The sequence below is a fragment of the Pseudomonas sp. TE21394 genome (assembly GCF_054057835.1).
This window is the reverse complement of sequence record NZ_JBSRZR010000001.1, coordinates 3761908-3819578: the sequence shown is the minus strand read 5'-3', so window position 1 is coordinate 3819578 and position 57671 is coordinate 3761908. Positions and strand designations below refer to the sequence as shown.

At 63.8% G+C, this 57671-nt stretch carries 46 protein-coding genes and 2 pseudogenes (1 of these 48 running past the window's edge); 28 read left to right on the top strand and 20 right to left on the bottom strand.

The features are described 5' to 3' along the window. The first annotated feature begins 357 nt into the window (after positions 1 to 357). From ACVWZT_RS17470 to nuoN, 13 genes are all read left to right on the top strand, one after another. Entirely contained in the window at positions 358 to 771 is a 414-nt protein-coding gene (locus tag ACVWZT_RS17470) for an NADH-quinone oxidoreductase subunit A (RefSeq protein ID WP_003251427.1), read from the top strand. A 9-nt stretch (positions 772 to 780) separates the two neighbouring features. Next, entirely contained in the window at positions 781 to 1458 is a 678-nt protein-coding gene (locus ACVWZT_RS17465) for a NuoB/complex I 20 kDa subunit family protein (RefSeq protein ID WP_003251429.1), read from the top strand. 78 nt (positions 1459 to 1536) lie between these two features. After that, complete coding sequence (nuoC, locus tag ACVWZT_RS17460) at positions 1537 to 3318, top strand: NADH-quinone oxidoreductase subunit C/D (protein ID WP_296235240.1); 1782 nt, start codon at positions 1537 to 1539, stop codon at positions 3316 to 3318. A 2-nt stretch (positions 3319 to 3320) separates the two neighbouring features. Then, positions 3321 to 3818: an NADH-quinone oxidoreductase subunit NuoE gene (nuoE, locus tag ACVWZT_RS17455; protein ID WP_003251433.1), complete on the top strand. Its 498-nt coding sequence runs from the start codon at positions 3321 to 3323 to the stop codon at positions 3816 to 3818. Next, the gene (gene nuoF, locus ACVWZT_RS17450; protein WP_296235241.1) at positions 3815 to 5194 is read left to right on the top strand and encodes an NADH-quinone oxidoreductase subunit NuoF; all 1380 of its coding nucleotides are present in this window, start codon (positions 3815 to 3817) and stop codon (positions 5192 to 5194) included. Before nuoE ends, nuoF begins: the two co-directional genes overlap by 4 nt. A gap of 133 nt (positions 5195 to 5327) precedes the next feature. Continuing rightward, a complete protein-coding gene (gene nuoG, locus ACVWZT_RS17445) occupies positions 5328 to 8042 on the top strand; it encodes an NADH-quinone oxidoreductase subunit NuoG (protein WP_457470441.1) in 2715 nt (904 codons plus the stop codon). Further along, the gene (gene nuoH / locus ACVWZT_RS17440; protein WP_296233356.1) at positions 8039 to 9046 is read left to right on the top strand and encodes an NADH-quinone oxidoreductase subunit NuoH; all 1008 of its coding nucleotides are present in this window, start codon (positions 8039 to 8041) and stop codon (positions 9044 to 9046) included. The genes nuoG and nuoH overlap by 4 nt, the downstream gene beginning before the upstream one ends. A gap of 11 nt (positions 9047 to 9057) precedes the next feature. After that, complete coding sequence (gene nuoI / locus ACVWZT_RS17435) at positions 9058 to 9606, top strand: NADH-quinone oxidoreductase subunit NuoI (protein WP_016488223.1); 549 nt, start codon at positions 9058 to 9060, stop codon at positions 9604 to 9606. Between the two features lie 10 nt (positions 9607 to 9616). Continuing rightward, positions 9617 to 10117, top strand: a complete 501-nt coding sequence (gene nuoJ / locus ACVWZT_RS17430) for an NADH-quinone oxidoreductase subunit J (protein ID WP_170030742.1) — start codon at positions 9617 to 9619, stop codon at positions 10115 to 10117. 3 nt (positions 10118 to 10120) lie between these two features. Then, positions 10121 to 10429 (top strand): NADH-quinone oxidoreductase subunit NuoK, encoded by a 309-nt coding sequence (gene nuoK, locus ACVWZT_RS17425; RefSeq protein ID WP_008096201.1) that lies wholly within the window; start codon positions 10121 to 10123, stop codon positions 10427 to 10429. After that, positions 10426 to 12279 carry an NADH-quinone oxidoreductase subunit L gene (gene nuoL / locus ACVWZT_RS17420; RefSeq protein ID WP_296233348.1) on the top strand — a complete coding sequence of 618 codons (1854 nt, stop codon included), beginning with the start codon at positions 10426 to 10428 and terminating at the stop codon, positions 12277 to 12279. Before nuoK ends, nuoL begins: the two co-directional genes overlap by 4 nt. Before the next feature lie 40 nt (positions 12280 to 12319). Further along, positions 12320 to 13852 (top strand): NADH-quinone oxidoreductase subunit M, encoded by a 1533-nt coding sequence (gene nuoM, locus ACVWZT_RS17415; RefSeq protein WP_170030746.1) that lies wholly within the window; start codon positions 12320 to 12322, stop codon positions 13850 to 13852. Positions 13853 to 13859: 7 nt separating this feature from the next. Then, positions 13860 to 15329: an NADH-quinone oxidoreductase subunit NuoN gene (gene nuoN, locus ACVWZT_RS17410; RefSeq protein WP_296233346.1), complete on the top strand. Its 1470-nt coding sequence runs from the start codon at positions 13860 to 13862 to the stop codon at positions 15327 to 15329. 94 nt (positions 15330 to 15423) lie between these two features. On the opposite strand, the gene ACVWZT_RS17405 is transcribed toward nuoN, so the two are convergent. Then, the gene (locus ACVWZT_RS17405) at positions 15424 to 15687 is read right to left on the bottom strand and encodes an ogr/Delta-like zinc finger family protein (protein WP_296233360.1); all 264 of its coding nucleotides are present in this window, start codon (positions 15685 to 15687) and stop codon (positions 15424 to 15426) included. 200 nt (positions 15688 to 15887) lie between these two features. Here ACVWZT_RS17405 and ACVWZT_RS17400 point away from each other — a divergent pair, with 200 nt between their 5' ends. Continuing rightward, positions 15888 to 16268, top strand: coding sequence for a helix-turn-helix domain-containing protein (locus ACVWZT_RS17400; RefSeq protein ID WP_296233345.1), 381 nt, complete (start codon positions 15888 to 15890; stop codon positions 16266 to 16268). Here the strand turns inward: ACVWZT_RS17400 and ACVWZT_RS17395 are convergent. From ACVWZT_RS17395 to ACVWZT_RS17385, 3 genes are read right to left on the bottom strand one after another with little or no spacing between them, the layout of a single operon-like run. After that, positions 16265 to 16627, bottom strand: coding sequence for a hypothetical protein (locus ACVWZT_RS17395; RefSeq protein ID WP_296233344.1), 363 nt, complete (start codon positions 16625 to 16627; stop codon positions 16265 to 16267). The genes ACVWZT_RS17400 and ACVWZT_RS17395 overlap by 4 nt on opposite strands. Further along, positions 16620 to 16967, bottom strand: a complete 348-nt coding sequence (locus ACVWZT_RS17390) for a head completion/stabilization protein (protein WP_457470438.1) — start codon at positions 16965 to 16967, stop codon at positions 16620 to 16622. Before ACVWZT_RS17390 ends, ACVWZT_RS17395 begins: the two co-directional genes overlap by 8 nt. A gap of 9 nt (positions 16968 to 16976) precedes the next feature. Next, on the bottom strand, positions 16977 to 17225 hold the full coding sequence (locus ACVWZT_RS17385; RefSeq protein WP_296233341.1) for a helix-turn-helix domain-containing protein: 249 nt from the start codon (positions 17223 to 17225) through the stop codon (positions 16977 to 16979). Between the two features lie 219 nt (positions 17226 to 17444). Between ACVWZT_RS17385 and ACVWZT_RS17380 the strand changes: the two genes are divergently transcribed. Beyond that, positions 17445 to 19505 (top strand): TonB-dependent receptor family protein, encoded by a 2061-nt coding sequence (locus ACVWZT_RS17380; protein WP_457470437.1) that lies wholly within the window; start codon positions 17445 to 17447, stop codon positions 19503 to 19505. 76 nt (positions 19506 to 19581) lie between these two features. Here the strand turns inward: ACVWZT_RS17380 and ACVWZT_RS17375 are convergent, their stop codons facing one another. Beyond that, on the bottom strand, positions 19582 to 20142 hold the full coding sequence (locus tag ACVWZT_RS17375) for an NADPH-dependent FMN reductase (RefSeq protein ID WP_225778500.1): 561 nt from the start codon (positions 20140 to 20142) through the stop codon (positions 19582 to 19584). A 155-nt stretch (positions 20143 to 20297) separates the two neighbouring features. On the opposite strand from ACVWZT_RS17375, the gene ACVWZT_RS17370 reads away from it, so the two are divergent. Beyond that, positions 20298 to 20516, top strand: a complete 219-nt coding sequence (locus ACVWZT_RS17370; RefSeq protein ID WP_225778501.1) for a hypothetical protein — start codon at positions 20298 to 20300, stop codon at positions 20514 to 20516. Here the strand turns inward: ACVWZT_RS17370 and ACVWZT_RS17365 are convergent. From ACVWZT_RS17365 to ACVWZT_RS17350, 4 genes are all read right to left on the bottom strand, one after another. Continuing rightward, on the bottom strand, positions 20500 to 22749 hold the full coding sequence (locus tag ACVWZT_RS17365; protein WP_457472094.1) for an Orn/Lys/Arg family decarboxylase: 2250 nt from the start codon (positions 22747 to 22749) through the stop codon (positions 20500 to 20502). The genes ACVWZT_RS17370 and ACVWZT_RS17365 overlap by 17 nt on opposite strands. Before the next feature lie 139 nt (positions 22750 to 22888). After that, positions 22889 to 23647, bottom strand: a complete 759-nt coding sequence (dnaQ, locus tag ACVWZT_RS17360; RefSeq protein WP_296233337.1) for a DNA polymerase III subunit epsilon — start codon at positions 23645 to 23647, stop codon at positions 22889 to 22891. A 51-nt stretch (positions 23648 to 23698) separates the two neighbouring features. After that, positions 23699 to 24145 (bottom strand): ribonuclease HI, encoded by a 447-nt coding sequence (gene rnhA, locus ACVWZT_RS17355; RefSeq protein WP_186674758.1) that lies wholly within the window; start codon positions 24143 to 24145, stop codon positions 23699 to 23701. A 13-nt stretch (positions 24146 to 24158) separates the two neighbouring features. Further along, positions 24159 to 24932 carry a class I SAM-dependent methyltransferase gene (locus ACVWZT_RS17350; protein ID WP_296233336.1) on the bottom strand — a complete coding sequence of 258 codons (774 nt, stop codon included), beginning with the start codon at positions 24930 to 24932 and terminating at the stop codon, positions 24159 to 24161. An 85-nt stretch (positions 24933 to 25017) separates the two neighbouring features. Between ACVWZT_RS17350 and gloB the strand changes: the two genes are divergently transcribed. The 7 genes from gloB (at position 25018) to ACVWZT_RS17315 (ending at position 34872) form a co-directional block, all read left to right on the top strand. Continuing rightward, complete coding sequence (gloB, locus tag ACVWZT_RS17345) at positions 25018 to 25797, top strand: hydroxyacylglutathione hydrolase (protein ID WP_457470435.1); 780 nt, start codon at positions 25018 to 25020, stop codon at positions 25795 to 25797. 100 nt (positions 25798 to 25897) lie between these two features. Then, positions 25898 to 27328, top strand: a complete 1431-nt coding sequence (locus ACVWZT_RS17340) for a transglycosylase SLT domain-containing protein (RefSeq protein ID WP_457470434.1) — start codon at positions 25898 to 25900, stop codon at positions 27326 to 27328. 180 nt (positions 27329 to 27508) lie between these two features. Next, positions 27509 to 29335: an extracellular solute-binding protein gene (locus tag ACVWZT_RS17335; protein ID WP_457472093.1), complete on the top strand. Its 1827-nt coding sequence runs from the start codon at positions 27509 to 27511 to the stop codon at positions 29333 to 29335. Next, positions 29332 to 31167 (top strand): extracellular solute-binding protein, encoded by a 1836-nt coding sequence (locus ACVWZT_RS17330; RefSeq protein WP_457470433.1) that lies wholly within the window; start codon positions 29332 to 29334, stop codon positions 31165 to 31167. Before ACVWZT_RS17335 ends, ACVWZT_RS17330 begins: the two co-directional genes overlap by 4 nt. A gap of 1 nt (position 31168) precedes the next feature. Next, the gene (locus ACVWZT_RS17325; protein WP_296233329.1) at positions 31169 to 32242 is read left to right on the top strand and encodes a microcin C ABC transporter permease YejB; all 1074 of its coding nucleotides are present in this window, start codon (positions 31169 to 31171) and stop codon (positions 32240 to 32242) included. A gap of 1 nt (position 32243) precedes the next feature. Further along, a complete protein-coding gene (locus ACVWZT_RS17320) occupies positions 32244 to 33263 on the top strand; it encodes an ABC transporter permease (RefSeq protein WP_170030782.1) in 1020 nt (339 codons plus the stop codon). Between the two features lies 1 nt (position 33264). Beyond that, entirely contained in the window at positions 33265 to 34872 is a 1608-nt protein-coding gene (locus tag ACVWZT_RS17315; protein WP_296233328.1) for an ABC transporter ATP-binding protein, read from the top strand. Positions 34873 to 34946: 74 nt separating this feature from the next. Here the strand turns inward: ACVWZT_RS17315 and ACVWZT_RS17310 are convergent, their stop codons facing one another. From ACVWZT_RS17310 to ACVWZT_RS17295, 4 genes and pseudogenes are all read right to left on the bottom strand, one after another. Further along, a complete protein-coding gene (locus ACVWZT_RS17310) occupies positions 34947 to 37136 on the bottom strand; it encodes a TonB-dependent receptor (protein ID WP_457470431.1) in 2190 nt (729 codons plus the stop codon). 87 nt (positions 37137 to 37223) lie between these two features. Next, positions 37224 to 37661 (bottom strand): annotated as a pseudogene (locus ACVWZT_RS17305) (methyl-accepting chemotaxis protein); the annotation flags it as partial. Positions 37662 to 37760: 99 nt separating this feature from the next. After that, positions 37761 to 38240: pseudogene (locus tag ACVWZT_RS17300) on the bottom strand (PAS domain-containing protein); the annotation flags it as partial. 123 nt (positions 38241 to 38363) lie between these two features. After that, positions 38364 to 40145, bottom strand: coding sequence for an EAL domain-containing protein (locus tag ACVWZT_RS17295; protein WP_457470429.1), 1782 nt, complete (start codon positions 40143 to 40145; stop codon positions 38364 to 38366). Between the two features lie 225 nt (positions 40146 to 40370). On the opposite strand from ACVWZT_RS17295, the gene ACVWZT_RS17290 reads away from it, so the two are divergent. From ACVWZT_RS17290 to ACVWZT_RS17270, 5 genes are all read left to right on the top strand, one after another. Beyond that, on the top strand, positions 40371 to 43301 hold the full coding sequence (locus ACVWZT_RS17290) for an aminotransferase (protein ID WP_457470427.1): 2931 nt from the start codon (positions 40371 to 40373) through the stop codon (positions 43299 to 43301). Positions 43302 to 43363: 62 nt separating this feature from the next. Beyond that, a complete protein-coding gene (locus tag ACVWZT_RS17285; RefSeq protein ID WP_296233323.1) occupies positions 43364 to 44269 on the top strand; it encodes a LysR family transcriptional regulator in 906 nt (301 codons plus the stop codon). Between the two features lie 164 nt (positions 44270 to 44433). Next, on the top strand, positions 44434 to 45399 hold the full coding sequence (locus ACVWZT_RS17280) for a hypothetical protein (protein ID WP_457470425.1): 966 nt from the start codon (positions 44434 to 44436) through the stop codon (positions 45397 to 45399). Further along, complete coding sequence (locus tag ACVWZT_RS17275) at positions 45396 to 48578, top strand: T6SS effector BTH_I2691 family protein (protein WP_457470423.1); 3183 nt, start codon at positions 45396 to 45398, stop codon at positions 48576 to 48578. The genes ACVWZT_RS17280 and ACVWZT_RS17275 overlap by 4 nt, the downstream gene beginning before the upstream one ends. Further along, positions 48578 to 49348: a DUF6708 domain-containing protein gene (locus tag ACVWZT_RS17270; protein WP_457470421.1), complete on the top strand. Its 771-nt coding sequence runs from the start codon at positions 48578 to 48580 to the stop codon at positions 49346 to 49348. Before ACVWZT_RS17275 ends, ACVWZT_RS17270 begins: the two co-directional genes overlap by 1 nt. Positions 49349 to 49380: 32 nt before the next feature. On the opposite strand, the gene ACVWZT_RS17265 is transcribed toward ACVWZT_RS17270, so the two are convergent. From ACVWZT_RS17265 to ACVWZT_RS17235, 7 genes are all read right to left on the bottom strand, one after another. After that, positions 49381 to 50076, bottom strand: a complete 696-nt coding sequence (locus tag ACVWZT_RS17265; RefSeq protein WP_457470419.1) for a response regulator — start codon at positions 50074 to 50076, stop codon at positions 49381 to 49383. After that, a complete protein-coding gene (locus tag ACVWZT_RS17260) occupies positions 50073 to 52727 on the bottom strand; it encodes a DUF4118 domain-containing protein (protein ID WP_457470418.1) in 2655 nt (884 codons plus the stop codon). The genes ACVWZT_RS17265 and ACVWZT_RS17260 overlap by 4 nt, the downstream gene beginning before the upstream one ends. 155 nt (positions 52728 to 52882) lie before the next feature. Beyond that, on the bottom strand, positions 52883 to 53434 hold the full coding sequence (gene kdpC / locus ACVWZT_RS17255; protein ID WP_457470417.1) for a potassium-transporting ATPase subunit KdpC: 552 nt from the start codon (positions 53432 to 53434) through the stop codon (positions 52883 to 52885). Positions 53435 to 53444: 10 nt separating this feature from the next. Beyond that, entirely contained in the window at positions 53445 to 55499 is a 2055-nt protein-coding gene (gene kdpB, locus ACVWZT_RS17250; protein ID WP_457470415.1) for a potassium-transporting ATPase subunit KdpB, read from the bottom strand. Positions 55500 to 55508: 9 nt separating this feature from the next. Beyond that, positions 55509 to 57203, bottom strand: a complete 1695-nt coding sequence (gene kdpA / locus ACVWZT_RS17245; RefSeq protein ID WP_457470413.1) for a potassium-transporting ATPase subunit KdpA — start codon at positions 57201 to 57203, stop codon at positions 55509 to 55511. 9 nt (positions 57204 to 57212) lie between these two features. Then, on the bottom strand, positions 57213 to 57302 hold the full coding sequence (gene kdpF / locus ACVWZT_RS17240; protein ID WP_296232311.1) for a K(+)-transporting ATPase subunit F: 90 nt from the start codon (positions 57300 to 57302) through the stop codon (positions 57213 to 57215). Positions 57303 to 57540: 238 nt separating this feature from the next. Then, positions 57541 to 57671, bottom strand: the final stretch of a protein-coding gene (locus ACVWZT_RS17235) for an AI-2E family transporter (RefSeq protein WP_296232310.1). Its footprint extends 919 nt past the window's final position; only the last 131 of its 1050 coding nucleotides appear in the window; its start codon lies beyond the right edge, outside the window; its stop codon occupies positions 57541 to 57543.

Here is a 57671-nt window from a genome sequence, read left to right as displayed (position 1 = left end):
AGGGGGAATCGCCAGATGAACTTTACAAGACGCAGAACAGGGAAAACATCAGGCATCAGATCAAATGATATTAATTATCATTTCGAAACTTGCAATTCGTTACCCGGCGCAAGAAACATAATTAACAAAACCACACGCAATGCCCTAACCTCAAGGCTTTCAGCCGGTTACAAGCGGAATTTGTACTTAATCCTACGAATAAATTTGCGACAGAAATTTTACTTGCACCGGGTTTACCCATAAAATCAGCCCGATTGATTCAGCTGCGACATTTGGTCACTGCATGTGCGACACCAGGTCGCCGCTCTACACTTATTTCAGACTGCAGAGCTGGGTCTCTGTATAAGGATTGCTAGCATGTCCGATTCGGCAGGACTCATCGCCCACAACTGGGGCTTTGCCATCTTCCTCCTGGGTGTCGTCGGCCTGTGCGCCTTCATGCTTGGCCTGTCCAGCCTGCTCGGCAGCAAGGCCTGGGGCCGCGCCAAGAACGAACCCTTCGAATCCGGCATGCTGCCCGTCGGCAGCGCCCGCCTGCGCCTGTCCGCCAAATTCTATCTGGTCGCGATGCTGTTCGTGATCTTCGATATCGAAGCCCTCTTTCTCTTTGCATGGTCTGTGTCCGTCCGCGAAAGCGGCTGGACCGGATTCGTCGAAGCACTCGTTTTCATAGCAATTCTGTTGGCAGGTCTTGTCTACCTTTGGCGCGTCGGGGCACTTGACTGGGCTCCCGAAGGTCGCCGCAAGCGGCAAGCGAAGCTGAAACAATGAGGCTTTGGCATGCAATACAATCTCACCAGAATCGATCCGGATGCGCCCAACGAGCAGTACCCGGTCGGTGAACGGGAAACCGTCACCGATCAACTGCTGGAGGACCAGGTCCACAAGAACATCTTCATGGGCAAGCTCGAAGATGTGCTTCGTGGCGCGGTCAACTGGGGCCGCAAGAACTCCCTCTGGCCGTACAACTTCGGCCTGTCCTGCTGTTACGTGGAAATGACCACGGCCTTCACGGCACCCCACGACATCGCCCGCTTCGGCGCCGAAGTCATCCGGGCCTCGCCGCGTCAGGCCGACTTCATGGTCATCGCCGGTACCTGCTTCGTCAAAATGGCGCCGATCATCCAGCGCCTGTACGAGCAGATGCTCGAGCCGAAATGGGTCATTTCCATGGGTTCGTGTGCCAACTCCGGTGGCATGTACGACATCTACTCGGTTGTTCAGGGGGTCGACAAGTTCCTCCCCGTGGACGTCTATGTGCCCGGCTGCCCGCCGCGCCCTGAGGCTTTCCTGCAAGGCTTGATGCTGCTGCAGGAGTCGATCGGCCAAGAACGACGCCCGCTTTCCTGGGTTGTTGGTGATCAAGGCATCTACCGTGCCGAGATGCCAGCCCAGAAGGACCTGCGTCGTGAGCAGCGCATTGCCGTAACCAACCTGCGCAGCCCCGACGAAGTCTGATCCAGCGACCTGCCGCCCGCTCCACCGGAGCCGGCGGCCTGGCTTCATTCTTAACGTTGACCCAAAGCGACCGAGACCATGACAGCGGACAACGCTATTTTCATTCCGCCCTACAAGGCAGACGACCAGAATGTGGTCGTCGAATTGCACAACCGTTTTGGCGCCGAAGCATTCGTCGCTCAGGAAACCCGCACCGGCATGCCCGTGCTGTGGGTCAAGCGCGAACAGCTCAAGGAGGTGCTCAGCTTCCTGCGCGGCGTGGCCAAGCCGTACAGCATGCTGTACGACCTGCACGGCGTCGACGAACGCCTGCGCACCCAGCGCCGCGGCCTGCCAGCCGCCGACTTCAGCGTGTTCTACCACCTGCTGTCGATCGAGCGTAACAGCGATGTGATGATCAAGGTGTCGCTCAGCGAAGGCGACCTGAACCTGCCGACCGTGACCGGTATCTGGCCGAACGCCAACTGGTACGAGCGCGAAGTCTGGGACATGTTCGGCATCGACTTCGCCGGCCACCCGCACCTGAGCCGCATCATGATGCCGCCCACCTGGGAAGGCCATCCGCTGCGCAAGGACTATCCGGCCCGCGCCACCGAATTCGATCCCTACAGCCTGACCCTGGCCAAGCAGCAGCTTGAAGAGGAGTCGGCACGCTTCAACCCGGAAGCCTGGGGCATGAAACGCCAGGGCGCCAACGAGGACTACATGTTCCTCAACCTCGGCCCCAACCACCCTTCGGCGCACGGTGCCTTCCGTATCGTCCTGCAGCTGGACGGCGAAGAGATCATCGACTGCGTGCCGGACATCGGCTACCACCACCGTGGTGCCGAGAAGATGGCCGAGCGCCAGTCCTGGCACAGCTTCATCCCCTACACCGACCGTATCGACTACCTCGGCGGGGTGATGAACAACCTGCCGTACGTGCTCGCGGTCGAGAAGCTGGCCGGCATCAAGGTGCCACAGAAGGTCGACACCATCCGCGTGATGCTGGCCGAGTTCTTCCGTATCACCAGCCACCTGCTGTTCCTGGGTACCTATATCCAGGACGTCGGCGCCATGACCCCGGTGTTCTTCACCTTCACCGACCGCCAGCGCGCCTATACCGTGATCGAAGCGATCACCGGTTTCCGCCTGCACCCGGCCTGGTACCGCATCGGTGGCGTCGCCCACGACCTGCCGCGCGGCTGGGACAAGCTGGTCAAGGACTTCGTCGAATGGCTGCCGAAACGCCTCGACGAGTACGAGAAGGCTGCTCTGCAGAACAGCATCCTCAAGGGCCGTACCATCGGCGTTGCCGCGTACAACACCAAGGAAGCCCTGGCCTGGGGCACTACCGGCGCCGGCCTGCGTGCCACCGGTTGCGACTTCGACCTGCGCAAAGCCCGCCCCTACTCCGGCTACGAGAACTTCGAGTTCGAAGTACCGCTGGCCCACAACGGCGATGCCTACGATCGCTGCATGGTCCGTGTCGAGGAGATGCGCCAGAGTATCCGCATCATCGACCAGTGCCTGCGCAACATGCCGGAAGGCCCGTACAAGGCGGACCACCCGCTGACCACGCCGCCACCGAAAGAGCGCACCCTGCAGCACATCGAGACCCTGATCACGCACTTCCTGCAGGTTTCGTGGGGCCCGGTCATGCCGGCCAACGAGTCGCTGCAGATGATCGAGGCGACCAAGGGCATCAACAGTTACTACCTGACGAGCGATGGCGGCACCATGAGCTACCGCACCCGGATCCGTACCCCGAGCTACCCGCACCTGCAGCAGATCCCTTCGGTGATCAAAGGCAGCATGGTCGCCGACCTCATTGCGTACCTGGGCAGTATCGACTTCGTTATGGCTGACGTGGACCGCTAAGCATGAACAGCACGCTTATCCAGACAGACCGTTTCGCCCTGAGCGAAACCGAGCGCTCGGCCATCGAGCACGAAATGCATCACTACGAGGACCCGCGCGCGGCGTCCATCGAAGCCCTGAAGATCGTCCAGAAGGAACGTGGCTGGGTGCCGGACGGCGCCATCCACGCCATCGGCGAAGTACTGGGCATCCCGGCCAGCGACGTCGAGGGTGTGGCCACCTTCTACAGCCAGATCTTCCGTCAGCCGGTCGGCCGTCACATCATCCGTGTATGCGACAGCATGGTCTGCTACATCGGTGGCCACGAGTCGGTGGTCAGCCAGATCCAGAGCGAGCTGGGTATCGGTCTCGGCCAGACCACCGCCGATGGGCGCTTCACCCTGTTGCCGGTGTGCTGCCTGGGCAACTGCGACAAGGCCCCGGCGCTGATGATCGACGACGACACCTTCGGTGACGTGCAGCCGGCTGGCGTTTCCAAACTGCTGGAGGGTTACGTATGACCATTACTTCCTTCGGCCCGGCCAACCGCATCGCGCGCACGGCCGAAACCCACCCGCTGACCTGGCGCCTGCGTGACGACGGCGAGCCGGTCTGGCTGGCCGAATACGAGTCGAAGAACGGCTACGCCGCGGCGCGCAAGGCGCTGGCGCAGATGTCCGCCGACGACATCGTGCAGAGCGTCAAGGACTCCGGCCTCAAGGGCCGTGGTGGCGCAGGCTTCCCCACTGGCGTGAAGTGGGGCCTGATGCCCAAAGACGAATCCATGAACATCCGCTACCTGCTGTGCAACGCGGACGAAATGGAGCCGAACACCTGGAAGGACCGCATGCTGATGGAGCAACAGCCCCATCTGCTGGTCGAGGGCATGCTGATCAGCGCCCGCGCCCTGAAGGCCTACCGTGGCTACATCTTCCTGCGCGGCGAATACACCACCGCCGCCAGGCACCTCAACCGCGCCATCGAGGAAGCCAAGGCCGCCGGCCTGCTGGGCAAGAACATCCTCGGCAGCGGTTTCGATTTCGAGCTGTTCGTGCACACCGGCGCCGGCCGCTACATCTGCGGTGAAGAAACCGCGCTGATCAACTCGCTGGAAGGCCGCCGCGCCAACCCGCGTTCCAAACCGCCCTTCCCTGCCGCCGTGGGCGTGTGGGGCAAGCCGACCTGCGTCAACAACGTCGAAACCCTGTGCAACGTGCCGGCCATCGTCGCCAATGGCAACGACTGGTACAAGTCGCTGGCCCGCGAAGGCAGCGAAGACCACGGCACCAAGCTGATGGGCTTCTCCGGCAAGGTGAAGAACCCGGGCCTGTGGGAACTGCCGTTCGGCGTCACCGCCCGCGAGCTGTTCGAAGACTACGCCGGCGGCATGCGCGATGGCTTCAAGCTCAAGTGCTGGCAGCCAGGCGGCGCCGGTACCGGCTTCCTGCTGCCCGAGCACCTCGACGCGCAGATGTACGCCGGCGGCATCGCCAAGGTCGGCACGCGCATGGGTACCGGCCTGGCAATGGCGGTGGACGACAGCATCAACATGGTCTCGCTGCTGCGCAACATGGAAGAATTCTTCGCCCGCGAGTCGTGCGGCTGGTGCACGCCCTGCCGTGACGGCCTGCCGTGGAGCGTGAAGATGCTGCGCGCACTGGAAAAAGGCCAGGGCCGCGCGGAAGACATCGAGACGCTGCTGGGCCTGGTCAACTTCCTCGGCCCAGGCCGTACCTTCTGTGCTCACGCACCGGGTGCGGTCGAGCCGCTGGGCAGTGCCATCAAATACTTCCGGTCCGAGTTCGAGGCCGGGGTTGCTCCAGCATCCGCTGGCGACACCCTGCGCCCAGACCTGGCCAAGCCAATCCAGGCCGGGCCGATCGTGGTCGGCGCATAAAAAGATGATTGGCCGAGTGGTCCGTGCCACTCGCCAGCTTGCCGCCAGGCCCGAGTCGCTCGTGGCGTGTCGCAAGCTCACCGATTTCCATTAGCCACGCCCGCTCACGCGGGCCAACGAAGAACTTTGAACAATGGCCACTATCCACGTAGACGGCAAAGCGCTCGAAGTCAACGGTGCAGACAACCTGTTACAGGCCTGTCTGTCGCTCGGCCTCGACATCCCTTATTTCTGCTGGCATCCGGCGCTTGGTAGCGTTGGCGCCTGCCGGCAGTGCGCGGTCAAGCAGTACACCGACGAGAACGATACCCGTGGTCGTATCGTCATGTCCTGCATGACCCCTGCCTCCGACGGCACCTGGATCTCCATCGACGATGAAGAATCCAAGGCGTTCCGCGCCAGCGTCGTCGAATGGCTGATGACCAACCACCCGCACGACTGCCCGGTGTGCGAGGAAGGCGGTCATTGCCACCTGCAGGACATGACGGTAATGACCGGCCACAACGAGCGCCGCTACCGTTTCACCAAGCGTACCCACCAGAACCAGGACCTCGGCCCGTTCATCGCCCATGAGATGAACCGCTGCATCGCCTGCTACCGCTGCGTGCGCTACTACAAGGACTATGCCGGCGGTACCGACCTGGGCGTTTACGGCGCCCACGACAACGTGTACTTCGGCCGCGTCGAAGACGGCGTGCTGGAAAGCGAATTTTCCGGCAACCTCACCGAGGTCTGCCCGACCGGCGTGTTCACCGACAAGACCCACTCCGAGCGCTACAACCGCAAGTGGGACATGCAGTTCGCCCCGAGCATCTGCCACGGTTGCTCCAGCGGCTGCAACATCAGCCCGGGCGAGCGCTACGGCGAACTGCGCCGGGTCGAAAACCGCTTCAACGGTTCGGTCAACCAGTACTTCCTGTGCGACCGTGGCCGCTTCGGCTACGGCTACGTCAACCGCAAGGATCGCCCACGCCAGCCGCAACTGGCCGACGGTACCAAGCTGAGCCTGGATGCCGCCCTGGACAAGGCCGCCGACCTGCTGCGCGGGCGTACCATCGTCGGTATCGGCTCGCCGCGCGCCAGCCTGGAAAGCAACTACGGCCTGCGTGAGCTGGTCGGCGCCGAGTACTTCTACTCGGGTATGGAAGCCGGCGAGCTGGCCCGCGTGCGCCTGGCCCTGAACGTACTGAACAACAGCCCGCTGCCGGTGCCGACCCTGCGCGACATCGAAGACCACGACGCCGTGTTCGTGCTCGGCGAAGACCTGACCCAGACCGCTGCCCGCGTCGCCCTGGCCGTGCGTCAGGCCACCAAGGGCAAGGCCGAGGCCATGGCCGAAGCGATGAAGGTGCAGCCGTGGCTCGACGCGGCCGTGAAGAACATCGGCCAGCACGCGCTGTACCCGCTGTTCATCGCTTCGCTGGCGGAAACCAAGCTGGACGACGTCGCCGAAGAGTGCGTGCACGCCGCCCCGGCCGACCTGGCCCGCATCGGTTTCGCCGTGGCCCACGCCATCGACCCGAGCGCGCCTGCCGTTGCCGGCCTGGATGCCGACGCGCAAGCACTGGCCCAGCGCATCGCCGACGCCCTGGTCGCCGCCCAGCGCCCACTGGTGGTCGCCGGTACCTCGCTGGCCGACCCGGCGCTGATCGAAGCCGCCGCCAACATCGCCAAGGCGCTGAAGCTGCGCGAGAAGAACGGTTCGCTGAGCCTGGTGGTGCCTGAAGCCAACAGCCTGGGCATGGCCATGCTCGGTGGCGAGTCCGTCGACGCTGCGCTGGACGCCGTCATCAGTGGCAAGGCCGACGCCATCGTGGTGCTGGAAAACGACCTGTATGCCCGCGTGCCGGCGGCCAAGGTCGACGCTGCCCTGGCCGCAGCCAAGGTGATAATCGTTGCCGACCACTCGAAAACCGCGACCGTCGACCGCGCCCACCTGGTGCTGCCGGCCGCCTCGTTCGCCGAAGGCGACGGCACCCTGGTCAGCCAGGAAGGTCGCGCCCAGCGCTTCTTCCAGGTGTTCGACCCGCAATACCTGGACAGCAGCATCCTGGTTCACGAAGGCTGGCGCTGGATGCACGCCCTGCGTGCCACCCTGTTGAACAAGCCGGTCGACTGGACCCAGCTGGACCACGTGACCAGCGCCTGCGCCGAAGCCGCCCCGCAATTGGCTGGCATCGTCAACGCCGCGCCATCTGCCGCGTTCCGCATCAAGGGCCTGAAACTGGCCCGCGAACCGCTGCGCTATTCCGGCCGTACCGCCATGCGCGCCAACATCAGCGTGCATGAGCCACGTACCCCGCAGGACAAGGACACCGCTTTCGCCTTCTCCATGGAAGGCTACTCGGGCTCCGCCGAACCGCGCCAGCAGGTGCCGTTCGCCTGGTCGCCGGGCTGGAACTCGCCGCAGGCCTGGAACAAGTTCCAGGACGAGGTTGGTGGCCACCTACGAGCCGGTGACCCGGGCGTGCGCCTGATCGAATCGCAGGGCGACCGCCTGAACTGGTTCACCAGCATTCCGGGGGCCTTCAACCCGGCCCGTGGCACCTGGACCGCCGTGCCGTTCTTCCACCTGTTCGGCAGCGAAGAAAGCTCCTCGCGCGCCGCTCCGGTGCAAGAACGCATCCCGGCTGCCTACGTGGCCCTGGCCAAGTCCGAAGCCGACCGCCTGGGTGTCAACGACGGCGCCCTGCTGAGCCTGACGGTCGGTGGTGTGGCCCTGCGTCTGCCTCTGCGCATCAATGAACAGCTGGGCGCTGGCCTGGTCGCATTGCCGAAAGGCCTGGCCGGCATTCCGCCTGCCATCTTCGGTGCATCCGTCGAAGGTCTGCAGGAGGCAGCACAATGAGCTGGTTCACCCCCGAAGTGATCGATGTGATCCTCTCCGTGCTGCGGGCCGTCGTGGTCCTGCTGGCGGTGGTGGTCTGCGGTGCCCTGCTCAGCTTCGTCGAGCGTCGCCTGCTGGGCTGGTGGCAGGACCGTTACGGTCCGAACCGCGTCGGCCCGTTCGGCATGTTCCAGATTGCTGCCGACATGCTGAAGATGTTCTTCAAGGAAGACTGGAACCCACCCTTCGTCGACCGCGTGATCTTCACCCTGGCACCGGTCGTGGCCATGAGCGCCCTGCTGATCGCCTTCGTGGTCATCCCGATCACCCCGACCTGGGGCGTTGCCGACCTCAACATCGGCCTGCTGTTCTTCTTCGCCATGGCCGGCCTGTCGGTGTACGCGGTGCTGTTCGCCGGCTGGTCGTCGAACAACAAGTACGCCCTGCTGGGCAGCTTGCGTGCCTCGGCACAGACCGTGTCGTACGAAGTGTTCCTGGGCCTGGCGCTGATGGGCGTGGTGGTGCAGGTGGGCTCGTTCAACATGCGCGACATCGTCGACTACCAGGCACAGAACCTGTGGTTCATCATTCCGCAGTTCTTCGGCTTCTGCACCTTCTTCATCGCTGGCGTCGCCGTGACTCACCGTCACCCGTTCGACCAGCCGGAAGCGGAACAGGAACTGGCCGATGGCTACCACATCGAGTATGCCGGCATGAAATGGGGCATGTTCTTCGTCGGTGAGTACATCGGCATCATCCTCATCTCGGCGCTGCTGGTGACCCTGTTCTTCGGCGGCTGGCACGGCCCGTTCGGCATCCTGCCGCAGCTGTCGTTCCTCTGGTTCGCGCTGAAGACCGCGTTCTTCATCATGCTGTTCATCCTGCTGCGCGCCTCGATCCCGCGCCCACGCTATGACCAGGTGATGGACTTCAGCTGGAAGTTCTGCCTGCCGCTGACCCTGATCAATTTGCTGGTGACCGCTGCGCTCGTGCTCTACAACGCGCCAGCCGTCGCGGCCCAGTGAGGATTTGACCCATGTTCAAGTATATCGGCGACATCGTTAAGGGCACCGGCACCCAGCTGCGCAGCCTGGCCATGGTGTTCTCCCACGGGTTCCGCAAGCGCGATACCCTGCAGTACCCCGAAGAACCCGTTTACCTGCCGCCGCGCTACCGCGGCCGCATCGTCCTCACCCGCGACCCCGATGGCGAGGAGCGCTGCGTGGCATGCAACCTGTGCGCGGTGGCCTGCCCGGTCGGCTGTATCTCGCTGCAGAAGGCCGAGACCGAGGACGGCCGCTGGTACCCGGAGTTCTTCCGCATCAACTTCTCGCGCTGCATCTTCTGCGGCCTGTGTGAAGAAGCGTGCCCGACCACCGCGATCCAGCTGACTCCGGATTTCGAAATGGCCGAGTTCAAGCGTCAGGACCTGGTGTACGAGAAAGAAGATCTGCTGATCTCCGGCCCCGGCAAGAACCCTGACTACAACTTCTACCGTGTTGCGGGTATGGCGATCGCTGGCAAGCCGAAAGGCGCTGCGCAGAACGAAGCCGAGCCGATCAACGTGAAGAGCTTGCTCCCATAAGGACAGAAAGATGGAATTCGCTTTCTACTTCGCATCCGGGATCGCCGTGCTCTCCACCCTTCGGGTGGTGACCGGAACCAACCCCGTGCACGCCTTGCTTTACCTGATCATTTCGCTGATTTCCGTGGCCATGATCTTCTTCGCCCTGGGTGCGCCGTTCGCCGGCGCCCTGGAAGTGATCGCCTACGCCGGCGCCATCATGGTGCTGTTCGTGTTCGTGGTGATGATGCTCAACCTCGGGCCGGCTTCGGTCGCCCAGGAACGCGGCTGGCTCAAGCCCGGCATCTGGGCCGGGCCGGTGATCCTCGCCGCCCTGCTGCTGCTGGAGCTGCTGTACGTGCTGTTCGTCGCCCCGAGCGGCGCCGCCATCAGCGGTACCACCGTAGGCCCGAAAGCCGTGGGCATCAGCCTTTTCGGCCCGTACCTGCTGGTGGTCGAACTGGCGTCGATGCTGCTGCTCGCTGCAGCCGTCACCGCCTTCCACCTGGGCCGCAACGAGGCGAAGGAGTAAATCATGGGCGCTATCCCTCTCGAGCATGGTCTGGCGGTCGCCGGCATCCTGTTCTGCTTAGGTCTGGTTGGCCTGATGGTCCGCCGCAACATCCTCTTCGTGCTCATGAGCCTGGAAGTCATGATGAACGCCTCTGCCCTGGCGTTCATCGTCGCCGGTGCCCGTTGGGTCCAGCCCGACGGCCAGGTGATGTTCATTCTGGTGATCAGCCTGGCAGCTGCCGAGGCCAGTATCGGCCTGGCCATCCTGCTGCAGCTGTATCGCCGCTTCCACACTCTCGACATCGATGCTGCCAGTGAGATGCGCGGATGAACCTTCTCTTCCTGACTTTCGTCTTCCCCCTCCTCGGCTTCCTGCTGCTGTCGTTCTCGCGCGGGCGCTTCTCGGAGAACCTGTCGGCCCTGATCGGCGTCGGCTCGGTGGGCCTGTCGGCCGCCGTGGCTGCCTACGTCATCTGGCAATTCAACGTCGCCCCGCCTGAAGGCGGTGCGTACAGCCAGCTGCTGTGGCAGTGGATGTCGGTGGATGGCTTCGCGCCGAACTTCACCCTGTACCTGGATGGCCTGTCCGTGACAATGCTCGGCGTGGTCACCGGTGTCGGCTTCCTGATCCACCTGTTCGCCTCCTGGTACATGCGTGGCGAAGCCGGCTACTCGCGCTTCTTCTCGTACACCAACCTGTTCATCGCCAGCATGCTGTTCCTGGTCCTTGGCGATAACCTGCTGTTCATCTACTTCGGCTGGGAAGGCGTGGGCCTGTGCTCGTACCTGTTGATCGGTTTCTACTACAGCAACCGCAACAACGGTAACGCGGCACTCAAGGCGTTCATCGTCACCCGCATCGGCGACGTGTTCATGGCCATCGGCCTGTTCATCCTGTTTGCCCAGCTGGGTACCCTGAACGTGCAGGAACTGCTGGTGCTGGCACCGCAGAAGTTCCAGGCTGGCGACACCTGGATGGTCCTGGCCACGCTGATGCTGCTGGGTGGTGCGGTCGGTAAATCGGCGCAGCTGCCACTGCAGACCTGGCTGGCCGATGCGATGGCCGGCCCTACTCCGGTCTCCGCACTGATCCACGCGGCAACCATGGTGACCGCGGGCGTGTACCTGATCGCCCGCACCAACGGCCTGTTCCTGCTGGCCCCGGACATCCTGCACCTGGTCGGCGTGGTCGGTGGCGTAACCCTGGTACTGGCCGGCTTCGCCGCGCTGGTACAGACCGACATCAAGCGTATCCTCGCCTATTCGACCATGAGCCAGATCGGCTACATGTTCCTGGCCCTGGGCGTGGGTGCCTGGGACGCGGCGATCTTCCACCTGATGACCCACGCCTTCTTCAAGGCCCTGCTGTTCCTGGCTTCCGGTGCGGTGATCGTTGCCTGCCACCACGAGCAGAACATCTTCAAGATGGGCGGCCTGTGGAAGAAACTGCCGCTGGCCTACGCCAGCTTCGTGGTCGGTGGTGCCGCCCTGGCCGCCCTGCCGATCGTGACCGTGGGCTTCTACTCCAAGGACGAGATCCTCTGGGAAGCCTTCGCCAGCGGCAACACCGGCCTGCTGTATGCCGGCCTGGTCGGTGCGTTCATGACCTCGCTGTACACCTTCCGCCTGATCTTCATCGCCTTCCACGGCGAAGCCAAGACCGAAGCTCACGCGGGCCACGGCATCAGCCACTGGCTGCCGCTGGGCGTGCTGATCGTGCTGTCGACCTTCGTCGGCGCCTGGATCACCCCGCCGCTGGCAGGCGTGCTGCCGGAAAGCGCCGGCCACGCCGGTGGCGAAGCCAAGCACGCGCTGGAGCTCACCTCGGGTGCCATCGCCATCGCCGGTATCCTGCTGTCGGCCTTGCTGTTCCTGGGCAAGCGCCGCTTCGTCAGCGCCGTGGCCAACAGTGGCATCGGCCGGGTCCTGTCGGCCTGGTGGTTCGCTGCCTGGGGCTTCGACTGGATCTACGACAAGCTCTTCGTCAAACCGTACCTGCTGATCAGCCACATCCTGCGCAAGGACCCGGTTGACCGCACCATCGGCCTGATTCCCCGGATGGCGCGTGGCGGCCACGTCGCCATGAGCAAGACCGAGACTGGCCAGCTGCGCTGGTACACCGCCTCTATCGCCGTGGGTGCCGTGCTGGTGCTCGGTGCCGTGGTAGTGGCTGCGGTATGACTATGAATCTTGCGACTTTGCCAAAGGAAACCAACCCGTCATGATTTTGCCTTGGCTGATCCTGATCCCCTTCATCGGCGGCTTCCTGTGCTGGCTGGGTGAGCGCTTCGGCGCCACCCTGCCGCGCTGGATCGCGCTGCTGACCATGTCCCTGCTGCTCGGCATCGGCCTGTGGCTGTGGGCTAACGGCGACTACACCCTCGCCCCTGCTCCGGGCGCCGAACCGGCCTGGGCCCTGGAATACAAAGTCCAGTGGATCCAGCGCTTCGGCATCAGCATCCACCTGGCCCTCGACGGCCTGTCGCTGCTGATGATCCTGCTCACCGGCCTGCTCGGTGTGCTGTCGGTACTGTGCTCCTGGAAAGAAATCCAGCGCCACGTCGGCTTCTTCCACCTCAACCTGATGTGGATCCTCGGCGGCGTGGTCGGCGTGTTCCTGGCCCTGGACCTGTTCCTGTTCTTCTTCTTCTGGGAAATGATGCTGGTGCCGATGTACTTCCTCATCGCGCTCTGGGGTCACAGCTCGGCAGACGGCAAGAAGACCCGGATCTACGCGGCGACCAAGTTCTTCATCTTCACCCAGGCCAGCGGCCTGATCATGCTGGTGGCGATCCTTGGCCTGGTGCTGGTCAACTACACCAACACCGGGGTGATCACCTTCAACTACAGCGACCTGCTGAAGGCTGAACTGCCAGCCGGTACCGAGTACCTGCTGATGCTGGGCTTCTTCATCGCCTTCGCGGTGAAACTGCCAGTGGTGCCGTTCCACTCCTGGCTGCCTGACGCTCACGCCCAGGCGCCGACCGCAGGCTCCGTGGACCTCGCCGGTATCTTGCTGAAGACTGCGGCCTACGGCCTGCTGCGCTTCGCCCTGCCACTGTTCCCGAATGCCTCGGCCGAGTTCGCGCCGATCGCCATGACCCTGGGCCTGATCGGTATCTTCTACGGTGCCTTCCTGGCCTTCGCGCAAACCGACATCAAGCGCCTGGTCGCGTTCTCCAGCGTCTCGCACATGGGCTTCGTGCTGATCGGTATCTACTCCGGCAGCCAGCAGGCCCTGCAAGGCGCGGTGATCCAGATGCTGGCCCACGGCCTGTCGGCTGCGGCGCTGTTCATCCTGGCCGGTCAACTGTACGAGCGCCTGCACACCCGTGACATGCGCGAAATGGGCGGCCTGTGGCACCGCATCGCCTACCTGCCGGCCATCAGCCTGTTCTTCGCCGCCGCCTCCCTGGGCCTGCCCGGCACCGGCAACTTCGTCGGCGAATTCCTGATCCTGATTGGCAGCTTCGCCAGCGTGCCATGGATCACCGTGATCGCCACCACTGGCCTGGTGTTCGGTTCGGTGTACTCGCTGATCATGATCCACCGCGCCTACTTCGGCCCGGCCAAGGCCGACAGCGTGCTGGCCGGCATGGACGGTCGCGAGCTGATCATGGTCCTGGGTCTGGCTGTACTGCTGATCCTGCTGGGCGTGTATCCGCAGCCGTTCCTCGACACCTCTGCCGCCACCATGAGTGGTGTGCAGCAGTGGCTCGGTTCCGCTTTCACTCAACTCGCTTCGGCCCGGTAAGAGCGCTATGGAATTCACCACTCAACACTTCATCGCATTGGCGCCGATGCTGATCACCACCATCACCACGGTGGTGGTGATGCTGGCGATCGCCTGGAAGCGCAACCACTCGCAGACCTTCCTGCTGTCCACCGTGGGCCTCAACCTGGCCCTGCTGTCGATCCTGCCGGCGCTGAAGGTTGCGCCGCTGGCAGTCACTTCGCTGGTGACCATCGACAAGTTCGCCTGCCTGTACATGGCGATCATGCTGGTGGCCACGCTGGCTTGCGTCACCCTCGCCCACGCCTACCTCGGCGAAGGCGCCAAGGGCTTCCCGGGCAACCGTGAAGAACTCTACCTGCTGCTGCTGATGTCGGCTCTCGGCGGCCTGGTGCTGGTCAGCGCCAACCACCTGGCCGGCCTGTTCATCGGCCTGGAGCTGCTGTCGGTACCGGTCTACGGCCTGGTGGCGTATGCCTTCTTCAACAAGCGCTCGCTCGAAGCCGGCATCAAATACATGGTGCTGTCGGCTGCCGGCTCGGCGTTCCTGCTGTTCGGCATGGCCCTGCTGTACGCCGACGCCGGCAGCCTGAGCTTCGACCAGATCGGCAAGGCCCTGGCTGCCACCAGCATGCCAAGCCTGCTGGCCCAGCTGGGCCTGGCCATGATGCTGGTCGGCCTGGCCTTCAAGCTGTCGCTGGTACCGTTCCACCTGTGGACTCCGGACGTGTACGAAGGCGCCCCGGCGCCGGTCGCCGCGTTCCTGGCCACTGCCAGCAAGGTGGCGGTGTTCGCCGTGGTGGTCCGCCTGTTCATGCTCTCCCCTGCGGCCAGCAGCGGCGTGCTGAGCACCGTGCTGGCGGTTATCGCCGTGGCCTCGATCCTGATCGGTAACCTGCTGGCACTGACCCAGAGCAACCTCAAGCGTCTGCTCGGTTACTCGTCCATCGCCCACTTCGGCTACCTGGTCATCGCGTTGGTCGCCAGCAAGGGCCTGGCCCTGGAAGCCATGGGCGTGTACCTGGTCACCTACGTGATCACCAGCCTCGGCGCGTTCGGCGTCATCACCCTGATGTCCTCGCCTTATGCCGGCCGTGACGCCGATGCGCTGTACGAGTACCGCGGCCTGTTCTGGCGCCGTCCGTACCTGACCGCAGTCCTGACCGTGATGATGTTGTCGCTGGCCGGTATCCCGCTGACCGCTGGCTTCATCGGCAAGTTCTACATCATCGCCACCGGCGTCGAGTCGCACCTGTGGTGGCTGGTCGGTGCGCTGGTGATCGGTAGCGCCATCGGTGTCTACTACTACCTGCGCGTCATGGTCACCCTGTACCTGGTCGAGCCGAACCTGCGTCGCCATGACGCCCCGCTGAAGTGGGAACAGCGCACCGGCGGCGTTATGCTGCTGGCCATCGCCATTCTCGCCTTCGTGCTTGGCGTGTACCCGCAGCCGCTGCTGGAAATGGTCCAGCAAGCGGGCCTGCAACTGATCGGCTGATTACCCCGGCAAAACAAGACACCCCGCTCATGCGGGGTGTTTTTTTATTTGCCTTGTCTGATCTGCAGGTAGGGTCATCGCATCCAGTGGCACCTCATTCATCGGCTGCGCCCTGGGCTACCGTCGGCAACGCCGCCCTGCGCAATTCACCATTGGCCGAGGGCAGGTAAACTTCCGGGTTGGGCATACCGCTGGGTGAAAGTTCATGGGTCATTTCGAATTCGGCACGCACTGACCAGCCACACGCCTCGGTTGTGCATTGCAAATAGGCAATGCGCAGGAAAATATGGCGCCCTTCACTGGTGCGTATACGCATCCGGCTGTGGCAATGCGGGCAAACCAACTTGTAAGTACTCACGGCACGTACCTGCAAGCATGTTTCAACGTAATGCTCCCTAAGAATAATCGCGCAGCTGTGTCAGTATTGGCTGCAAACTTGGAATTGTTCGTCAGTTCGATGTTTTTCATTGCAGAAATGCTCCTTAAAACGCAGGGCTGTATTCATAACGAGTAGTTTAAGCCCATGGAATATCAATAAACCAGTCATGGATATCTGTTATGAGTACTCACGTACTTGCTGCAGTGCTCACCCGCCTCAAGCTTTTGACCGGCGCCAAGACCGATGCCGAGCTCTCGCGCAAGCTGTCGATCAGCCCACAGACCTTGAGCAGCTGGAAGGTGCGCGACAGCATTCCCTATTCGTTGTGCATAGACCTGGCCCGACAGCACGGCTGCTCGCTGGACTGGCTACTGCTGGGTGAAGTCGCCACCGCCCCTTCAGCCGCGGATGACGCCGACTGGGAGTACGACATGCTCACCCGCCTGCGGACGCTATCGCCCGCGGATCGTCAAGCCGTGCTGCTGCTCATCAAGGACAAGCAACGCATCCAGCAACTGGAACAGAAACTGAATGCGCTGGGCGCGGCAGCCACCGGCTAATCCTGTTTTCGCCAGCGCCGGATAAGCTCGCGTGGGTCCAGTGTATCCAGCCAGACCATGACCTTGAGGCTGATCGGGATCACGACCACGGCGGCCACGAAAGCCGCCATGCCACGTGTCAACAAGGGCGCCAGTGCCGACACCAGCGGCTCGAACAAGTGGCCCACTCCCACGGTCACGAATACCAGCAGCACTTTCTTGCCCAGCTTCAGGCGCCTGGCCGTATTGGTGATCAGCCGGTCACGCGCCGCACTCACCAACAGTGCCCCCAACAGCGCGGCGAACAGCACACTGCCATCCACCTCCAGCAACGCCACGAGCGCGGTGCACGGCGTGTCGAAAATGTCGACTTCAGGCATGGTTGCGCCCTCGACGTGCAGTGGGCAAGCAAGCAACTGCCCCCAGGTTGTAGCGGACCGCAGCCTCGATAAAGCGCAAGTAGCACACCCGCAATGCGCGCCCATGGTCATGCCTGGCAACGTCCTCGAGGCGCTTGTAACCTCGCCTGCGCAGTACCGCCCGCCAGCGGGCGAACTCGCGTGCCGCGTCGATGGCCGCGCAGCGGGCGGCCACTTCCAGTGCGGTTTCGCTGACAGACGAGTGCAGGTGCAGCCGCTCGCGCAGCCTGCCCAGAGCTATCCGTGGCCAGAACGGGTCATGGTTATCGGCAAACCGTGGAAACAGAGGATCGTTGCCCATGTTCGCCCCTCACTGCTCGGCCAGCATGCCATAGCGAATGGCCTTGATCACTGCTGCCACCCGGGTGGACACATCGAACTTGCGCAGGATGTTCGACACATGGAAATTCACCGTCGATTCCCTGCACGCCAGGATCTGGCCGATCTCCCAGGAACTTTTGCCGTAGGCACACCACAACAGGACTTGCTGTTCACGTGGCGTCAGGCGAACCGGGGCGTCCGCCGGGAGGTGCTGCGAATGTCGCGCGTGGTCATTCATGTCTGAACTCCGCAGGTGATTGAGAGAGGCATCGCTGCCGATCTGCGGCCACCTTACGAAGCGCGTGCCGTGCGGCTCTACCACAGCGGCTTGTAGAGAACTTTCGTACAAAACCCCTAATGAAACCAGCAGCAAATATGCCGGCTTTCTTCGTGCTTTATGCGTGATTTCGCTCGTCTCAACGCCGTTGTCATTTGTCCTGTTACCTGGAGTCGTACAATGCGTTGCGTTTTGCCCCTATCGTCCTGCCTTGGCCTGCTGGCCGCTTTGGCTGCCAACCAGCCTGCGGCGGCTTCCTCGGTCGAACTGGGCCAGGTGCTGATCACCGACGAGGAGCAGAATGACCTGAGCGCAGCCAGCGAACGCCTGCGCGAGGTGCCTGGGGCGACCAACCTGGTGGACATGCAGCGAGCAGGACAAGGCCGGGTCGCAAGCAACCAGGACGTGCTTGCCTACCAGCCCGGGGTATTCGCCCAATCAGCCGGTAACGATGGCATCAAGCTGTCGATCCGCGGCTCGGGCATCAACCGCGCCCCAGGGGCCCATGGCTCCGGGATCTACACGATGTTCGACGGCCTGCCCCTGACCGGCCCGGGCGGTACGCCGTACGAACTGTTCGAGCCGCTGTGGCTGAGCAGTGCCGAAGTGCTGCGTGGCGCCAATGGCTTTGACCACGGCGCGCTGGCCCTGGGCGGAGCACTCAACTACATCACCCACACCGGCTACGACGCCGCGCCGCTGCAGGTGCGTTACGAAGTCGGCAGCCGTGGCTATCAGCACCGCCAGGTGAGTTCGGGCCAGGTACTGGGCAACTTCGACTATTACCTGGCGCTGACCGATTCGGAGTATGACGGTTACCAGGCGCACAGCAGTGGCAGTGCGAAAGGCGTTGCCGCCAACTTCGGCTACCGCTTCAACCCTGACCTGGAAACCCGCTTCTACCTGCGTTATCGGGAAACCGAGAACGAACTGGCCGGGCGCCTGACCAAGGAACAGATCAAGCACCACCCCCGCGCTGCCAACCCGAACTACCTGGCTCGCGATGACAGCCGTCCTCAACCGGGCAGCACCTGGTTGGGCAACAAGACCACCTTCTACCTCGACGACGATGCACGCCTGGAAGCCGGCCTGGTCTACCACGACTACCCGATGGACCTGCGCGAAGGCCCGATGCGCCTCAAGGTAGCCTACACCGATGTCAGCGGCACCTTGAATTACTTGCGCCGCGACACCCTGATGGGCCACGACAGCAAGACCACCGTTGGCTGGCGCACCACCAAGCACCTGCCCAACAGCGGCGCCTCGCAATTCGAACGTACTGGCGAGGTGTTCGGCAAGCGTACCCGCGACTTCACCTACCAAGGTTCGGACACCGTGCTGCATGCCGGCAATGACCTGGAACTGGTGCCGGACCTGTGGCTGACCACTGGCCTGGCGCTGGTCTACACCCGCCGCGAAAGTGCGGTGACCTACCCTGCCGAAGGCGGCAAGGTGAGCTTGCATGACTGGGACTATGCACCTCGCCTGGGGCTGCGCTATGACATCCGCCCGAACTTGCAGGTGTACGGCAACCTGAGTCGCTCGGTCGAACCCCCGCATCCCTGGGCGCTGATCTGGAGCGCGCCGACCGCCTACCAACCAATCGAAATGCAGAACCAGACAGCCACCACGCTGGAGCTGGGCGCGCGCGGCGATTCGGCAATAGGGCATTGGGACCTGGCCTGGTATTACGCGCAGGTGCGACATGAACTGCTGGCCGTGGAAATCCTGCAGGGCGCTCCGGCCAAGGAATTCAATGCCAGCGCCACCGTGCACCAGGGGGTGGAAGCGGGCCTGGACAGCACGCTGTGGGAACACGCCGGGGCTGGCAGGCTCAGCTTGCGCCAGGCCTACACCTTCAGTGACTTCCACTACCGCGACGACGACCAGTTCGGCGACAACCGCCTGCCCGGCATCCCGATGCACTACTACCAGGCCGAGCTGCGCCACGACTGGCCCAGCGGCTTCTACGCGGGGATCAACACGCAGATGGCGTCGAAAGTGCAAGTCGACTATGCCAACAGCTACCACGCCGAGGCCTATGCCTTGCTCGGCGCGCGCCTCGGCTGGAATTCACCGAAACAGGACTGGCAGACCTGGCTTGACCTGCGCAACCTGACCAACAAACGCTATGCGGCAACGGTAACACCCGGCTACAACGACGCGGGCAAGGACGTGGCCCGCTCGACACCGGGCGAAGGGTTCGCTGTGTATGCCGGGGTTTCCTACAGCTTCCGCTGAAGCGCTGCACACAGCTGGCGTGGTGTCCCAAAGCGCTGCTGCGCAGCCCTTCGCGACACCAGGCCGCTCAAGGCGGTCAAACCGCCCTGTTCAACTTCACCCACGAAGCGAACTTGTCGATGAAACCCTGCAGGAACGGCCGGGTCTTGTCGTTGAGCTTGCCGGCCTCGTCGAACAGGCTCGCCGCACCGCCAATGTAGGCTTCGGGCATCTGCATGCATGGCATGTCCAGGAATACCAGCGACTGCCGCACGGCATGGTTGGCACCAAAGCCACCAATGGCTCCCGGCGATACACTGACCACCGCCGTCGGCTTGCCACTCCAGGCACTTTGCCCGTAGGGCCGCGAGCCGACATCGATGGCATTCTTCAGGCAGCCCGGCACCGACCGGTTGTACTCCGGGGTGACGAACAGCACGGCATCGCTGCGGCGGATCTCATCGCGAAAACGCTTCCACGATTGCGGCGGCGCATCGGCCTCGACATCCTCGTTGTACAGCGGCAAGTCGCCGATCTCGACGATTTTCAGGGCCAGGCTGGACGGCGCCAGCTCCGAGAGTGCACGGGCAACCTTGCGGTTGTAGGAGTCCTTGCGCAAGCTTCCGACGACGACTGCTACCGAATACACCTGGGTCATGGCAATTTCCAACTTTGCTGGGTTAAGGGACGTTGTAGTTATAGATGACCGTTGTTCGCCACTTTGGTTTTTTTTCCGAGGGCGAAAACTTCCGACGCGGTTCCACGGTCTATCCGTTCAGACATTCCCTACGCAATTCAGAGGTTTTCAACCAAATGGCAGCAGTAATGGTCGGCCAATTCCACGCCCGTGACGCCGAAGGCCGCATCTACCCCGTGCACGAGTTTCAGGAGTCGACCCTGCAAGTGGACGGCAGCACGCTGGGCGCCCCCATCACCACCTACCGCCTGGCCATCGGCGACAAGGTCAACCATCTGGGTGAAAACCGCTTCGAACTGGCCCGCAGCGGCGTCGAGCTCATTCGCATTCCTTGATGCAATCCACCGTGTAGCGGCCACCTTCGTTCTGCAGGCCATGCACGTCGGCGAGAAAGCCGGGGAAGCCTCGGTTGAACGCACGGGCAAAGGCCAGGTAGTCGAGTATCGAGCGGGTCGCTTCGGTGAACCGTTCCCCTGGCATGATCAATGGAATGCCCGGCGGGTACGGCACCAGCATCACCGCCGCCACCCGCCCCGACAGCGCCTCGATCGGCACCGCCTCCACTTCGCCACGCACCATCTGGTCATAGGCACTGGCCGGGCTCATGGCGACTTCCGGCAAGCGGGTGAACAGCCGCTTCAGTTGCTTGGCCGTGGCATTGCTGCGGTAGCAGCCATGCAACTGGTCGCACAGCTCGCGCAAGCCCATGCCCTGGTAGCGCGACGCATCGGCAGCCATTACGCTGGGCAGGCATTCGTTCAGCGGTGTATTGCCGTCATAGTGGCGTTTGAACTCCAGCAACTCGGTGAGCAACGTGCTCCACTTGCCCTTGGTAATGCCCATGGAGAACAGCACCAGGAAACTGTACAAGCCGGTCTTTTCCACCACCAGCCCGCGCTCCCAGAGAAACTTGCTGACCACCGCCGCCGGGATGCCATGTTCGCCCAGCGCACCGCCCGCACTCAGGCCAGGCATTACCAGCGTCACTTTCAGCGGGTCGAGCAGCACGTAGTCATCCGCCACCTCGGTGAAACCATGCCACTCGGCGCCCGGCTGCAGTAGCCAGTCCTGGGCGGCCAGGCGATGGATGCCTTCGGTGCCCGGCGGTTGCCAGATGCTGAACCACCAGTCGTCTGCGGCAATGTGCTCGCGCAGGTTGGCCAGGGCCCGACGGAAACTCAGGGCCTCGTCGAACATCTCTTGCAGCAGTGAATGCCCGGCCGGGCCTTCCATCATGGTCGAGGCCACGTCCAGCGAGGCGAGGATGCTGTACTGCGGCGAGGTCGAAATGTGCATCATGAACGCTTCGTTGAAGCGGTCCCGGTCCAACTGGCGCCTGGCCCCGTCCTGCACGTGGATCATCGAGGCCTGGCTGAACGCGGCCAATAGCTTATGGGTGGAATGGGTGCTGAACACCAGTGGGCTGTCCGCCGCACAGGCCGTGCCCATGGCGTAGCGCCCGGTGAAGAAGCCGTGGAACACCGCATAGGCGAACCAGGCTTCGTCGAAGTGCAGCACCTCGACACTGGCGCCGAGGGTCTGCTTGATCAGCCCGGCGTGGTAGCACAGGCCGTCGTAGGTGGAGTTGGTCACCACTGCCAACTTGATGCGCTGGCCACGGTCGCGCGCAAGCGGGTTGGCCTGTATCTTGGCCTGGATCGACTCGGGGCTGAATTCACTGAGCGGGATCGGCCCGATGATCCCCAGTTCGTTGCGCTCGGGGCACAGGTACAGGGGGATGGCGCCGGTCATGATGATCGCATGCACCACCGACTTGTGGCAGTTGCGGTCCACCAATACCAGGTCGTCACGGCCGACCATGGCGTGCCAGACGATCTTGTTGGCGGTGGAGGTGCCGTTGATGACGAAGAAGGTATGGTCGGCGCCGAAGTTGCGCGCCGCCCTGGCCTCGGCTGCGGCCAGCGGGCCGGTGTGGTCGAGCAGCGAGCCCAGTTCCGGTACCGAAACCGACAGGTCCGAGCGCAGGGTGTTCTCCCCGAAGAATTGATGAAAAGCCTGGCCCACCGGGCTTTTACGGTAGGCCACGCCACCGCCGTGGCCCGGCGTGTGCCAGGAATAGTTGGACTGCGCGGTATGCTGCACCAGGGCCTTGAAGAACGGTGGCAGCAGGCCATCGAGGTAAGCGTGCGCCGCACGGGCGACCTGGCGCGCGAGAAACGGCACGGTATCTTCGAAGAGGTAAAGGATGCCACGCAGCTGGTTGAGCTCGCTCATGGCTTCGGCAGGGGCATTTTCCAGGGTGACCTGCTCGCCCAGGGCGAAAATCGGCAGGTTGGGCGCACGCAGGCGAGCCAAGCGGATAAGCTCGGCCATGTTCTGCAACAGGTGGGTACTCTCGGCGACACCTTCGGCGGCGATCAGCATGCAGGCCAGGCCGTGATGGGTGGTGGCGACCAGGCGCGCTTCGGCGTGGTCGGCGGCCTTGATGACGGTAAAGCCGTCCTGGCTCAGCTCATCGGCGATACCGCGCACACGCTCGCCGGCAACGCTGTCGGCCTTGATGGCACGGTGGACGATGAGGATGGGGAACTTGAGGTCCTTGTACATCAGGTGGCTACCTCCGAAGGACATGGCGTCCATTTCAGGGTAGTTGACGTGCCTGTCTTGAGGTTGAGGTGGCGCGTAAATCGAGCGCCGCGCGGGCGGCGCTCGATCTCACCGACACCACACAACCCAAGACGAAAATTCAGCCGCCAGTTGTCTCGGTCAAAGCCTGCCACATCGAGGGCCCACCGGCCGACTTGGCAATCGCCGCCAGGCGCTCGGCATGCGCTTCCAGCTCCTCGGCATTGGCCATGATCACCCGCCCGGGTGCACGCCCGACAATCCGGCGGATCTCGCTGCCACCCGCCGCCTGCCCGTCACTCTCGGCGTCGGCACCGTGGCCCGCCAGCGACAGGCTGGTCTGGCCACCGGTCATCGCCAGGTAGACATCAGCCAGCAGTTCCGAGTCGAGCAGTGCGCCGTGCAGTTCACGGCCCGAGTTGTCGATGTCGTAGCGTTTGCACAGCGCATCGAGGCTGTTACGCTGCCCCGGATGGCGCGCGCGCGCCAGCAGCAGGGTGTCGAGGACGGTGCAGTGCTGCGAGATGTCGGCGCGGTCGTGCTGGCCCAGCAGGGCGAACTCGTTGTTGATGAAGCCAACGTCGAACGCCGCGTTGTGGATGACCAGCGTGGCGCCCTGGATGAATTCGAAGAATTCTTCGGCGACATCGGCAAAGCGTGGCTTGCCGACCAGGAACGCATCGGTGATACCGTGGACGTTGATGGCGCCCTCGTCACTCTCGCGGTCCGGCTGCAGGTAGACGTGGAAGTGCCGCCCGGTCAGGCGCCGACCGATCACCTCGACACAGCCGATCTCGATGATCCGGTGGCCTTCGCTGACCGGCATACCCGTGGTTTCGGTATCGAGAATGACAAACCGCTTATCTTGCTGCTGCTCCACGCGGGGCGCTCCAACTTGCATCAGTCACAAAGGCAGCGATTGTACCCCAGCTCAGCGCTGCGCGCGCACCTCATCGACCCCTCGGTTGGCGAGCTGGTCGGCGCGTTCGTTGCCGGGGTGACCGATATGCCCGCGTACCCATTTCCAGGTCACCTTGTGGCGGTTGACCTGCTGATCCAGCAGTTGCCACAAGTCGGCGTTCTTCACCGGCTCCTTGCTCGCGGTCTTCCAGCCACGCTTCTTCCAGTTGACCATCCATTCGTTGATGCCCTTCATCACGTACTGCGAGTCGGTGGTCAGCACCACCTCGCATTCGCGCTTGAGCGCCATCAGCCCCTGGATCGCCGCCATCAGTTCCATGCGGTTGTTGGTGGTTTCGCGTTCGCCGCCCCACAGTTCCTTCTCGACGCCCTTGTAGATCATAAGGACCCCCCAACCGCCCGGGCCGGGGTTGCCCTTGCAGGCACCATCGGTAAACATCTCGACGCTTTCGCTCATGTACCACTCATGTTCAGTGCTTTTCAGTATCCGGGTTGGCCACCGTGCGGTTGACCTTGGCCAGCGGCAGCGGCAGCAGCTTGCCCATCGGTTCGCGACGCTCCGGGCGCAGCGGCCGCAGGCCTACCACCATCTTGCGCGCCACCAGCAGGTAGACGCCGCCACCGGAACCCTGCCAGCCCCCGGCCAGGCGTTCCCAACCCGCCAGCCGCTGCTGCCAGGCGGCAGAGGCGAGCGGCGGACGATAGCACCCGAAGCGGCGTTTCTCCAGCGCGAAGCCCAGCAGGTTGAGCCAGTCCCCAACCCGTGAAGGCGAGATGCAGCGGGCCTTGCGCAAGGCGCCATGGCTGAACAGATGGCGCACGCCCCAACTGCTCCACGGGTTGATGCCGACGATCAGCAGGTGCCCGCCAGGGCGAACCGCGCTGGCCGCCTCGCGCAGCAACCCGTGGGGCGACAGGCTGAAATCCAGGCCATGCTGCAGCACCACCACGTCGGCGGCGTGCTCGCTCAGCGGCCAGGCCTGTTCTTCACAGACGATCTCCACCCCTGGCAGCGGCGCGCCCAGGCGCACGTTGCGCTGCACCTGCGGGGCGCTGGGTGGCGGCTCGGCGCACGGCCCATAGTGAACAAGGTAGCCGCCGAAGAAGCGCCCGAGTTCTTCTTCCAGCAGTTTTTCCTCCTCCTTGAGCATCAGCTGTCCGAGTGGGCCGTTGAACCACTCACGGGCCAGGCTGATCAGCTTGACCCAGTCCGGGTCGGCCTGGGCAAAGGCTTGGTCGGTCATTGCGCTCTCCCTCGAAGGTTCTCGCACCGCGCCATCGCGGCTAAGATGCCTTCATGTGCCACGCTAGGCGAATCGGATCCGCACCATGATACAGATCGATGCTCTCCCCGCTTTCTCCGACAACTACATCTGGTTGTTACAGGATACTGCCAAACGCCGCTGCGCGGTGGTCGACCCGGGAGCGGCCGGCCCAGTGGAAGGCTGGCTGTCGGCGCACCCAGGCTGGGTGCTGAGCGACATCCTCGTCACCCACCATCACAATGACCATGTCGGCGGCGTGGAACGGCTCAAGCAGCTGACCGGGGCACGGGTATGCGGCCCGGCCAGGGAGCGCATTCCGTGCCGTGACCTGGCGCTGGACGACGGCGACCTGGTGACGGTACTGGATACGACCTTCCAGGTGCTGGCCGTGCCTGGCCACACCCTCGGCCATATCGCTTTTTTCAGCGACCAGCCGGCCACCCCCGTGCTGTTCAGTGGCGACACCCTGTTCGCCGCCGGTTGCGGACGCATGTTCGAGGGCACCCCCGAGCAGATGCAGCCGGCCCTGGCCCGCCTGGCGGCGCTGCCTGAGCACACTGAGGTGTACTGCGCCCATGAATATACCTTGAGCAACCTGCGTTTTGCCAAGGCGGTGGAACCCGCCAACCTGCATGTTCTGCAACGGTTCGCGGACGTTACTCGCCTGCGTGCCGAAAATCGCATCACCTTGCCATCAACGATCGGCCTCGAACGCCTGACCAACCCCTTCCTGCGCACCTCTGAAACATTAGTTAAACAAAAAGCAGACGAATGGAAGGGACATACAAACCCCTCGCATGTCGCTGTTTTTGCTGCCTTGAGGTCTTGGAAGGACACCTTCTGATAACCCCAAGATATATCGCAAGCGAGGCTCAACGGTTGACCCGGCCCGGAGCGGTTTCTAGAATCGCCGAAATTTTTCGCCCGGAAACCTGTGTCAGCCGATGTCTTCAAGTAGCCGCAGAACCTCTCATTCCGTCGCCCTGACGCGCCTGGCCCAAATCAGTGCGCTGACCCTGGCCGCCACCCTGGTGGGCTGCCAGAGCACCCGTCAGCTCGACGAATCCGATAGCGTTCGCGCGCACAACTACCAGGCACGGATCAAGCACAAGCCGTCACCTTTGCAGGTCAAGCCGGCCGAGCAGCCGCCCCAGGACGTGTGGGAACGCATGCGCCAGGGTTTTGCCCTGCAGGACAACATCGACGTCAACCCGCGCATCGAACAGCAGCGCCTGTGGTTCGCCAGCAACCCGAGTTTCATCGAAACCGCCGGCGAGCGCGGCAGCCTTTACTTGCACTACATTGTCGAGCGCCTGGAAGAGCGCGACATGCCGCTGGAACTGGCCCTGCTGCCAGCCATCGAAAGTGCCTACAACCCGATGGCCTACTCGCGCGCCCACGCTGCGGGCATGTGGCAGTTCATCCCGTCCACCGGCCGCCACTTCAACCTGCGCCAGACCAACTTCTACGATGGCCGTCGCGACGTGACCGCCTCGACCAACGCCGCGCTGGACTACCTCAGCCGCCTGCACGACATGTTCAACGGTGACTGGCTGCTGGCCCTGGCCGCCTACAACGCCGGTGAAGGCACTGTCAGCCGCGCCATCGAACGCAACGAACGGCTCGGGCTGCCGACCGACTACTGGAACCTGCCGCTGCCCCAGGAAACCCGCGACTACGTGCCCAAGCTGCTGGCCCTGTCGCAGGTCGTTCTGACGCCGGAAGCCTATGGCGTGAACCTGAGCCCGATCGCCAACGAACCCTACTTCGAGGCGGTGGCCATCAACGACCGTCTCGACCTGTCGCGTGTAGCGGCCTTCGCCAACATCGACGAAGACGAGCTGATCCAGCTCAACCCGGCGTACAAGAAACGCATGACCGTGGACGGCCCGCAGCAACTGCTGGTGCCGACGGCAAAGGCGCAACTGCTGAGCGACAGCCTGTCCAACCTCAAGCCCGAGCAACTGGTCAGCCTGCAGCCGAACAAGGCCGTGTTCGCCCGTGCCGTGGCGGAAGCCCGTGCACCGGTGGCGGCGCGCAGCTACCGGGTCAAGCGCGGCGACAACCTGGGCAGTATTGCCAAGGCCAACCGCGTTTCGGTCAAGGACATCAAGCGCTGGAACCGGCTCTCAGGCAACAGCGTACGCGCTGGCCAGGTTCTGGCCCTGCGTGGCGGCAATGCCCCAGGTGCGGCTGCGAACCGGGTAGCGGCATCCGGCAAGCGTTCCACCCAATACAAGGTGCGCAAGGGCGACTCGCTGTACCTGGTGGCCAAGCGTTTCAACGTCGAAATGCAGCACCTCAAGCGCTGGAACCCGCGCAGTGGCCATGCCCTGAAGCCGGGCCAGACCCTTACCGTCTACCTCTCGCATTGATGTAACCCAGGGGCCGCTCCGCGCGCCATCGCCGGCAAGCCAGCACCCACCGGGACTATGCAGGGCTTGCACCCGATGCGGCCCCTGCAATCCCCGAAGGCGGCACTCTTTTTCCAACCCCACCAAGCTGTTACTGTACCCCGATCAAAGCCCAACGCCTCTGGATCGGATGCCGACTTGATACGTCCCCTCCTGCTGTCATTCAGCCTGGCCTTGAGCTTTCCCGCAGCCGCGATGGTGAGCGAAAGCCACGGATACGCGCAGTTCGGCACGCTCAAGTACCCAGCCACATTCACCCATTTCGACTGGGTCAACCCGCATGCGCCCAAGGGCGGCACCTTGCGGGCCATGGCTTTCGGTACCTTCGACACGCTCAACCCGTATACCTTCAAAGGGTCGAGCCCGGTCACCACGCCCAATTTCCAGCAATATGGCATCAGCGAGCTGAACGAACCGCTGATGGTCGGCACTGGCCAGTACGACCCGTCCGGCGACGAGCCAACCTCCAGCTATGGCCTGATCGCACGCTCGGTGGAATACAGCGAGGACCGTAGCTGGGTGGTATTCAACCTGCGCCCGGAAGCACGCTGGCACGACGGCAGGGCGATCACCTCGGCAGACGTGGCGTTCTCCTACCGCACGTTGCTCAAGGACGGCCACCCGATCTACCGCACCAACCTGCAGGAAGTGCAGCGGGTGGATATCCTCGGCCCGCTGCGCATCCGCTTCGTGTTCAAGCGCGCCGGCAACCCGCTGCTGATCCTGCGCCTGGGCGAGATGCCGGTACTGCCCAAGCACTACTGGCAAACGCGCGACTTCAAGGCCACCACCTTCGAACCGCCGCTGGGCAGCGGCCCGTACCGCATCAGCGAAGTCCAGCCCGGGCGCCGGCTGGTGTTCGAGCGGGTGAAGAACTACTGGGGCAAGGACCTGGCGGTAAACCGTGGCAAGTACAACTTCAATCGCGTCGAATATGAGTTCTATCGCGATGCCACGGTGGCTTTCGAAGCGTTCAAGGCCGGCGAATTCGACATTTATATCGAGCACCAGGCGAAGAACTGGGCCAACGGCTACAACTTCCCGGCCGTGCGCCGTGGCGAGGTGATCAAGGCGCAGATCCCGCACCGCATCCCCACCCAGACCCAAGGCCTGTTCATGAACAGCCGGCGGGTGACCTTCAGCGACCCACGGGTACGCCAGGCACTGGGGTTGATGCTCGACTTCGAGTGGACCAACCGCGCGCTGTTCAGCGGCGCCTACCGCCGCTCGACCAGTTACTACCCCAACAGCGATTTCACCGCCAGCGGCCTGCCTACCGGCAAGGAGTGGCTGCTGCTGGCGCCCTTCCGTGACCAGTTGCCGGCCAGGCTGTTCAACGAACCGTACAAGGTCAGCCAGACCGATGGCCGCGGCATCGGTCGCCAGACCCTGCGCCAGGCCCTCGGCCTGCTCGCCGAAGCCGGCTGGAAACTCGATGGCCAGCGCCTGGTCAACAGCAAGGGCCAGCAACTGCGCATGGAGCTGCTGTTGGTCAACCCCAACCTTGAACGCATCCTGCAACCTTATGTCGAAAACCTGGCCAGTATCGGCATCGATGCACACTTGCGCACCGTCGACCGTGCCCAGTACAAACAGCGTCTGGACCAGTTCGACTTCGACATGATCCTGATGACCCTGAACCAGACCCTGAGCCCTGGCCTTGAACAGTGGCTGTACTTCCATTCCAGCCAGGCCACGACCAAGGGCAGCAAGAACTATGCTGGGGTCAGGGACCCGGTTGTCGACCACCTGCTCGACACCCTGCTGGCCGCCCGCACCCGCGATGACCAGGTGGCTGCCGCCCGCGCCCTGGACCGCGTGCTCTCATGGCAGTACTACATGATTCCCAACTGGTACCTCGACAATCATCGCCTGGCCTACCGCAACCGGTTCGCCTTCGTCACCACGCCGCCCTACACCCTCGGGCTGAACAGCTGGTGGATCAAGACTTCGGAGAAAGCCCAATGATGCCAACGCACCGACTGCGCCAGCTGGCCGGCAGCCTGTTGCTTGCCTGCCTGAGCCTTCCCGCCCTGGCCGCACCACAACACGCCCTCACCCTGTACGACGAGAACCCCAAATACCCGGCCGACTTCAAGCACTTCGACTACGTCAACCCCGACGCGCCCAAGGGCGGCACCTTCCGCCAGTCCAGCTTCGGCGGCTTCGACAGCCTCAACCCGTTCATCAACAAGGGCGTGTCGGCCGAGAACATCAGCATCATCTACGACACCCTGATGCGCCAGAGCCAGGACGAGCCGTTCACCGAGTACGGCCTGGTGGCCGGCAAGATCGAGAAGGCCCCGGACAATAGCTGGGTGCGCTTCTACCTGCGCCCAGAAGCACGCTTCCACGACGGCCACCCGATGCGCGCCGACGACGTGGTATTCACCTTCAACGCCCTGATCAAGGACGGTGCGCCGCTGTACCGCCAGTATTATTCCGACGTTGCCGAAGTGGTCGCCGAAGACCCGCTGAAGGTGCTGTTCCGGTTCAAGCACAAGAACAACCGTGAGCTGCCGCTGATTCTTGGGCAATTGCCGGTACTGCCCAGGCACTGGTACGAAAACCGCGAATTCAACCGCGGCAACCTTGAGATTCCGCTGGGCAGCGGCCCGTACAAGGTCGCTGAAGTGAAGGCCGGGCGCTCGGTACGTTACGAGCGGGTCAAGGATTACTGGGCCAAGGACCTGCCGATCAACCGCGGTTTCTACAACTTCGACGTGATGACCTTCGATTCCTACCGCGACACCACTGTGGCCCTCGAAGCATTGAAGGCGGGAGCGTTCGACTATGCGCTGGAAGTCAGCGCAAAGAACTGGGCCACCGCCTACAACGTACCGGCCGTGCGCGAGGGTCGCCTGATCAAGGAAGAGCTGCCCAACGGCAACCCCACCGGCATGCAGGGCTTCATCTTCAACATCCGCCGCCCGGTGTTCCAGGATATTCGCGTGCGCCAGGCGCTGAGCCTGCTGCTGGACTACGAGTGGACCAACAAGCAGCTGTTCAATGGCGCCTACACCCGCACCGGCAGCTACTTCGAGAACTCGGAAATGGCCGCCCGCGGCCTGCCCAGCCCCAGCGAGCTGAAAATCCTCGAACCGCTGCGCGGTAAAGTGCCCGAGCAAGTGTTCAGCGAGGCCTTCCACAATCCGGTCAGCGACGGTAGCGGCATGATCCGCGAACAGCAGCGCCAGGCCTACAAGCTGCTGCAGGAAGCCGGCTGGAAAATCGTCGACGACAAGATGGTCGACGCCCAGGGCAAGCCGGTGAGCATCGAGTTCCTGCTGGCGCAGACCGAGTTCGAGCGCATCCTGCTGCCGTTCAAGCGCAACCTCGCCGACCTCGGTATCGAGCTGAACATCCGCCGGGTCGACGTGTCGCAATACATCACCCGCCTGCGTTCACGCGACTACGACATGATCGTCGGCGGCTACCCGCAGTCCAACTCGCCGGGCAACGAGCAGCGCGAGTTCTGGTCCAGCGCCGCCGCCGACAACCCCGGGAGCCGCAACTTCATCGGCCTGCGCGACACGGCCATCGACCAGCTGGTGGAACAATTGATCAACGCCGATTCGCGCCAGAGCCTGATCGACCATTGCCGCGCACTCGACCGCGTGTTGCTGTGGGGCTACTACGTGATCCCCAACTGGCACATCAAGACCTGGCGCGTGGCCTACTGGAACCACATCGGCCATCCCAAGGTATCGCCAAAGTACGACATCGGCATCGACACCTGGTGGATCAAGCCCGGTGTGACGCCTGCGGTCAGCACAACCCCAGCGGACGAGGCCAACTGAGATGCTGGCCTATATCCTGCGCCGTCTGCTGCTGATCATCCCGACCTTGTTCGGCATCCTGATCATCAACTTCATCATCGTCCAGGCCGCCCCCGGCGGCCCGGTCGAACAGATGATCGCCAAACTCGAAGGCTTCGAAGGCGCCACCAGCCGCATTGCCGGTGGCGGTGCCGAAGTGTCGGTGGCCGGTTCCAACTACCGGGGTGGCCAGGGCCTGGATCCGGCGTTGATCGCCGAGATCGAGCGCATGTACGGCTTCGACAAGTCGGCGCCCGAACGCCTGTGGATCATGATCAAGAACTACGCGCGGCTGGACTTCGGTGACAGCTTCTTCCGCGATGCCAAGGTCATCGACCTGATCATCGAGAAGATGCCGGTGTCGATTTCGCTGGGGCTGTGGAGCACGCTGATCATGTACCTGGTGTCGATCCCGCTGGGTATTGCCAAGGCGGTGCGCCACGGCAGCCACTTCGACGTGTGGACCAGCTCGGCGATCATCGTCGGCTATGCCATCCCGGCGTTCCTTTTCGCCATTCTGCTGATCGTGCTGTTCGCCGGCGGCAGCTACTTCGACTGGTTCCCGCTGCGCGGCCTCACCTCCAACAACTTTGACGAACTGAGCACCACCGGCAAGGTGCTGGACTACTTCTGGCACCTGGTCCTGCCGATCACTGCGCTGGTCATCGGCAACTTCGCCACCATGACCTTGCTGACCAAGAACAGCTTCCTCGACGAGATCAACAAGCAATACGTGGTCACGGCCAAGGCCAAGGGCCTGAGCCGGCCGCGCGTGCTGTACGGCCACGTGTTCCGCAACGCCATGCTGCTGGTGATCGCCGGGTTCCCTTCGGCATTCATCGGTATCTTCTTCACCGGGTCGTTGCTGATCGAGGTGATCTTCAGCCTCGACGGCCTGGGCCTGATGAGCTTCGAGGCGGCCATCAACCGCGACTACCCGGTGGTCTTCGGCACCCTGTTCATCTTCACCCTGCTGGGGCTGGTGGTGAAACTGATCGGCGACCTGACCTACACCCTGGTCGATCCACGCATCGACTTCGCCAGCCGGGAGCACTGACATGGCCTTGTCCCCCCTCAACCGTCGGCGCTTCGAGCGCTTCAAGGCCAACCGCCGTGGCTGGTGGTCACTTTGGCTGTTCCTGATCCTGTTCGGCCTGAGCCTGGGCGCCGAGCTGATCGCCAATGACAAGCCGATTGCCGTGCGCTACGACGGCGCGTGGTATTTCCCGGCGTTCAAGCGCTACCCGGAAACCACCTTCGGCGGCGAATTCCCGCTGGAAGCCAACTACAAGAGCCCGTACATCCGCGAACTACTGGCGAAAAAGGACAGTTTCGTGCTGTGGGCACCGATCCCGTTCAGCTACCAGAGCATCAACTACGACCTGCGCGTGCCGGCCCCGGCGCCGCCGTCGGCAGATAACTGGCTGGGCACCGATGACCAGGGCCGCGACGTGCTGGCAAGGGTCATCTACGGCTTCCGCATTTCGGTGCTGTTCGCCCTGACCCTGACCCTGCTCAGCTCCATCGTCGGCGTGATCGCGGGGGCGTTGCAGGGCTTCTATGGCGGCTGGGTCGACCTGGCCGGGCAACGCTTCCTGGAAGTCTGGTCCGGCCTGCCGGTGCTGTACCTGCTGATCATCCTGGCCAGTTTCGTGCAACCGAATTTCTGGTGGCTGCTGGGCATCATGCTGCTGTTCTCGTGGATGAGCCTGGTGGACGTGGTACGCGCCGAATTCCTGCGCGGGCGCAACCTGGAATACGTGCGCGCCGCCCGTGCCCTGGGCATGCGCAATGGCGCGATCATGTACCGGCACATCCTGCCCAACGCGATGATCTCGACCATGACCTTCATGCCGTTCATCCTCACCGGCGCCATCGGCACCCTCACCGCCCTGGACTTCCTCGGTTTCGGCCTGCCGCCAGGCGCGCCGTCGCTGGGCGAACTGGTCGCCCAGGGCAAGTCCAACCTGCAGGCGCCATGGCTGGGCATCAGCGCCTTCGCCGTGCTGGCGCTGATGCTGAGCCTGCTGGTGTTCATCGGCGAATCCGCCCGCGATGCCTTCGACCCGAGGAAGTGACATGAGTGAACAGAACCTGATCGAAGTGCGCGACCTGGCCGTGGAGTTCGTCACCGGGGAGCAGGTCAACCGCGTCGTGGATGGCATCAGCTTCGATATCCGCAAGGGTGAGACGCTGGCCCTGGTCGGCGAGAGCGGCTCGGGCAAGTCGGTGACCGCGCACTCGATCCTGCGTCTGCTGCCCTACCCCCTCGCCCGCCACCCCAGCGGCAGCATCCGCTTCGAGGGCAAGGACCTCCTGCAGCAGAACGAGAAGAGCCTGCAGCGCATCCGCGGCAACCGCATTGCAATGATCTTCCAGGAGCCGATGACCTCGCTGAACCCGTTGCACTGCATCGAGAAGCAGATCAACGAGATTCTCCTGCTGCACAAGGGCCTGAGCGGCAAGGAAGCGACGGCGCGTACGCTGGAGCTGCTGGAGATGGTCGGTATCCCCGAGCCGCGCAAGCGCTTGAAGGCCCTGCCCCACGAGTTGTCGGGCGGGCAGCGCCAGCGGGTGATGATCGCCATGGCGCTGGCCAACGAACCCGACCTGCTGATTGCCGACGAACCGACCACGGCGCTGGATGTGACCGTGCAGCTGAAGATCCTCGACCTGCTCAAGGAACTACAGGCGCGCCTGGGCATGGCCCTGCTGCTGATCAGCCACGACCTCAACCTGGTGCGGCGCATCGCCCACCGGGTGTGCGTGATGCAACGCGGGCAGATCGTCGAGCAGGCTGAATGCACCAGGCTGTTCAGCGCCCCGCAGCACCACTACACGCAGATGCTGATCAATGCCGAGCCCAGCGGGCTGCCGGCGCACAACCCGGTGGGCGCGCCGTTGCTTGAAGTGGACGACCTCAAGGTGTGGTTCCCGATCAGGAAAGGCTTGCTGCGGCGAACGGTCGACCATGTGAAGGCCGTGGACGGTGTCAACTTCAGCCTGCCGCAGGGGCAGACGCTGGGGATTGTCGGCGAGTCCGGGTCGGGCAAGTCGACGCTGGGCCTGGCAATCCTGCGGCTGATTGCCAGCCAGGGCGGGATTCGCTTCCACGGGCAACAGCTCGAATGCCTCAACCAGAAGGCAGTCAGGCCATTACGGCGGGAAATGCAGGTGGTGTTCCAGGACCCGTTCGGCAGCCTGAGCCCGCGCATGTGCGTGGCGGACATCGTCGGTGAAGGGCTGCGCATTCACCGCATCGGCACCCCACAGGAGCAGGAAGCGGCGATCATTGCTGCGCTGGAGGAAGTCGGTCTGGACCCGCGCACCCGGCATCGCTACCCACATGAGTTTTCCGGTGGCCAGCGCCAGCGCATTGCCATTGCCCGGGCCCTGGTGTTGAAGCCGGCGCTGATCCTGCTGGATGAACCGACATCGGCGCTGGACCGCACCGTGCAGCGCCAGGTGGTGGAACTGCTGCGCAACCTGCAGCAGAAGTACAACCTGACCTACCTGTTCATCAGCCATGACCTGGCGGTGGTCAAGGCGCTGAGCCACCAGTTGATGGTGATCAAGCACGGCCAGGTGGTTGAGCAAGGGGACGCGCAGGCGATCTTCCACGCGCCGCAACATCCGTATACCCGGCAGTTGCTGGAGGCGGCGTTTCTGCAGGTGAAGGCGTCGTAGCCAACCACTGCCAGGGCGGGGTCCCGCCCTGGCACGGTGCAAACTGCTGCGGATCGCCCGCCCCGCTCGGCCACTCAGAAATCGATGGTGCCGGAGAACTTCACCAGCCGCGGATCGCCTTGGGTCAGGTAGCCGCCATTGGCCGAAGCCCAGTAGTTCTTGTCGGTCAGGTTTTCCACGTTGACCCGCAAGGTCAGGTCTTTCTCCGCTACTTTCAGCGTGTAGCGACCACCGATGTCGAAACGGTTCCAGGTCGGCAGACTGACGTTGTTCGCGGCATCCACGTACTGGCCGCCAGTGCGCAACATGCGTGCATTCAACACCAGCCCCGGCACACCCGGTACATCCCAGTCGACACTGGCATTGAGCTGGAAGGTCGGCACACCGATGGCGTGGTTGCCGTCGTTGCTGCCGTTGGCGGTGTTCTTCTGCTCCGAGCTCATGCGGGTACCACCGGCCATCAGCCGCAGGCCTTCGACGGGCTCGCCGAACAGGCTCAGTTCCAGGCCTTTGTTGACCTGTTCGCCGTCGCGGATGAAGACATTGTTCAAGGTGTAGCCGTCCGACGGCTTCTCGATGCGAAACACGGCCAGGTTCGCGCCAAAGTTCTGCCGGTCGAGCTTGATACCGGCTTCAAGCTGCTTGGTGCGACCGGGGGGGAACATTTCACCGGCATTCGATACATTGGCTGGCGGCGTCGGCCCCTGAGCCAGGCCTTCGATGCGGTTGGCATACAGTGAAATACTGTCGGTCGCCTTGAATACGATGCCGTATACCGGCGTGGTAATCGACTTGTCGTAAGGGTCGCCCCGGCGGCTACCGTCATTGGCTGGGTTGACTTTGCCCTGCGAGGTGGTGCCATCGTAGCTGTAGCTCTCCACCCGCAGTTGCTGGCGGCGTACCCCGTAGGTCAGCAACAGGCGGTCGTCGAATACACCGACGGTATCGGAAATCGCGATGCTGCGAGCGCGGGTCTTGCCGGTGACACCTGGGTCACCCATTTCGCCCCCCGTGCTGGTGACATTACTCGGCTTGGCCTGCTGCACAGTGTCGTAGAGGTGGGTGCTGATCGGCGAATAGAAGGTGTAGGCGTTCTCCGCCTGGGTCCACAGGGTGTTCGCACCCACGGCGACCTGGTGGCTGATTGCTCCGGTCTGCAACCGGCCATTGAGGCCGGCACTGAAGCTGGTGTTGTCTTCACCATGGACAATATCGGAAGGGGTAATCGTCGCCGCACCGCTGTTGCCGACCAGCACCGGCGTGCCATAGGTGCCGTGTTCGCGGGTATGCCGTGCACCGCCGGCCAGGTAGGCCGTCCAGTTGTCGTTCAGGTCCCATTCGCCGCGCGCCATGCCAAAGGTGTCTTCCGACTCGCTGTAGCTCCAGGCCTGGCCATAGTTGTGGCTGGCATCCGGTGCGGTCGGCAGGCTGGTGGTTGTGCTGCCCAGGCGCACCGAGTTGCGCAGGTGGTTGATACGCTGCTTCTGGTAGCCAATGTCGGTCGACAGGCGGAAATTGTCGCCGCGGTAGTCAAGGCCTGCGGTAAACAGCTTGGTGCGCTGGTCCTGATCGTCGACCGCTGTTTCACCTTCGCGCTGGCTGAGGTTCAGGCGCGCGCCGAAGCGGTTGTCTTCACCGAAGCGCTGGCCGATATCGAGGTGTTCGCCAATGCGGCCATCGGCGCTGATGTCCTGGGTGTAGCGGCGGGTCGGCAAGTCTTCGGCGCGCTTGGGTTGCAGGTTGACGTTGCCGCCCAGGCCGGTGCCGGTCGGGCTGACGCCATTGAGAAAAGCGTTCGGCCCCTTGAACACTTCGACCCGTTCCACGCCATCGGTGGACATGATCTGGCGCGGCAGGATGCCGTACAGGCCATTGAAGGAGATGTCATCACCGGCCAGCGGCAAGCCCCTGATCACGAACACCTTGGACTGGTTGCCAAAGCCGTACGACTCGCGCACCGAAGGGTCGTTGGCCAGCACGTCGCCGATGTCTTCGGCCTGCTGGTCTTCGATGAGCTTGGCGGTGTAGCTGGTCATCGTGAAAGGCACATCCATGTAGTCCTGGTTGCCCAGCACCCCCATCTGCCCGCCACGGGCCACTTGCCCGCCGGCGAACGCCTCAGGCATTGCGCCTGGCCGCGCCTTCAGGGCATCGGCATTGATGTCGGTAGCCTCCAGCTGGATCGGTTCGCCAGCGTGGGCCAGCAACGGGACGAAACAGCAGAACGCCAGCAGAGCTGGCCGTGACGGTAGCGGCGAAGGCATGTCGGGTTCCGGGGCAAGATCAATGATTTTGCTAATGCTAATGCTTCGCAAACACATAAGGCAAATCTGGCCACCCCGCCGCCATGTCTAGCCCAGGTCTTCGCTCACCCGCTCTACCGCATCCACCACCTTGCGTGCCCCGGCCTGGATGGCGCTGATGGCCGTACCGGCCTGGAGCGCCAACTGCAATGCGCTGGCCGCCTCCTTCCGGCTACGCTCGACCTCGCTGACAGCCTGGCTGGCCAGGACCTGGTTACGCGCGACCACGGCATCGATCTCGGCGGTGGCCGTGCTGGTGCGCGCCGCCAGCTTGCGGACCTCATCGGCCACCACTGCGAAGCCTCGGCCCTGCTCGCCGGCACGTGCCGCCTCGATGGCCGCGTTGAGTGCCAGCAGGTTGGTCTGCGCGGCGATCCCGCCAATGGTCTGCACGATGGCGCCGATGCTGGTCGATTGTTCGCCCAGCGCGCTGATGGTGACACCCGCAGCCTGCATCTGGCGAGCCACGTCATGCATGGTCTGCTCCATGGCATGCATCACCGCCACGCCTTCGCTGGCACCGGCGTCGGTGCTGCGGGAAACATCCAGCGCCATCTGCGCGGCACGCTTGACCTCCTCCTCCCGCCGCACCTGGTCAGTCACCACCGAGGCGAACTTGACCACCTTCACCAGGCGCCCCCAGGCGTCGGTGACCGGGTTGTAACTGGCTTCCAGCCAGACCTCCCGGCCTTGCCGGTCCAGGCGGCAGAAGCGACCCGCCACATAGCGGCCGGTATTGAGCGTCTGCCAGAAAAGAGCGTAGTCAGGGCTGCTGGCCTGTGCGGCGCTGCAGAACATCTGGTGATGCCTGCCCACCACCTGCTCGAGCCGATAGCCCATGGCATCGAGAAACATCGGGTTTGCATCCAGCACCGTGCCATCGAGCCCGAACTGGATCACCGCAGTCGAACGCAGCAGCGCGTCAAGCAGTGCCTGGCCCTGCTGGGCCGGGGTCGGCAGCCACTGCGCCAGCGGTTGGCCAACGGCACTGCCGGGCTCTGCGCCCAGGGCGGCAGCGCACGCCGGGTTGAGTTCCAGCACGCGGCCCTGGGCATCCAGCCTCATGAAAGGTCCCTGTTCGATCTGGGCCAGACGCTGGCGAAGGCTCAGTATTTCCGCATCGCGCTCGGCGAGCGCGGCTTTGAGTTGCCGATTGAACATGGAAGTACCTACGTAATGACAAGATGATCAGGCCGCCGGGCCTGCCAACCGGGTGCGGCAGTACCACTGCCGGAACACCTCGACAGGCATCGGCCTGGCAATGTGGTAGCCCTGCGCCTCGGCACAGCCCCAATCTTTGGCCTGGGCAAGCTGCTCGGCCGTTTCGATACCCTCGGCGGTCACTTGGTAACCCAGGCTGATGGCCAGGCTGACGACCGACTGCACCAGCAAGGCCTCCTTGGCACCACGCGCGGACCGCTGCACCAGGCTTCTGTCCAGTTTGACCAGCGAGGCCGGAAGGCGAGTGAGATAGGCCCAGTTGCTGTAACCGGTGCCGAAGTCGTCGATGGCAACAGCAATGCCGGCCTGGCTGGCACGTTGCAATTGCTGTTGCACCTCGCCGGGCTGCTCTATCAGCACACTTTCGGTGAACTCCAGCTGTACGCGGCCCGGCTCGACAGCCTGGCGTTGCAGTTCGGCCAGCAAGGTGTCCATGAACGTCGCGCTTTCCAGGTCCCGCGCGGTGACGTTGAAGCTGACGCTGAATTGCAGGTCGCGGGTGCACTGCAAAATGCGCAGCACGGCACGCATGACCCAGAGGCTGAGGTTGGCCATCAGTGCGGTTTTTTCTGCCAACGGGATGAACTCGCCGGGCGAAACGTCGCCCAGCAGCGGGTGGCGCCAGCGCAACAAGGCCTCGGCAGAACGGCACTCACCGCCGGGCAGCTCGACCCGCGGCTGCAGGTGCAGGCTCAGTTCATCCTCGCTGTGCAACGCCTGCGCCAGCGATGTGAGCAACATGAAAGCGCGACGTTGGGCCGCGTCCACTCCGGTCTGGTACCAGGCATGACGCCCCGCACTGCGCCGTGCCGTGTCAGCAGCGGCCACGGCGCGGCGCAGCCACTCCAGGCTGTTGCGGTCATCCTCCAGCGGGGTGATGGGTGCGATGCCGATGCCTGCGTCCAGTAGCACGGGTATCTGGTGACACTGGGCAGGCGCCTGGAGCGCCTGGAGGATGCGCTGGCAAAGCGGCAGGACAGCAGCTGCATCCTCAAGCAGCACGGCGAACCGGGTGGGGCTGATCTTGTACAATGACAAGCCGCTTTCCAACTGGCTGGCGATGCGCGACTTGGCCTGCAAGGTCAAATCATGGGCAAAGTTGTAGCCCAGCCCGCGAATCAGCTCGCTCAGCGCCTCTGCCGACATGATGTCGACGGCCAGCAGTGTCATCGACTGGCCGCGATCCAGCCCCGCGCCGACATCACATTCGAGCTTCAGTCGGTTGAACAGCCCTGTAGCCTGGTCGTGAAAGTTGTTGCGGCGCATGCCGGCGATGATCTGCATGGCCATGTCGGCGAAAGCCAACAGCATCCCGCGCTGAGCGTCGTTCAGCGCTGCGCGCGGTGCGGTGTCGATGATACAGAAGCTGCCGATCGCCACCCGCTGCTCGACCCGTAGCGGCGCACCGCAGTAGTAGCGAATGCCCGGTTCACCGGTAACCATGGGGTTATCCGCGAAGCGCGGGTCGGCAGCAGCGTCGAGTATCTCCAGCGGCTGCGCCTGCAAGATAGTATGGGCACAAAACGATACATCCCTGGCCGTGCCCGCTATCTCCAGGCCAGCGCGGGCGGTGAACCATTGCTGACATGCACCGACAATCGAAACCAGGCAGATGGGTGCCGAAAAGTAATGCCGAGCCAGCTCTACCAGCGCACGCAACTCACCGCTCTGCTCGTGATGCTGCACACACCATTCGGCAACTGTGGCCAGGCGCTCCTGCTCGTTGGTCGAAACGGGCGCAACCTTCATGTCGTTTCACCTGTCCCACACGGGGAGCCTACAAAATAATAGCACTACGCTACACCCAATATATGTACAAGACAAAGTATTTGTACAAGTATTGTATAGGTTTTTCGATCAAGGACCGACCGGGTGATGGTGCAGTCATCAGGAAAATTGACGATTATCGTCTTTCATCATCAATCAAAACCCGCATAAATTTTCTACCGTCCTCCCAGCGAACACGGTAGAGCCATGCCCACCCAGCCAGTAACGCCCGCTTCCTCCGTCATTGACATCCTGGCCCAGCGTTCCAGCCTGCCAAACCCGACGCTCGACCCGTGCCAGGCCAACGATCTGCTGCTGGCCCATTACGGGTTTGCCGGCGAACTGTCGGCCATGGGCAGCCAACAAGACCTGAACCTGCGGGTCGACACAGCCCAAGGCAGGTACGTGCTCAAGGCTTGCCACAGCAGCTATGCGCGAGTGGAACTTGAAGCTCAACATGCAGCACTGGCCTACCTGCGCGAACAGGGCCTGCCGGTGCCGGCCGTGCATCCGGCCAACGATGGCCAGGCGTTGCTGGAAGTGAACGTGGACGGCCAGGCCCTGCGCATGCGCCTGCTCGATTACATCGAAGGCGAGCCGCTGACCCGCCTCGGGCACATGCCGACGTACCTGATGGCCGAGCTGGGCGGTCTCTGCGCCAGGCTGGACAAAGCCCTCGCCGGCTTCGACCACCCAGGCCTGGCGCGTACCCTGCAATGGGACCCGCAACATGCCCAGGCCCTGATCCAGCACCTGCTGCCGGTACTGTCCGACCCCGCACGACGCGCGCGTATCGAACAGGCCAGCGCCGTGGCAGCCGGGCATCTGGCCCCGCTGGTCGGGCACCTGCCGGCCCAGGCCGTGCACCTGGACATCACTGACGACAATGCGGTCTGGGCCCGCGACGCTGCGCGCCAATGGCAGCTGCAGGGCGTGATCGATTTCGGCGACCTGTTGCGTACCTGGCGTATCGCCGACCTGTCGGTAACCTGCGCGGCGCTGCTGCACCACGCAGAAGGTGACCCGCTGCGCGTCCTGCCGGCCGTACACGCCTACCAGGCGCTCAACCCACTGAGTGAAGCCGAGCTACGCGCCCTCTGGCCACTGGTGGTCAACCGCGCCGCCGTGCTGGTGCTGAGCAGCGAGCAGCAGCTCAGCGTCGACCCGGACAACCAGTACATCCGCGCCAACATCGCCCATGAATGGGAAATCTTCGACACCGCCACTGCTGTACCTTTCGCGCTGATGGAAGCGGCCATCCTCCAAGCGGCGGGGCTGCAACCTGCCACGCCTGACCTGAGCACCTGCGCGCCCCTGCTCCCGGAGCTGAATGGCCAACCCGTCACTCGCGTAGACCTCGGCGTGCTCAGCGTGCATTACCAGGCGGGCAACTGGGAACAACCAGGCTTCGACCGGCACCTGCTGAGCCTGCAGCCGGCCCCGGCCTGCAGCCTGCACGGCCAGTATCGCCTGTCGCAAACCCATATCGACCGCCCCGAGGAGCCCGCTACCTGCGCCCTCGGCGTCGAATTGCATGTGCCCACGGGCAGCCCTGTGCATGCGCCGGAAAGCGGCACCTGGGAGCGCCACGGCGACAGCCGTGGCTGCCTGCGCAGCACACACTGGACCTTGTGGCTGCAAGGTCTGGAAGGTATCCCCGACGATGGCCAAGTGGTGCAAAAAGGCCAGTCGCTGGGCAGCAGCTGTGGCTTTCTCAGCGTCCAGTTGTGCCTGGACAGCAGCATCCAGCCGCCGTTCTTTGCCACCCCCTCCCATGCGCCAGCCTGGCTGGCCCTGTGCCCATCGCCGGCGGCGCTACTGGGCTTTGACTGCGATGCCGAACCGCTGCCTGACCCGCAGGCCCTGCTGGCCCGCCGCGATGCCAGCTTCGCCCGCTCGCAGAAGCACTACTACGCGCAGCCGCCACATATCGAGCGCGGCTGGCGCAACTACCTGATCGACATGCACGGCCGCTCGTACCTGGACATGCTCAACAACGTCGCCGTGCTGGGCCACGGCCACCCGCGCATGGTCGCCGAATCAGCGCGGCAGTGGTCGCTGCTGAACACCAACTCGCGCTTCCACTACGCGGCCATAACCGAGTTCTCCGAACGCCTGCTGGCGCTGGCTCCCGCAGGCTTCGACCGGGTGTTCATGGTCAACAGCGGCACCGAAGCCAACGACCTGGCCATTCGCCTGGCCTGGGCCTACAGCGGCGGACGCGACATCCTCAGCGTGCTGGAAGCCTACCACGGCTGGTCGGTGGCCACCGATGCCATCTCCACCTCGATCGCCGACAACCCGCAGGCTCTGGAAACCCGTCCGGACTGGGTGCATCCGGTAGAGGCGCCGAACACCTTCCGCGGCCGCTTCCGCGGTGCCGACAGCGCCGCGCAGTACTTGCGCGATGTCGACGCCAAGCTGGCCGACCTCGACACCCGTGGCCGCCAGTTGGCAGGCATCATCTGCGAGCCGGTATATGGCAACGCCGGGGGCATTGCGTTGCCGGCCGGCTACCTGCGCGAAGCCTATGCCAAGGTACGCGCCCGTGGCGGGGTATGCATCGCTGACGAAGTGCAGGTCGGTTATGGCCGCCTGGGCGAGTACTTCTGGGGCTTCGAGGAACAGGGCGTGGTACCCGATATCATCACCATGGCCAAGGGCATGGGCAACGGCCAGCCACTGGGCGTGGTCATCACCCGCCGCGAAATTGCCGAAGCGTTGGAGGCCGAGGGCTACTTCTTCTCCTCGGCCGGCGGTAGCCCGGTCAGCTGCCGCATCGGCATGGCGGTACTGGACGTGATGCAGGAGGAAGGCCTGTGGGACAATGCCCGCGACACCGGGCGCTACTTCAAGGCACGCCTGCAGGCACTGGTAGACAAGCACCCGTTGGCCGGCGCCGCGCATGGCTCGGGCTTCTACCTGGGGCTGGAGCTGGTGCGCGACCGCGAAACGCTCGAACCCGCCACCGAAGAAACCATGGCGCTGTGCGACCGCCTGCGTGACCTGGGCATTTTCATGCAGCCGACCGGCGATTACCTGAATATTCTCAAGATCAAGCCACCGATGTGCACTACCCGGGCAAGCGTCGACTACTTTGTCGACAGCATCGACCGGGTGCTGGGCGAAGGCTTGTAAGGGGCTGTCAAGCGGGCCGGCGAGCAGTCATAATTTCCGGCCCGTTCATCAGGTTTGCCGACATGGCCTTCAGCAGCGACTCCCTGGCTATCTTCCTCGCCGTGCTGGAGGCGGGTTCGTTCTCCGCCGCCGCGCGCAAGCTGGGGCGCGTACCTTCGGCCGTAAGCATGGCGATCGCCCAGCTGGAAGCGGAGCTCGACCTGGTACTGTTCGACCGGGCCACGCGCAAGGCCTTGCCCACCAGTGCCGCCCTGGCACTGGAGCCCCAGGCCAGGCAGGTGATGTGCCAGCTCAACCTGCTCGACGCGCAGGCCCTGCAGCTGCACAAGGGCCTGGAAAAACGCCTGAGCATTGCCATGGCGCCCGAGCTGCAGACCGGCCGCTGGAGCCAACCACTGGAAATCCTCGCCGAGGAATTCCCCAGCCTGGAAATCGAGGTGCGCTCGGCCACCCAGACCGAGGCCATTCGCCTGCTGCATGACGGCAGCGTGCAACTGGCGCTGGTGTTCGAGCGGCCCGGCATCGACGAGCGTGAGTCGTTCCTTGAAGCCGGCAGCCAGTTGCTGGTGGCGGTGGCTTCACCACGCCATCCCGCCGGGCAGAACCGTGGCGCACCGTTACCCGAAGAGGCTTTCGCCGAACAACGGCAGATCATCGTGGCCTCGGGCAAGGCCACCGGCTCGGACCCGCGCATGGTGCTGTCGCGGCGCATCTGGCTGACCGACAGCTACCTGGCCACGCTGGACCTGGTGCAGTCCGGCCTGGGCTGGGCCTACCTGCCGCAGCCGTTGGTAGATCCGCTGATAACTTCGGGTGCGTTGGCGGAAGTGCGCTTCGACAACATGGCCAGCCGCTTGCGCCTGTGGGTCGACATCATCTGGGTCAAGCCGCGCCCGCTGGGGCTGGGTGCGCGGCGCTATCTGGAGGTCATGCGCCAGCTGTTCGAGAAGGAGCCGCCTCGGGCCTGATCGTGGCTGGGTCGGCAGCCTCCAAGACCATTGAAAACGCAAGAAGCGAAACTTCCTACAAGCTTTTGGGACGCCCAAACCTCCTCTGCGAATTGATTCCTCGCTAGTGTTCTGCCCTTCCAGCAGACGCCATTCAAGGTGCACTAGCCGAAAAGGAATTTCACATGCAGAGCCAGGCTGAAACGGCCACTCGCTACCCACAGCGCCTCCATGACTTCGCCACCCGGCAGCGCAGTCCAGAAGAGGCGCTCTATCTTCTGCTCGACCCTTTTGCCGGGTGTCCGCCCGAGCACCCCTTGAGCATTCCCGCCCTCATCGACGCGCTAGGCAGTGAAGCCGTAACCCGTATCGACTGCTCCGGGCTGGTCCAGGACCCGCAATACTGGCCAGCCCTGGTCCAGCTCGCCAAACCTGGCTCAGTGCCCCCAGCGCTGGCCGCACTCAGTGCGACTTGCGCCGTACGTGAGGCAACCGCCACCAGGCACCATGTGTGTGGCTGGCTGCTCAGCGATCAGCCGGCCGAACACATCGCCCGGCATATCAACAAGCAATGCCATGTATTGCACCAACCACCACCGCATGGCCTTACGGCCTGGTTCCAGCCTGTGCGCCTGGCATTGCTGCGCGAAACCATGAAAAACGCAGCCGAGGTGCTCGGGCCCATTCGTAGCTGGTTACACCCGGATGGCAGTGGCAGTTGCACGGTGTTTGAACGGCAACCGCCGCCTGGCGACCTGGTCGTCCCGGAAGTCGCGAGGGCGACCCAGCACGTCGCACCGCAGATCATGCAACTGCTCGTTGCCTGGCAACGCCTGAATGGCATGCGGCAAACCTGGGCTCCCTGGCGCTTCGCAGGCTCGACAGGGTTGCCAGAAAACGCGCCCGCGCATGCCATGAAACTGATCCTCAAGGCCTTCAAGCAGGGCCTGCGCGACCGCGCCGATATCCAGTGCATGTGCCTGCACCTGCTCATGATCCACCCACTGCTCCTGCAGCACCCGACCATCCAGCGCGATGTGGCCCAGGCGGCTGCCGGCGAGCGACGCCTGGCAGTTCGCTTCGCCAGCTACGACGACCGCACCTGGGCACACATCGTCGCGGCTTTGCCGCAGGCAAGGAGTTACTCATGAGCATCAGCAAAGCCATCCACATCGCCATGCAGGAAGAGATTCCCAACACCTACGGGCGCTGTCATTTCTGCGAACGCTCCGGCCTGCCGATCCTGCTGCTGCGCCAAGCCTACGCCCCGCGCCCGGATACCGAGCGCCCCTATCGCCTGGCGGACGACAGCGAGATCACTTTCCACCCGATGCACACCGACCAGTTGCGCCTGCTGCGCCAGGGTTACGTCTACGTGCTGCTCGACCAGGAAATCTGGCAAGCCTACGAGGTTGCGGCAGCCGGGACCCTTAAGCGTTTCCCGGTGTCGCAGATGCCCCTGGCGCCACCCAGGCCAGTGCCCCAGTGGTGCGCCACCGAGGGCCATGACGTCATCGCCTCGTTCATCAACATCGATACCCTGCTCTACCGCAAAGCCTGGATCGCCTTCGCCAACGACCCCTGGCCGCGGGTGGTACTCGACCGCTACCGGCAAGGCATCGCCAGCGGCGACCCGGCCACCCTCGCCCGCTTTGTCGAGGTAGACCTGGACACCGCGCGCAACGACCCCGCCAGCATCGGCATCGCCATGACCGACAGCTTCCGCTTCGGCCTGGAGGATGTGCTGGAGTTCTCGACGTTTTCCTCCGCCAGCTATGCCAGCGTGCATGGCTTCTACAGCCGCCTGGGGCGCTGGCACGAAACCCGCGTCCAGGTGCGCAACGCCATCCAGCGCGAGCAACTGCCCAACGGCATACTGGCGCTGACAGTGCCCGACCCGGTCGGCATGGTGATGGAGCTGAACGCGCAGCGCACGGGCTGGGTACAGCGCCTGCAGGAGTGGCGCGCGCAGCCGCAGCGGCACTTCGAGTACTTCACCTCGCAGGCGCTGTTGGGCATCCGCGAGCTGCACGCCGCCACCGCCGCCGCGCAGGGTGTCGAGGATGCACAGCGCGAGGCGCTAGAGGTCGAGCAATGGAACCACAGCGCGCTGGCCGGCAAGGCGCCTCTGCCGTCGGTGGACATCGAGGCAAGGAGCGAACGCAACATCGCGCGCAAACAGCAGGAAGCCCGCGAGCGCCTGGAAGAGCGTTATGACGAAAGCGCCCGCGCCGCGTTCCAGGCCGATTACGACCGCGAGCTGAAGCGCTGGCAGTCGATGATCGACCAGGTTGGCGAGCTGTATGCACGGCACTGCGCCGCGCGCGCATTTCAACAAATCGGTTACTTCGACTATGACGCGGCAGACCCTGTTTCGGTCGAATATTTCATCCAGATGATGGCGGCCTGCCTGGCCGGTGGCCCTACTGAAGCCCTGCCCGAGCAAGGCCAGCCGCTCGGGATGACCCAGCACGTCTGGCAGCAACTGCTGGAAGATGATCAGAGCCTGCTGTACCAGGCACTGCTGGCCAAGCACCAGGGGCTGATGCAGCAAGTGGTCGCTGCGCTGTCCGGGGACGACTTCGGCAAGGTGCACGACATCATCAAGGGCATCGCCGGGACGGCCGACGGCCAGCTGTTGATGATCAAGCCGATCCAGGATGCCGTCGGCCAGTTGCTGGCCGCGACCAACAGTGCGGGAAATGCGCTTGGCCAGCACCTCAGTGAACGGACCAGGACGCTGATCGGCCACGTGCATCGCTCGGCATTCGCGCTGTTCGCCGGGCAGCAGGTGACCCCGTTCAGGCTCTCGCTGACCCTGGGCGAATACATGAGCCTGCTCGACGAGGCCGTGCAGGCCCGCACCGAGGCGTTCTTGCAGCAGGTCGACCAGCAGTTTCGCGATCCCCTGGGGCGCAAGGTGCGGGCCATGGTGCTGAGCGGGGCGATCAATATCGCCGCGCCGGGTAATCGCAACCAGATGATCGAAGTGATGCTGTGGACGTTCGAAAGCGCCGAGAGTTTGCAGGCGCGGCTGGTACAGCTGCGGGAGGGAGCAGCCGGTGGTGTCGGGGCGCTGGTACGGAATATCGCGATAGGTGCAGGTACGCTGCGTACACAGGTCACGGATGGCTTGAAGATCAGTTCACTGGCCGCGCAAAGCGTGGCCAGCGACGCCATGCGCAGCCTGCGCGATGCCGCCGCCAGTGGCGGCAGCGTCGGCCTGCTGTTTGCCCTGGGCAGCCTGTGGTTTCATCAGGACAGCCTGGGCAGGAACTATCGGGCATTGCAGGAAACGCATCAGAACAACCCGGAAGCGCTGGCGGCGATCTGGTCTTCGTCGCTTGGATTGTTGGGGGCCAATGTTGAAGTGGCTGGGGGTGTTGTCGCCGTAGTACGCCCGAAGATACCGTGGCCGGGAATGGTAACAACAGCTTCACTGGGAAGGGAGCTGGCCAGGTATGGTGGGGCCATTACCGCGCTCGCCAATGCCATGGATGCCGTGCAATACGTTAGTGCGTATATGCGGACCAATCGTCAAGGAGATGAAGCTTCGGCCGATAGTTACCAGCGTGCGGCCGGACTCGCAGCATTCTCCGCAGGTTTTGGCGTTTACGCGGCGCTATTCGCAAACACATTACTTGGCCCCTTAGGTATTGCGATCATCCTTGGCGTGGCAGCCTACACAATCGCGACATATGCTAAAAACCAAGAATCTTCACTATTGGAACTCTGGTCCCGACACTGCAGATGGGGAACACCAGAAGAACATCGTCGCTGGATAAAACCAAAAGACATGGACATTTCTATCGCCGCACTGAATGCCGCAGCCCTCGGTGTTGAGGCTTATGTCTCGATTGAAACCAGATTTCAAATATCTCACATCACTCAAACAGCAAACGAAACTGGAGCCTTGATCAGCGATGACGCTGCTGTTGCGGCAGGTTACCATCTCGACTTGAACATAATTTTGCCAAATTTCAGAAACGAATCCGCGCAGTACGAATGGTACTTGTCAGTGCATACCGCGGGCCATAACCAAGAACCATTTCGACTCATCGGCAACGATTCAAACCCTAAAACAATTGAATACAGACCGGAAGAAACAGAAAGAACCTTTGCGAATCCTGCAAGCGCAGCCGACTGCATAATCAAAAAAATCCAAAATGAAAACTTATACATTACCGGTTCCATTCCCCTGCTGGAGAACCATAGCGCAATAGCGATTGAACTGACACTCACTTATTGGCCCGATAAACACGACCGGTCAGGTTACGCTAAGGTGATTGCAAAAGAAAACAACTTAACCTCCGTAAGGAGCTTATTTTAATGTCTCGCCCGATGCTTAATCCGCCCTGTATAGGCTGGAAGGAAGACCTTCCTCACCCCGACATCCCCGCTACAATAGAAGCCAGCCTGGGTGATCAGACCCCAAACCATCAGGACTCTATTTACCTTGAGGTACCTAGAACCCTTGGCTGGGCGAGAGAAATAATGGCTTTCTCTTCAATACCAAGTATCATGTTCACCGTTTCTCAGCCCACCCTTTTAAAAAATAGCCTTGAACGCCAGAATATCGAGCTAATATTTATAGATGTTTTGATACTCCTCTGCGGAATATGGGCATCTGCCTTTTTCGTCCGAATAAGCCTATCTCCCCCCCGAGACGAACCGCTGCGCTTTAACCGGGCACGAAAAAAAATCTATGCGTACAACTTCAAGTACTGTTGGTGGAAGCCCTTCGGAATCTGGGAAGTCGAGACAGTTTGCTACGACTGGTCCCAGGTCCGTGCCGAACGCTGGTCACAAACCGGCGTCCTGTCAAATGGCGGGGCCATTTACAAATGGGGCGTCATGCTGTCTATCGTCGCACCGGGTACGAACAACGTCATCGACCGGTTTCGCCTGAGTACGATGGGTGCTGACCAACATGCCTGGGCCTACATCTGCACCTACATGCAGCAAGGCCCCTGCGCCCTGCCACCACCCGGGGAACCCAAGGACCATAACGATGTGCTCTGGTGTGAATGCGCCCTGCGCCTGGCGCCCAAAGTGGTGTGGCCAGCTGAAATGGATCTGGAATCGAGAACAGCACCCTGACCTCGGCAGGTCACTGGCAGTGTTCCGCGCAATCATGCGGCAGGTGCCACCAACCTATACCCCACCCCCGCCTCGGTGATGATGAACCGTGGCGCGGTAGGATCATCGCCCAGCTTCTGCCGCAAGTGCCCCACCACGATCCGCAGGTAATGGCTGTCATCCACGTGGGTCGGCCCCCAGATATCCTTGAGCAGCTGCTGCTGGGTAATCACCCGCCCGGGGTGCCCAGCCAGTTGCGCCAGCAGTGCATATTCCTTGCGCGTCAATGCCACCTCCACCCCGTCCAGGGTCACCCGGCGAAAGGCGAAGTCCACGGTCAGTGGCCCAAAGCTGGCGGCGACTTCCGAGCCGCCGGCCTGCGGCACCTGGCGTAGCAAGGCCCGCACCCGGGCGAGGAATTCCTGGATACCGAACGGCTTGGTCACATAGTCATTGGCACCGCCATCCAGCGCATCGACCTTCTGCACTTCACTGGCGCGCACCGACAACACCAGCACCGGCACCGCGCTCCATTCACGCAGCTCGCGCAGCACCTGCTGGCCGTCCATGTCCGGCAAACCGAGGTCGAGCACCACCAGGTCGGGTTTGCCCAGCGCCGCCTGGGCCAGCCCTTCGCTGCCGGTGGCGGCCTCGAGCACCTTGTAACCCTGCGAGGCCAGGCTGATGCGCAGGAACTTGCGGATCTGCGGTTCATCGTCGATGACCAGCAGGGTAGCGGAGTGACTCATGGGGTTTCGCTTTCGGCTTCAGGTTGAGGGGGCAGCGGCAAGCATAGAGTGATGCAGGTGCCCTGGCCATCGATGCCTTCGCCAACCTGGATCTGGCCACCGTGCGCGCCGATCATGCCCTGGCAGATGGCCAGACCCAGGCCGGTGCCCTGCCCGCCACGGTCACCGCGGGCGGCGGTGTAGAACATGTCGAAGATCTTGTCGCGGTCGGCTAGCGGAATGCCCGGGCCCTGGTCGCTGACGGCGAAGCATAACCGGTTCTCGCGCACCGACACCTGCAGTTGCAACCGGCCATTGGCGGGAGAGAAGCGCGCGGCATTTTCCAGCACATTGACCAGCGCCTGTTCGATCAGCGCCGCATGCACGAACAGCAACGGCAGCTCGGCGGGGACATCGGTGTGCACGCGCAACGGTGCCAGCACCACGCGCAGGCGGTTGAGTGCGCTGCCGACGATGTCGGCCGGGGCCACCCAGTCACGTGCCAGCTTGAGGCCGCCATGGCCCAGGCGGGTCATGTCCAGCAGGTTCTGGATATAGCGGTCGAGGCGCTCCGCCTCATTGCGGGTGCCCTCCAGCAGTTCGCGGCGGTCTGCGAGCGGGATCGCTTCGCCCAGCGCCAGCAGGCTGTCGATGCTGCCGCGCATGGCCGTCAACGGGGTACGCAGGTCGTGCGACACCGATGCCAGCAAGGCGCTGCGCAGCTGCTCGGTTTCGCCATGCAGGCGTGCAGCCTCCAGCTGTTCGGCCAGGCGCGCGCGGGCCAGGGCCTGGGCCAGCGGCTGGCCAAGGGCAGCCAACAAGCGCCGACGCGGATCGCTGAGCGGCTGACCGGAACGTGAGCGCACGCCGAGCAAGGCCAGGGGCTGTTCATCCACCGCCAGCGGCCACCACCACCAGCGGCCATTGGGCAGGGTATCGCTGCCATGGCCGGCGGCCTGGCCATGCTGCCAGGCCCATTCGGCCGCGGCGCGTTCGTTGTCGCTGAAGGCATGGGCGATGCCGCTGGCCACCTGCAGCTGACCTTCGGCATTGCGCTCCAGCAGGCATACCTGCGCATCCTGCCAACCGTCCAGGTACTGCGCGGCGGCGTTGAGCACTGCCTGGCGGTCGGTGGCCACCGTCAGCCGGCGCGACAGGTCGAGCAACTGGCTGGTCTGCGCCTGGGTCTCGCGCAGCGCCTGCAACTGGCGGCGCTGGCGCGCGGCCAGGTTGCCGGTGAGGGCGGCCATCAGCAGGAAGAACAGCAACGTCAGCACGTCTTCTTCGCGCTGGATGGTGAACGAGAAGTTGGGCGGGATGAACAGGAAATCGTAGCTCAGGAACGACAGCGCGGCACAGGCCAGGGCAGGCCCGAGGCTGCTGCGCACTGCCACCAGCAACACGGCGGCGAGGAATACCAGCGAGATATTGGGCAGCGCCAGCACGCTCGACACCGCCCAGGCCAGGCCCGCCGCCAGGATGGTCGCCAGCAATGCCAGCAGGTAATGGCGCCAGACCCACACCTGCCGCACCGCCAGACGCGGCGCCTGCGGCTGCACGTCACGGTCGAGCACGTTGATTTCCAGGCCATGGCTGTCCCGCAGCAGGCGCGCGGCCACACCGGCGCCGAACAGGCGTCGGCGCAAGCGGTTGCGCGACTGCCCGACCAGCACCAGGTTGGCGCGCCGCTCGGCGGCATGCTGGATCAATGTGGCCGCCACTTCGCCGGCGCGCAACAGCACCACTTCCCCACCCAGGCGCTCGGCCAGTTGCTGGGCCGCCAACAGGCGCTGCCGCGCGGTTTCGTCGCGCAGACGGCCGTTGTCGACGTGCACCAGGCTCCACGGCAGGTGGCGGCGCTGCGCCACCCGGCTGGCATGGCGCACCAGGCGTTCGGCCTGGTCGTCGCCATCCACCCCCACCAGCAGGCGCCCGCGCAGCGCCGGAGCCTCCTGCCCGCGTTGGCGATAGCCGTGCGCCAGGTCGGCATCCACCTGCGCAGCGGCAGTCTGCATGGCCAGCTCCCGCAAGGCGGTGAGGTTGGTTTGCGAGAAGAACGCGTCGATGGCGGCACGCGCCTGTTCGGGCACGTACACCTTGCCTTCGCGCAGGCGCTCGAGCAGTTCACGCGGCGGCAGGTCGATCAGCACCAGCTCGAAGGCTTCCTGCAGCACCCAATCCGGCAGGGTTTCGCGCACTTGCACGCCGGTGATGTCACGGACCTTGTCGTTGAGGCTTTCCAGGTGCTGGACGTTGACCGTGGTGTATACGTTTATGCCGGCGGCCAGCAGCTCCTGAACGTCCTGCCAGCGCTTGGCGTGGCGACTGCCGGGCGCGTTGGTGTGCGCCAGTTCGTCGACCAGTACCAGGGCCGGCGCGGCCTTCAGCAGACCATCAAGGTCCATTTCCTCGAGGGTGACGCCGCGATACTGGCTGCGCAGCAAGGGCTGCTGGTGCAGGCCGCCGAGCAGCGCCTCGGTTTCGGCGCGGCCATGGGTTTCGACCACCCCGGCCAACACCTGCACGCCCTGGCGTTGCTGGGCGTGGGCGGCCTGGAGCATGGCGAAGGTCTTGCCGACGCCGGGGGCGGCACCGAGGAACACCTTCAGCCGGCCCCGACCAGTTTGCGGGAGGGTCGCCAACAGCGCATCTGCGCGGGTGGAGTCACTCATCTTTCATCCTTTGCTATTTCCAGCAAGCAGCAAATCCAGGGACAAACACGTACCTGTGGGAGGGGGTTCACCCGCGAATGCAGTAGTAGCGCCACCGACGCATTCGCGGGTAAACCCGCTCCCACAGGGCCCCTGCTGGCCCCTCAAGTCATCTATCAGTGGCTGAGGTTTGCCAACGCCTGGTTCAACGCCAGCACATTGACCACTGGCGGGCCAATCAATGGGTGCAGGGTGGCCTCTTCGAGCAAGCCTTGCAAGCGCTCTACCGGCAGTTGCCGCGCCGCCGCCACCCGTGGAATCTGGTAGGCCACGGCCTCCGGTGGCAGGTGCGGGTCGAGGCCACTGCCCGAAGTGGTCAGCAGTGCCAGAGGCACCGCTCCCTGCTGTGCCTGATACTGCGCTGCCGCATCACCCTTGACGCGCTCGGCCAGCGCCGGGTTGCTCGGCGACAGGTTGCTGGCACTGCTGGCCACGGTGGCGAAGGCACCTGCCGAAGGGCGCGAATGGAACCAGCCATCGCCCCGGAAATCCTGGGCGATCAGCGCAGAACCGCGCACCTGGCCCTGGTCATCGCGCACCAGGCTGCCGTTGGCCTGGCTGGGGAATGCCAGCTGGGCAATCCCGGTCACCGCCAGCGGATACAGCGCGCCAGTCAGCAGGGTCATCAACAAGGCCAGGCTCAACGCCGGGCGGACATAAGCATTCATGGCGGCCTCCTCAGACCAGGTGCAGGGCGTTGAGCAGCAGGTCGATCAGCTTGATCCCGGCAAACGGCACGACGATGCCGCCCAGCCCGTAGATCAGCAAATTGCGCCGCAGCAGGTGCGCCGCACTGGCGGCCTGCACCCGTACGCCGCGCAGCGCCAGCGGGATCAGCACGATGATGATCAGCGCATTGAACACGATGGCCGAGAGGATCGCGCTCTGCGGGCTGGCCAACTGCATCAGGTTGAGCACGCCCAGCTGCGGGTAGATGGTGGCGAACAGCGCCGGCAGGATGGCGAAGTACTTGGCCACGTCGTTGGCGATGGAGAAGGTGGTCAGCGCACCGCGGGTGACCAGCAGCTCCTTGCCGACCTGAACCACATCCAGCAGCTTGGTGGGGTCGCTGTCCAGGTCGACCATGTTGGCCGCCTCGCGCGCAGCCTGGGTACCGTCGTTCATGGCCATGCCAACGTCAGCCTGGGCCAGTGCCGGGGCGTCGTTGGCGCCGTCACCGCACATGGCCACCAGGCGGCCGTCGTTCTGCTCCTGGCGGATGCGGGCCAGCTTCTTCTCCGGCGTGGCCTCGGCCAGCACGTCATCCACGCCGGCCTCGGCGGCAATGGCGGCAGCGGTCAGCGGGTTGTCGCCGGTCACCATGACCGTGCGGATGCCCAGCTTGCGCAACTCGGCGAAGCGCTCGCGAATGCCGGGCTTGACCACGTCCTTGAGGTGGATCACGCCGAGCAGGCGCTTGTCCAGGCACACCAGCAAGGGCGTGCCGCCGCTCTGGGCGATGCGCTCCACTTCACGGGCCAGCGCTGGCGGCATGTCCAGGCGTTGCATGCCGACGAACGCCAGCACGGCATCGACAGCGCCCTTGCGGTAACGGCGCTGCTGGAAGTCGATGCCCGACAGGCGCGTCTCGGCGCTGAACGCCACGGCCTCGAATTGCCCGGCGGCCGGTTCGATGAAGTCGTGCAGTTGGCGCAGGTAGTCGACGATCGACTTGCCCTCGGCGGTGTCGTCGGCCAGCGACGCCAGCAAGGCGCCCTCCCCCAGCTCACGGGCGGTGATGCCCGGTGCGGTATGCAGCGCGCTGCAGCGGCGGTTGCCGAAGGTGATGGTGCCGGTCTTGTCGAGCATCAGCGTGTGCACGTCACCCGCCGCTTCCACTGCACGCCCCGAGCGGGCGATCACGTTCAGCCGCACCAGCCGGTCCATGCCGGCGATGCCGATGGCCGACAACAGGCCGCCGATAGTGGTGGGAATCAGTGTCACCAGCAACGCGGCGAGGAAAATCAGCGGCAGGCTGCCACTGGCGAAGCGGGCGAACGGCTGCAAGGTCACCACCACGATCAGGAAGATCAGGGTCAGGCCGATCAGCAGGATGTCGAGGGCGATCTCGTTCGGGGTCTTCTGCCGCTTGGCGCCCTCGACCAGGGCAATCATGCGGTCGAGGGTCGACTCGCCCGGGTTGCTGGTGATACGGATCAACAGCCAGTCGGAGACCAGCCGGGTATTGCCGGTCACTGCCGAGCGGTCGCCACCGGACTCACGGATCACTGGTGCCGACTCGCCGGTAATGGCGGCCTCGTTGACCGCAGCGATACCTTCGAGCACCTCGCCATCACCGGGGATCATCTCGCCGGCCTCCACACGCACCACATCGTCCTTGCGCAGCGCGCTGGCCGCGACGGTTTCGTAGCTGCCGTCGCGCTTGCGCCGTTGCGCAGTCAGCCCCTGGCTACCGGCCTTGAGGCTGTCGGCGCGGGCCTTGCCACGGCCTTCGGCCAGGGCTTCGGCGAAGTTGGCGAACAACACCGTGAACCATAGCCACAGGGCGATCTGCACGGCCACCCCGGTGCTGACGCCATTGCCGGGCAGCGCGCACAGGACGGTGGTCAGTAATGCCGTCAGGGCGACCACCAGCATCACCGGCGAGCGCTTGAGCTGTCGCGGGTCGAGCTTGACGAATGCCTGCACCAGCGCCGCACGCCACAGCGAGGCGAAGCGGGTCTGGTCCTTGGCACTGTGACGGGTTTGTACTTCAGGAATGGGCATGTTCATGGTCGATCCTCAAAAACCCAGGCTCAGGTATTCGGCGATTGGCCCTAGGGCCAGGGCCGGCAGGAAGGTCAAGCCGCCGACCAGCAGGATGGTCGCCAGCAGCAGGCCGATGAACAGCGGGCCATGGGTGGGGAAGCTGTTCAGCCCCTGGGGTGCGCTTTTCTTCGCGGCCAGGCTGCCGGCCAGGGCCAGCACCGGCAGGATGTAGCCAAAGCGGCCGATGAGCATGGCCAGGCCGATCATCAGGTTGTGGAACACCGTGCCGGCGCCGAAGCCGGCAAAGGCCGAGCCGTTGTTGGCGGCTCCCGAGGTGTAGGCGTACAGCAACTGGCTGAAACCATGCGCACCGGGGTTGCTCACCGCGGCCGCCGGGCCAGGCAGGCTGGCGGCGATGGCACCGAGCACCAGTACGCCGACCGGCATCACCAGCAGGGTCGCCACCAGCAGTTGTACCTCGCGGGCCTGCAACTTCTTGCCCAGGTATTCCGGGGTGCGGCCAATCATCAGCCCGGCCAGGAACACCGCGATCAACACGAACAGCAGCATGCCGTACAGCCCCGCACCGACGCCGCCGAAAATCACTTCGCCGACCATCATGTTGACCATCGCCACCATCCCGGTGAGGGGGTTGAGGCTGTCGTGCATGGCATTGACCGAACCGTTGGAGGCCGCTGTGGTAGTCACCGTCCACAGCACCGAACCGGTAGTGCCAAAGCGGCTTTCCTTGCCCTCCAGCGGCGCACTCTGCTGTACCTGCGCGCTGTCCAGGGCCGGGTTGGGCTGGTACTCGGACCACAACGCCGTGCCACCGCCGATCAGGAACAGGGCCAGCATGCACGCGAGGATGGCGCGACTCTGGCGCAGGTCCTTCACGTAGTGGCCGAAGGTGAACACCAGCGCCGCCGGAATGAGGATGATCGACGCTACCTCGAACAGGTTGCTCCAGGCTGTAGGGTTCTCGAACGGGTGCGCCGAGTTGACACCGAAGAAGCCACCGCCGTTGGTACCCAGTTGCTTGATGGCGATCTGGCTGGCCGCCGGGCCCAGCGGGATGGTCTGCTCGGTGCCTTGCAGGGTGATTGCATGAACGTAATCGGCCAGGGTCTGCGGCACGCCCTGCCACACCAGCAGCAGCGCCAGCAGCAGGCACAGCGGCAGCAGGCCGTAGAGGGTGGCACGGGTCATGTCGACCCAGAAGTTGCCCAACGTCGTCGCGCTGCGCCGGGCGATGCCACGGCACAGGGCGACCAGCACGGCCAGGCCGGTGGCGGCGCTGACGAAGTTCTGCACGGTCAGGCCGAGCATCTGGCTCAGGTAGCTGACCGACGCCTCACCGCTGTAGGCCTGCCAGTTGGTGTTGGTGACGAAGCTGACAGCGGTGTTGAACGCCAGCGACCATTCCTGGCCGGGCAGGTGCTGCGGATTCAACGGCAGGTAGCCCTGCAGCAGCAAGACGGCGAACAGCAGCAGGAACCCGGCCAGGTTGAAGGCCAGCAGGGCCAGGCTGTACTGCTGCCAGTTCTGTTCCTGGCTGCTGCGCACCCCCGCCAGGCGGTAGCAGGCCTGCTCGACCGGGCCGAGCACAGGTGATAGCCAGGTCCGCTGGCCTTCCATGACCTTGTAGTAGAACCGGCCCAGTAAAGGTGCCGGCACCAGCACCAGGGCGAAGAACGCCACCAGCAGTGCGAAATCGTAACTGTGCATGGCCGCTCCCTAGCTGCGATCGGCGCGCAGCAGCGCCACCAGCAGATAAAACGCCAATGCCATTGCCAGCAGCAGTGACAGCCCGTCGAGCACGTTCATGTGTCATTCTCCCCGTGGTGCGGCTTGGGCCGCTTTGGGGAAATTGTCCGAGGGAGGGGTGTAAAGGGGCGAGATCGAGGGGTGGGGATGGGAATAAAGAACGCGTAAAAATCAGGGGTTGAGGTTGCCTGAACCGGCCTCTTCGCGGGTAAACCCGCTCCCACAGGAGCTGCACCAGGGGCAAGGCCTGTGCTGCACCTGTGGGAGCGGGTTTACCCGCGAAGAGGCCAGTTACAGGCTACCGCTGGGGCTGCTGCTCGGCGTTGCGGCTCCAGTCCAGCAGCAGGCTGTAGCCGACCGCCAGCAAGGTCGGCCCGATGAACAGCCCGATGAAGCCAAAGGCGATCAAGCCGCCAAACACCCCCAGCA

Bases quoted from the DNA above. Each gene is read 5' to 3' on its own strand.
- ACVWZT_RS17470 (WP_003251427.1), top strand. From the start codon at position 358: ATGTCCGATTCGGCAGGACTCATCGCCCACAACTGGGGCTTTGCCATC.
- ACVWZT_RS17465 (WP_003251429.1), top strand. From the start codon at position 781: ATGCAATACAATCTCACCAGAATCGATCCGGATGCGCCCAACGAGCAG.
- nuoC (WP_296235240.1), top strand. From the start codon at position 1,537: ATGACAGCGGACAACGCTATTTTCATTCCGCCCTACAAGGCAGACGAC.
- nuoE (WP_003251433.1), top strand. From the start codon at position 3,321: ATGAACAGCACGCTTATCCAGACAGACCGTTTCGCCCTGAGCGAAACC.
- nuoF (WP_296235241.1), top strand. From the start codon at position 3,815: ATGACCATTACTTCCTTCGGCCCGGCCAACCGCATCGCGCGCACGGCC.
- nuoG (WP_457470441.1), top strand. From the start codon at position 5,328: ATGGCCACTATCCACGTAGACGGCAAAGCGCTCGAAGTCAACGGTGCA.
- nuoH (WP_296233356.1), top strand. From the start codon at position 8,039: ATGAGCTGGTTCACCCCCGAAGTGATCGATGTGATCCTCTCCGTGCTG.
- nuoI (WP_016488223.1), top strand. From the start codon at position 9,058: ATGTTCAAGTATATCGGCGACATCGTTAAGGGCACCGGCACCCAGCTG.
- nuoJ (WP_170030742.1), top strand. From the start codon at position 9,617: ATGGAATTCGCTTTCTACTTCGCATCCGGGATCGCCGTGCTCTCCACC.
- nuoK (WP_008096201.1), top strand. From the start codon at position 10,121: ATGGGCGCTATCCCTCTCGAGCATGGTCTGGCGGTCGCCGGCATCCTG.
- nuoL (WP_296233348.1), top strand. From the start codon at position 10,426: ATGAACCTTCTCTTCCTGACTTTCGTCTTCCCCCTCCTCGGCTTCCTG.
- nuoM (WP_170030746.1), top strand. From the start codon at position 12,320: ATGATTTTGCCTTGGCTGATCCTGATCCCCTTCATCGGCGGCTTCCTG.
- nuoN (WP_296233346.1), top strand. From the start codon at position 13,860: ATGGAATTCACCACTCAACACTTCATCGCATTGGCGCCGATGCTGATC.
- ACVWZT_RS17400 (WP_296233345.1), top strand. From the start codon at position 15,888: ATGAGTACTCACGTACTTGCTGCAGTGCTCACCCGCCTCAAGCTTTTG.
- ACVWZT_RS17395 (WP_296233344.1), bottom strand. From the start codon at position 16,627: ATGCCTGAAGTCGACATTTTCGACACGCCGTGCACCGCGCTCGTGGCG.
- ACVWZT_RS17390 (WP_457470438.1), bottom strand. From the start codon at position 16,967: ATGGGCAACGATCCTCTGTTTCCACGGTTTGCCGATAACCATGACCCG.
- ACVWZT_RS17385 (WP_296233341.1), bottom strand. From the start codon at position 17,225: ATGAATGACCACGCGCGACATTCGCAGCACCTCCCGGCGGACGCCCCG.
- ACVWZT_RS17380 (WP_457470437.1), top strand. From the start codon at position 17,445: ATGCGTTGCGTTTTGCCCCTATCGTCCTGCCTTGGCCTGCTGGCCGCT.
- ACVWZT_RS17375 (WP_225778500.1), bottom strand. From the start codon at position 20,142: ATGACCCAGGTGTATTCGGTAGCAGTCGTCGTCGGAAGCTTGCGCAAG.
- ACVWZT_RS17370 (WP_225778501.1), top strand. From the start codon at position 20,298: ATGGCAGCAGTAATGGTCGGCCAATTCCACGCCCGTGACGCCGAAGGC.
- ACVWZT_RS17365 (WP_457472094.1), bottom strand. From the start codon at position 22,749: ATGTACAAGGACCTCAAGTTCCCCATCCTCATCGTCCACCGTGCCATC.
- rnhA (WP_186674758.1), bottom strand. From the start codon at position 24,145: ATGAGCGAAAGCGTCGAGATGTTTACCGATGGTGCCTGCAAGGGCAAC.
- ACVWZT_RS17350 (WP_296233336.1), bottom strand. From the start codon at position 24,932: ATGACCGACCAAGCCTTTGCCCAGGCCGACCCGGACTGGGTCAAGCTG.
- gloB (WP_457470435.1), top strand. From the start codon at position 25,018: ATGATACAGATCGATGCTCTCCCCGCTTTCTCCGACAACTACATCTGG.
- ACVWZT_RS17340 (WP_457470434.1), top strand. From the start codon at position 25,898: ATGTCTTCAAGTAGCCGCAGAACCTCTCATTCCGTCGCCCTGACGCGC.
- ACVWZT_RS17330 (WP_457470433.1), top strand. From the start codon at position 29,332: ATGATGCCAACGCACCGACTGCGCCAGCTGGCCGGCAGCCTGTTGCTT.
- ACVWZT_RS17325 (WP_296233329.1), top strand. From the start codon at position 31,169: ATGCTGGCCTATATCCTGCGCCGTCTGCTGCTGATCATCCCGACCTTG.
- ACVWZT_RS17320 (WP_170030782.1), top strand. From the start codon at position 32,244: ATGGCCTTGTCCCCCCTCAACCGTCGGCGCTTCGAGCGCTTCAAGGCC.
- ACVWZT_RS17315 (WP_296233328.1), top strand. From the start codon at position 33,265: ATGAGTGAACAGAACCTGATCGAAGTGCGCGACCTGGCCGTGGAGTTC.
- ACVWZT_RS17310 (WP_457470431.1), bottom strand. From the start codon at position 37,136: ATGCCTTCGCCGCTACCGTCACGGCCAGCTCTGCTGGCGTTCTGCTGT.
- ACVWZT_RS17295 (WP_457470429.1), bottom strand. From the start codon at position 40,145: ATGAAGGTTGCGCCCGTTTCGACCAACGAGCAGGAGCGCCTGGCCACA.
- ACVWZT_RS17290 (WP_457470427.1), top strand. From the start codon at position 40,371: ATGCCCACCCAGCCAGTAACGCCCGCTTCCTCCGTCATTGACATCCTG.
- ACVWZT_RS17285 (WP_296233323.1), top strand. From the start codon at position 43,364: ATGGCCTTCAGCAGCGACTCCCTGGCTATCTTCCTCGCCGTGCTGGAG.
- ACVWZT_RS17280 (WP_457470425.1), top strand. From the start codon at position 44,434: ATGCAGAGCCAGGCTGAAACGGCCACTCGCTACCCACAGCGCCTCCAT.
- ACVWZT_RS17275 (WP_457470423.1), top strand. From the start codon at position 45,396: ATGAGCATCAGCAAAGCCATCCACATCGCCATGCAGGAAGAGATTCCC.
- ACVWZT_RS17270 (WP_457470421.1), top strand. From the start codon at position 48,578: ATGTCTCGCCCGATGCTTAATCCGCCCTGTATAGGCTGGAAGGAAGAC.
- ACVWZT_RS17265 (WP_457470419.1), bottom strand. From the start codon at position 50,076: ATGAGTCACTCCGCTACCCTGCTGGTCATCGACGATGAACCGCAGATC.
- ACVWZT_RS17260 (WP_457470418.1), bottom strand. From the start codon at position 52,727: ATGAGTGACTCCACCCGCGCAGATGCGCTGTTGGCGACCCTCCCGCAA.
- kdpC (WP_457470417.1), bottom strand. From the start codon at position 53,434: ATGAATGCTTATGTCCGCCCGGCGTTGAGCCTGGCCTTGTTGATGACC.
- kdpB (WP_457470415.1), bottom strand. From the start codon at position 55,499: ATGAACATGCCCATTCCTGAAGTACAAACCCGTCACAGTGCCAAGGAC.
- kdpA (WP_457470413.1), bottom strand. From the start codon at position 57,203: ATGCACAGTTACGATTTCGCACTGCTGGTGGCGTTCTTCGCCCTGGTG.
- kdpF (WP_296232311.1), bottom strand. From the start codon at position 57,302: ATGAACGTGCTCGACGGGCTGTCACTGCTGCTGGCAATGGCATTGGCG.